At 49.9% G+C, this 54410-nt stretch carries 55 protein-coding genes, 6 tRNA genes, 1 pseudogene and 2 riboswitches; of the genes and pseudogenes, 3 read left to right on the top strand and 59 right to left on the bottom strand.

The window, feature by feature from the left end:
• From metK to dapF, 7 genes are all read right to left on the bottom strand, one after another.
• The coding region (gene metK / locus PHF27_RS00890) for a methionine adenosyltransferase (protein WP_300064937.1) at nucleotides 1-1027 on the bottom strand (1027 nt) is incomplete at its 3' end.
• 70 nt (nucleotides 1028-1097) lie between these two features.
• Nucleotides 1098-1203, bottom strand: a riboswitch (SAM riboswitch).
• A gap of 47 nt (nucleotides 1204-1250) precedes the next feature.
• Nucleotides 1251-2465, bottom strand: coding sequence for a bifunctional phosphopantothenoylcysteine decarboxylase/phosphopantothenate--cysteine ligase CoaBC (gene coaBC, locus PHF27_RS00885; protein ID WP_300064935.1), 1215 nt, complete (start codon nucleotides 2463-2465; stop codon nucleotides 1251-1253).
• Nucleotides 2466-2478: 13 nt separating this feature from the next.
• The gene (gene rpoZ / locus PHF27_RS00880) at nucleotides 2479-2685 is read right to left on the bottom strand and encodes a DNA-directed RNA polymerase subunit omega (RefSeq protein WP_300064933.1); all 207 of its coding nucleotides are present in this window, start codon (nucleotides 2683-2685) and stop codon (nucleotides 2479-2481) included.
• Nucleotides 2682-3323, bottom strand: coding sequence for a guanylate kinase (gmk, locus tag PHF27_RS00875; RefSeq protein WP_300064931.1), 642 nt, complete (start codon nucleotides 3321-3323; stop codon nucleotides 2682-2684). The genes rpoZ and gmk overlap by 4 nt, the downstream gene beginning before the upstream one ends.
• Nucleotides 3324-3345: 22 nt before the next feature.
• On the bottom strand, nucleotides 3346-3612 hold the full coding sequence (gene remA / locus PHF27_RS00870; RefSeq protein WP_018703243.1) for an extracellular matrix/biofilm regulator RemA: 267 nt from the start codon (nucleotides 3610-3612) through the stop codon (nucleotides 3346-3348).
• A 43-nt stretch (nucleotides 3613-3655) separates the two neighbouring features.
• Complete coding sequence (locus tag PHF27_RS00865; protein ID WP_300064929.1) at nucleotides 3656-4555, bottom strand: YicC/YloC family endoribonuclease; 900 nt, start codon at nucleotides 4553-4555, stop codon at nucleotides 3656-3658.
• Nucleotides 4552-5403: a diaminopimelate epimerase gene (dapF, locus tag PHF27_RS00860; RefSeq protein ID WP_300064927.1), complete on the bottom strand. Its 852-nt coding sequence runs from the start codon at nucleotides 5401-5403 to the stop codon at nucleotides 4552-4554. The genes PHF27_RS00865 and dapF overlap by 4 nt, the downstream gene beginning before the upstream one ends.
• Before the next feature lie 227 nt (nucleotides 5404-5630).
• Here dapF and PHF27_RS00855 point away from each other — a divergent pair, with 227 nt between their 5' ends.
• Nucleotides 5631-7379, top strand: coding sequence for an NFACT family protein (locus PHF27_RS00855; protein WP_300064925.1), 1749 nt, complete (start codon nucleotides 5631-5633; stop codon nucleotides 7377-7379).
• A 223-nt stretch (nucleotides 7380-7602) separates the two neighbouring features.
• Here PHF27_RS00855 and pyrR read toward each other — a convergent pair whose 3' ends face one another.
• The 24 genes from pyrR to mraZ all read right to left on the bottom strand — a co-directional run bounded on the left by pyrR (nucleotide 7603) and on the right by mraZ (nucleotide 30094).
• Nucleotides 7603-8154: a bifunctional pyr operon transcriptional regulator/uracil phosphoribosyltransferase PyrR gene (pyrR, locus tag PHF27_RS00850; protein WP_300064994.1), complete on the bottom strand. Its 552-nt coding sequence runs from the start codon at nucleotides 8152-8154 to the stop codon at nucleotides 7603-7605.
• The gene (locus PHF27_RS00845; protein WP_300064923.1) at nucleotides 8154-9107 is read right to left on the bottom strand and encodes an RluA family pseudouridine synthase; all 954 of its coding nucleotides are present in this window, start codon (nucleotides 9105-9107) and stop codon (nucleotides 8154-8156) included. Before PHF27_RS00845 ends, pyrR begins: the two co-directional genes overlap by 1 nt.
• On the bottom strand, nucleotides 9104-9547 hold the full coding sequence (gene lspA / locus PHF27_RS00840; RefSeq protein ID WP_319404439.1) for a signal peptidase II: 444 nt from the start codon (nucleotides 9545-9547) through the stop codon (nucleotides 9104-9106). Before lspA ends, PHF27_RS00845 begins: the two co-directional genes overlap by 4 nt.
• Before the next feature lie 150 nt (nucleotides 9548-9697).
• Nucleotides 9698-12490, bottom strand: a complete 2793-nt coding sequence (ileS, locus tag PHF27_RS00835) for an isoleucine--tRNA ligase (protein WP_300064919.1) — start codon at nucleotides 12488-12490, stop codon at nucleotides 9698-9700.
• Nucleotides 12491-12614: 124 nt separating this feature from the next.
• Entirely contained in the window at nucleotides 12615-12740 is a 126-nt protein-coding gene (locus tag PHF27_RS00830; protein WP_300064917.1) for a hypothetical protein, read from the bottom strand.
• A gap of 74 nt (nucleotides 12741-12814) precedes the next feature.
• Complete coding sequence (locus PHF27_RS00825; RefSeq protein ID WP_300064915.1) at nucleotides 12815-13276, bottom strand: DivIVA domain-containing protein; 462 nt, start codon at nucleotides 13274-13276, stop codon at nucleotides 12815-12817.
• Nucleotides 13277-13302: 26 nt separating this feature from the next.
• On the bottom strand, nucleotides 13303-14091 hold the full coding sequence (locus PHF27_RS00820) for a YlmH/Sll1252 family protein (RefSeq protein ID WP_300064913.1): 789 nt from the start codon (nucleotides 14089-14091) through the stop codon (nucleotides 13303-13305).
• On the bottom strand, nucleotides 14088-14927 hold the full coding sequence (proC, locus tag PHF27_RS00815) for a pyrroline-5-carboxylate reductase (protein ID WP_300064911.1): 840 nt from the start codon (nucleotides 14925-14927) through the stop codon (nucleotides 14088-14090). The genes PHF27_RS00820 and proC overlap by 4 nt, the downstream gene beginning before the upstream one ends.
• Nucleotides 14912-15382 carry a cell division protein SepF gene (locus tag PHF27_RS00810; RefSeq protein WP_300064909.1) on the bottom strand — a complete coding sequence of 157 codons (471 nt, stop codon included), beginning with the start codon at nucleotides 15380-15382 and terminating at the stop codon, nucleotides 14912-14914. Before PHF27_RS00810 ends, proC begins: the two co-directional genes overlap by 16 nt.
• Complete coding sequence (locus tag PHF27_RS00805) at nucleotides 15383-16102, bottom strand: YggS family pyridoxal phosphate-dependent enzyme (protein ID WP_300064907.1); 720 nt, start codon at nucleotides 16100-16102, stop codon at nucleotides 15383-15385.
• Between the two features lie 83 nt (nucleotides 16103-16185).
• A complete protein-coding gene (ftsZ, locus tag PHF27_RS00800) occupies nucleotides 16186-17244 on the bottom strand; it encodes a cell division protein FtsZ (protein WP_018702684.1) in 1059 nt (352 codons plus the stop codon).
• 100 nt (nucleotides 17245-17344) lie between these two features.
• Complete coding sequence (locus PHF27_RS00795; protein ID WP_018702685.1) at nucleotides 17345-17674, bottom strand: small basic family protein; 330 nt, start codon at nucleotides 17672-17674, stop codon at nucleotides 17345-17347.
• Entirely contained in the window at nucleotides 17674-18369 is a 696-nt protein-coding gene (locus PHF27_RS00790) for a DUF881 domain-containing protein (RefSeq protein WP_300064904.1), read from the bottom strand. Before PHF27_RS00790 ends, PHF27_RS00795 begins: the two co-directional genes overlap by 1 nt.
• Before the next feature lie 39 nt (nucleotides 18370-18408).
• On the bottom strand, nucleotides 18409-19152 hold the full coding sequence (locus tag PHF27_RS00785) for an FtsQ-type POTRA domain-containing protein (protein ID WP_300064902.1): 744 nt from the start codon (nucleotides 19150-19152) through the stop codon (nucleotides 18409-18411).
• A 164-nt stretch (nucleotides 19153-19316) separates the two neighbouring features.
• Nucleotides 19317-20255, bottom strand: coding sequence for a D-alanine--D-alanine ligase (locus tag PHF27_RS00780; RefSeq protein WP_300064900.1), 939 nt, complete (start codon nucleotides 20253-20255; stop codon nucleotides 19317-19319).
• Nucleotides 20256-20291: 36 nt separating this feature from the next.
• Nucleotides 20292-21674, bottom strand: a complete 1383-nt coding sequence (murC, locus tag PHF27_RS00775) for a UDP-N-acetylmuramate--L-alanine ligase (RefSeq protein ID WP_300064898.1) — start codon at nucleotides 21672-21674, stop codon at nucleotides 20292-20294.
• Nucleotides 21675-21707: 33 nt separating this feature from the next.
• On the bottom strand, nucleotides 21708-22811 hold the full coding sequence (murG, locus tag PHF27_RS00770) for an undecaprenyldiphospho-muramoylpentapeptide beta-N-acetylglucosaminyltransferase (RefSeq protein ID WP_300064896.1): 1104 nt from the start codon (nucleotides 22809-22811) through the stop codon (nucleotides 21708-21710).
• The gene (murD, locus tag PHF27_RS00765; protein ID WP_300064894.1) at nucleotides 22808-24184 is read right to left on the bottom strand and encodes a UDP-N-acetylmuramoyl-L-alanine--D-glutamate ligase; all 1377 of its coding nucleotides are present in this window, start codon (nucleotides 24182-24184) and stop codon (nucleotides 22808-22810) included. The genes murG and murD overlap by 4 nt, the downstream gene beginning before the upstream one ends.
• Before the next feature lie 28 nt (nucleotides 24185-24212).
• Entirely contained in the window at nucleotides 24213-25181 is a 969-nt protein-coding gene (gene mraY, locus PHF27_RS00760) for a phospho-N-acetylmuramoyl-pentapeptide-transferase (protein ID WP_300064892.1), read from the bottom strand.
• A 36-nt stretch (nucleotides 25182-25217) separates the two neighbouring features.
• Nucleotides 25218-26591: a UDP-N-acetylmuramoyl-tripeptide--D-alanyl-D-alanine ligase gene (gene murF / locus PHF27_RS00755; protein WP_300064889.1), complete on the bottom strand. Its 1374-nt coding sequence runs from the start codon at nucleotides 26589-26591 to the stop codon at nucleotides 25218-25220.
• 2 nt (nucleotides 26592-26593) lie between these two features.
• A complete protein-coding gene (locus PHF27_RS00750; RefSeq protein ID WP_300064887.1) occupies nucleotides 26594-28084 on the bottom strand; it encodes a UDP-N-acetylmuramoyl-L-alanyl-D-glutamate--2,6-diaminopimelate ligase in 1491 nt (496 codons plus the stop codon).
• 141 nt (nucleotides 28085-28225) lie between these two features.
• Nucleotides 28226-28681, bottom strand: a complete 456-nt coding sequence (locus PHF27_RS00745; protein ID WP_300064884.1) for a cell division protein FtsL — start codon at nucleotides 28679-28681, stop codon at nucleotides 28226-28228.
• A 22-nt stretch (nucleotides 28682-28703) separates the two neighbouring features.
• Complete coding sequence (gene rsmH, locus PHF27_RS00740; RefSeq protein WP_300064882.1) at nucleotides 28704-29663, bottom strand: 16S rRNA (cytosine(1402)-N(4))-methyltransferase RsmH; 960 nt, start codon at nucleotides 29661-29663, stop codon at nucleotides 28704-28706.
• A complete protein-coding gene (gene mraZ / locus PHF27_RS00735; protein ID WP_300064992.1) occupies nucleotides 29663-30094 on the bottom strand; it encodes a division/cell wall cluster transcriptional repressor MraZ in 432 nt (143 codons plus the stop codon). Before mraZ ends, rsmH begins: the two co-directional genes overlap by 1 nt.
• Before the next feature lie 291 nt (nucleotides 30095-30385).
• Here mraZ and PHF27_RS00730 point away from each other — a divergent pair, with 291 nt between their 5' ends.
• Entirely contained in the window at nucleotides 30386-30586 is a 201-nt protein-coding gene (locus PHF27_RS00730) for a DUF1858 domain-containing protein (protein ID WP_300064880.1), read from the top strand.
• Between the two features lie 63 nt (nucleotides 30587-30649).
• Here PHF27_RS00730 and trxA read toward each other — a convergent pair whose 3' ends face one another.
• The 16 genes and pseudogenes from trxA to PHF27_RS00650 form a co-directional block, all read right to left on the bottom strand.
• Complete coding sequence (trxA, locus tag PHF27_RS00725; RefSeq protein WP_300064878.1) at nucleotides 30650-30973, bottom strand: thioredoxin; 324 nt, start codon at nucleotides 30971-30973, stop codon at nucleotides 30650-30652.
• Entirely contained in the window at nucleotides 30974-31372 is a 399-nt protein-coding gene (locus PHF27_RS00720; protein ID WP_300064876.1) for a CoA-binding protein, read from the bottom strand.
• A gap of 56 nt (nucleotides 31373-31428) precedes the next feature.
• Nucleotides 31429-32022, bottom strand: coding sequence for a glycerol-3-phosphate 1-O-acyltransferase PlsY (gene plsY, locus PHF27_RS00715; RefSeq protein WP_300064990.1), 594 nt, complete (start codon nucleotides 32020-32022; stop codon nucleotides 31429-31431).
• A gap of 15 nt (nucleotides 32023-32037) precedes the next feature.
• A complete protein-coding gene (der, locus tag PHF27_RS00710; RefSeq protein ID WP_300064874.1) occupies nucleotides 32038-33369 on the bottom strand; it encodes a ribosome biogenesis GTPase Der in 1332 nt (443 codons plus the stop codon).
• Between the two features lie 40 nt (nucleotides 33370-33409).
• Nucleotides 33410-33946, bottom strand: a complete 537-nt coding sequence (locus PHF27_RS00705; protein WP_300064872.1) for a cob(I)yrinic acid a,c-diamide adenosyltransferase — start codon at nucleotides 33944-33946, stop codon at nucleotides 33410-33412.
• Nucleotides 33943-35250 carry a DUF512 domain-containing protein gene (locus PHF27_RS00700; RefSeq protein ID WP_300064870.1) on the bottom strand — a complete coding sequence of 436 codons (1308 nt, stop codon included), beginning with the start codon at nucleotides 35248-35250 and terminating at the stop codon, nucleotides 33943-33945. Before PHF27_RS00700 ends, PHF27_RS00705 begins: the two co-directional genes overlap by 4 nt.
• A 237-nt stretch (nucleotides 35251-35487) precedes the next feature.
• Entirely contained in the window at nucleotides 35488-35904 is a 417-nt protein-coding gene (locus PHF27_RS00695; RefSeq protein ID WP_300064988.1) for a VOC family protein, read from the bottom strand.
• Between the two features lie 117 nt (nucleotides 35905-36021).
• Nucleotides 36022-36098: transfer RNA gene (locus PHF27_RS00690), tRNA-Val, on the bottom strand.
• A 39-nt stretch (nucleotides 36099-36137) separates the two neighbouring features.
• Entirely contained in the window at nucleotides 36138-37277 is a 1140-nt protein-coding gene (locus tag PHF27_RS00685; RefSeq protein ID WP_300064868.1) for a YibE/F family protein, read from the bottom strand.
• The gene (locus PHF27_RS00680; protein ID WP_300064866.1) at nucleotides 37277-38755 is read right to left on the bottom strand and encodes an alkaline phosphatase; all 1479 of its coding nucleotides are present in this window, start codon (nucleotides 38753-38755) and stop codon (nucleotides 37277-37279) included. The genes PHF27_RS00685 and PHF27_RS00680 overlap by 1 nt, the downstream gene beginning before the upstream one ends.
• Nucleotides 38756-38893: 138 nt before the next feature.
• A pseudogene (locus tag PHF27_RS00675) lies at nucleotides 38894-40026 on the bottom strand (acyl-CoA dehydrogenase family protein).
• 103 nt (nucleotides 40027-40129) lie between these two features.
• Complete coding sequence (locus PHF27_RS00670; RefSeq protein WP_300064864.1) at nucleotides 40130-40897, bottom strand: hypothetical protein; 768 nt, start codon at nucleotides 40895-40897, stop codon at nucleotides 40130-40132.
• An 83-nt stretch (nucleotides 40898-40980) separates the two neighbouring features.
• The gene (locus PHF27_RS00665; protein ID WP_300064862.1) at nucleotides 40981-41586 is read right to left on the bottom strand and encodes a 3D domain-containing protein; all 606 of its coding nucleotides are present in this window, start codon (nucleotides 41584-41586) and stop codon (nucleotides 40981-40983) included.
• Between the two features lie 9 nt (nucleotides 41587-41595).
• Nucleotides 41596-41736, bottom strand: a riboswitch (cyclic di-AMP (ydaO/yuaA leader).
• Nucleotides 41737-41809: 73 nt separating this feature from the next.
• Nucleotides 41810-43036 (bottom strand): Zn-dependent hydrolase, encoded by a 1227-nt coding sequence (locus tag PHF27_RS00660; protein ID WP_300064860.1) that lies wholly within the window; start codon nucleotides 43034-43036, stop codon nucleotides 41810-41812.
• Between the two features lie 22 nt (nucleotides 43037-43058).
• Nucleotides 43059-43730 carry an NAD(P)/FAD-dependent oxidoreductase gene (locus tag PHF27_RS00655; protein ID WP_300064858.1) on the bottom strand — a complete coding sequence of 224 codons (672 nt, stop codon included), beginning with the start codon at nucleotides 43728-43730 and terminating at the stop codon, nucleotides 43059-43061.
• 83 nt (nucleotides 43731-43813) lie between these two features.
• A complete protein-coding gene (locus PHF27_RS00650; RefSeq protein ID WP_300064856.1) occupies nucleotides 43814-43948 on the bottom strand; it encodes a hypothetical protein in 135 nt (44 codons plus the stop codon).
• A gap of 273 nt (nucleotides 43949-44221) precedes the next feature.
• Between PHF27_RS00650 and tpx the strand changes: the two genes are divergently transcribed.
• Nucleotides 44222-44734 (top strand): thiol peroxidase, encoded by a 513-nt coding sequence (gene tpx / locus PHF27_RS00645; protein ID WP_300064854.1) that lies wholly within the window; start codon nucleotides 44222-44224, stop codon nucleotides 44732-44734.
• A 56-nt stretch (nucleotides 44735-44790) separates the two neighbouring features.
• Here the strand turns inward: tpx and PHF27_RS00640 are convergent, their stop codons facing one another.
• The 12 genes from PHF27_RS00640 to PHF27_RS00585 all read right to left on the bottom strand — a co-directional run bounded on the left by PHF27_RS00640 (nucleotide 44791) and on the right by PHF27_RS00585 (nucleotide 54197).
• On the bottom strand, nucleotides 44791-48477 hold the full coding sequence (locus PHF27_RS00640; RefSeq protein ID WP_300064852.1) for a PolC-type DNA polymerase III: 3687 nt from the start codon (nucleotides 48475-48477) through the stop codon (nucleotides 44791-44793).
• A 29-nt stretch (nucleotides 48478-48506) separates the two neighbouring features.
• Complete coding sequence (gene nrdG / locus PHF27_RS00635; RefSeq protein ID WP_300064850.1) at nucleotides 48507-49004, bottom strand: anaerobic ribonucleoside-triphosphate reductase activating protein; 498 nt, start codon at nucleotides 49002-49004, stop codon at nucleotides 48507-48509.
• A 29-nt stretch (nucleotides 49005-49033) separates the two neighbouring features.
• A complete protein-coding gene (nrdD, locus tag PHF27_RS00630; protein WP_300064848.1) occupies nucleotides 49034-51052 on the bottom strand; it encodes an anaerobic ribonucleoside-triphosphate reductase in 2019 nt (672 codons plus the stop codon).
• Nucleotides 51053-51098: 46 nt separating this feature from the next.
• Nucleotides 51099-51593 (bottom strand): transcriptional regulator NrdR, encoded by a 495-nt coding sequence (gene nrdR / locus PHF27_RS00625; protein WP_300064846.1) that lies wholly within the window; start codon nucleotides 51591-51593, stop codon nucleotides 51099-51101.
• A gap of 144 nt (nucleotides 51594-51737) precedes the next feature.
• Nucleotides 51738-51823 (bottom strand) — tRNA-Leu (locus PHF27_RS00620).
• A gap of 59 nt (nucleotides 51824-51882) precedes the next feature.
• Nucleotides 51883-51956: transfer RNA gene (locus PHF27_RS00615), tRNA-Cys, on the bottom strand.
• Nucleotides 51957-51963: 7 nt separating this feature from the next.
• Nucleotides 51964-52038 (bottom strand) — tRNA-Gly (locus PHF27_RS00610).
• Nucleotides 52039-52045: 7 nt separating this feature from the next.
• Nucleotides 52046-52121: transfer RNA gene (locus PHF27_RS00605), tRNA-Phe, on the bottom strand.
• Nucleotides 52122-52124: 3 nt separating this feature from the next.
• A tRNA-Asp gene (locus tag PHF27_RS00600) sits at nucleotides 52125-52200 on the bottom strand.
• Nucleotides 52201-52322: 122 nt separating this feature from the next.
• The gene (locus PHF27_RS00595; protein ID WP_300064844.1) at nucleotides 52323-52697 is read right to left on the bottom strand and encodes a response regulator; all 375 of its coding nucleotides are present in this window, start codon (nucleotides 52695-52697) and stop codon (nucleotides 52323-52325) included.
• Nucleotides 52672-53523 (bottom strand): bifunctional hydroxymethylpyrimidine kinase/phosphomethylpyrimidine kinase, encoded by an 852-nt coding sequence (gene thiD, locus PHF27_RS00590; protein ID WP_300064842.1) that lies wholly within the window; start codon nucleotides 53521-53523, stop codon nucleotides 52672-52674. Before thiD ends, PHF27_RS00595 begins: the two co-directional genes overlap by 26 nt.
• Complete coding sequence (locus tag PHF27_RS00585; RefSeq protein ID WP_300064840.1) at nucleotides 53520-54197, bottom strand: hypothetical protein; 678 nt, start codon at nucleotides 54195-54197, stop codon at nucleotides 53520-53522. The genes thiD and PHF27_RS00585 overlap by 4 nt, the downstream gene beginning before the upstream one ends.
• Between the last annotated feature and the right edge of the window lie 213 nt (nucleotides 54198-54410).

The following is a 54410-nucleotide window of genomic DNA, read 5'->3' as shown; positions in this document are numbered from 1 at the left end:
GCTTTTTAATCAGTTCCGCAATCAATGTTTCCTCTACCTTGGCGGTGCCAAAGGTTTCCACCATGATCGATACCGGCTGAGCTACGCCAATGGCGTAAGCCAGCTGAATTTCACATTTGTCCGCCAAGCCGGCAGCTACGATGTTTTTAGCAACATACCGTGCTGCATAAGCACCGGAACGGTCAACTTTTGTCGGATCCTTACCGGAGAATGCGCCGCCGCCATGGCGAGCCATGCCGCCATAGGTATCAACGATAATCTTCCGTCCCGTCAAGCCGGCGTCGCCTTGAGGGCCGCCCACCACAAAACGTCCGGTGGGGTTGATATAATACTTGGTCTTGTCATCCAAGAACTTAGCGGGCACAACCGGTGCAATGACATGCTTGCGCAGGTCTGCTTCAATTTGCTCGCGTGTTACATCAGGACCGTGCTGTGTGGAAATAACGATAGCGTCAATGCGTACAGGTACGCCGTCTTCGTATTCCACGGTGACTTGGGTTTTGCCGTCCGGACGCAAATAGTCCACTACGTCGGTTTTGCGGATTTCTGCAAGGCGGCGGGACAGCCGATGCGCCAAAGCAATCGGCAGAGGCATAAATTCTGGAGTTTCGTTCGTGGCATAGCCGAACATCATGCCCTGGTCGCCAGCGCCAATGGCTTCCATTAAATCGGTATTGCCTTGTTTAGCTTCTAAGGCTTCATTAACGCCCATGGCAATATCCGGCGACTGCTCGTCAATGGATACCATTACGCCGCAGGTTTCGCCGTCAAAGCCGAACTTAGCACGGGTATAGCCGATTTCCTTAACCGTCTCCCGAACAATATGCGGAATATCCACATAGCAAGAAGTGGTGATTTCACCAACCACATGAACCAGGCCGGTCGTTACTAAGGTCTCGCAAGCCACGCGAGCCTGAGGATCCTTGGCCAGAATGGCGTCCAAAATGGCGTCAGATACTTGGTCCGCCAGCTTATCCGGATGTCCTTCTGTTACTGATTCCGATGTAAATAATACTCGTTTCTTCAAGAATGCTTCGCCTCCTATTTTTCGACTAAAAAAGAAACCCTCCCTAAAAAGGGAGGGAACTTGGTCCTTACTCCCATCTCGCATCAATAGATGCAGGAATTGGCACCGTTTTGCTTCAATAGCAATGGTTGCCGCAGCTTCATCGGGCCAGTCCCTCAGCCAACTCTGGATGGTTTGCTTATACAATTGTAGAGAAAACACAAATTAAATTATATAGACTGCATCAAGAAAAAGCAACTGTATCAGCCAACATTTTTTCAAGCAGATCCCATAAGCGGGCGGCTACTTCCTCTTTGGACAGCTGCGGCCACTCCTCCATGGCGCCATCGCGACGCAAAATCTTGACAATATTTGTATCGCTTTGAAAACCAGCGCCAGGCATGGTCACATCATTAGCCACAATCAAATCCAAATTCTTCTTTTCCAGTTTTTCTCTGGCATGAGCCAGAAGCTCCCTGGTTTCCGCCGCAAAACCTACTAAAAGCTGGCCCTGCTTTTTCTCACCCAATTCTTTGAGTATATCCGGGTTTTTCTTCAGAACCAAGGTGAGCGGCTCGTCATTTTTTTTAATCTTATGCTCCGCCGGATGCTCAACAGCATAGTCGGCAACGGCAGCCGCCTTTACTACTACCTGCACCTGCGGAAATTCGCGCAGCACCGCTTCTCGCATCTGCGCCGCTGATTCCACATTGATGCGCGTTACCCCCGCGGGCGTCTCAAGCGCTACCGGACCGGAAACAAGCACGACCTCCGCGCCGCGCCGCGCTGCTTGGGCGGCAATGGCATAACCCATTTTACCGCTGGAGCGATTGCCTAAATAACGCACCGGATCAATCGGCTCTCTTGTGCCGCCAGCAGTTACCAGCACCCTCACGCCTTGAAGGCTTTGCCGTTCCTGCAGCACAGCCTCTGCGGCTTCAACAATTTCCACCGGCTCCGGCAAACGCCCAGGACCTTCGGTGCCGCAGGCCAGCAGGCCGCAGGCCGGCGGCAAAATGCGGTACCCTAGTTCCGCCAGCGACCGCAGGTTTTTCTGCACAACCGGGTTGAGATACATATTGGTATTCATCGCCGGCGCCAACAAAACAGGAGCTTTGGTCGCCATAAGCGTCGTTGAAAGCATATCGTCGGCAATGCCTGCAGCCAGTTTGCCCAACATGTTGGCAGTAGCCGGCGCCACAATAAATAAATCTGCCGCCGTTGCCAGAGCAATATGCTCTACATGCCAGTTTTTAGGCTCATCCCACATGCTGACAACCACCGGCTGGCCGCTCAATTCCCGAAACGTCAACGGCGTCACAAATTCAGCGGCATGCTGCGTCATAACCACATGCACCGTCGCCTTTTGCTTGCGCAGCCGGCTGACAAGTTCCACAGCCTTATAGGCGGCTATCCCGCCGCACACGCCTACCACAACAGTCTTTCCCGTAAACGGCATGGTAGAGCCCCCTTTACTTGATTCCGTGTTTCGTCCGTTCATAGGTAATGCGATCACTAGCAATTTCCTCTAGCGCCACGGTCACTTGCTTCTTAGCGCGTCCTTCTAAGGTTCCTGGTTCTTCATCCAGCAAGGTCCGGGCCCGCTTGGCCGCCAAGACTACCAACGTATATTTGCTGTCCACTTTTGTCATCAATACATCTAGAGACGGTTTTATCATATCAATTCCCCCGTATGTGAAATATCCCCAAATTTTTGCATACTTGCAATCAAGCCAGCGTTGCGCCGCACCCGGCATTTTTCAGCCATAACAATGCCCTTAACTTTGGCAACGGCATCGGCTATTATGTCATTAACCAGTACGTAGTCGTATTTAGAAGCCAAGGTTACTTCATGTTCCGCCGCTTGCAAGCGACGTTCAATTACATCCGCTGTTTCCGTACCACGCCCGGCGATGCGCCGTCTTAATTCGGTCAGCGACGGCGGCATTAAAAAGACAAAAACGCCATCCGGATAGCTTTCCTTTACCTGCAGGGCGCCTTGCGTGTCAATTTCCAGCAAAACATCGCTGCCTGCCTCTAAACGCTCCAGTACATAGTTTCGCGGCGTGCCATAATAATTCCCGTATACTTCCGCCCATTCCAACATGGCTTTTTCTTGAATCATCTCCTGAAAACGGTCTTTCGGCGTAAACCAGTAATTCACGCCATGCACCTCCCCTTCCCTGGGGAGCCTGGTCGTAGCGGAAATAGAAAATTCAAGATAAGGCAGTTGTTGCAGCAGTTCTTTGCAGACTGTGCCTTTACCGGTTCCGGAAGGCCCGGAGATTACAATTAAAATCCCTTTGGCTTGCGCCATAGCTGCTTACCTCGTTTCTGTTTTAGTCTTGAGGATCGCTGCCGCTATCCTTGTTCACCAAGCGATGCGCCACCGTTTCCGGCTGTACCGCGGACAAAATAACATGATCGCTGTCGGCAATGATGACCGCTCTGGTGCGACGTCCGTACGTGGCGTCAATCAGCATACCCCTGTCGCGGGCTTCTTGAATAATACGTTTGATAGGCGCTGATTCAGGGCTGACAATCGAAATAATCCGATTGGCAGAGACAATATTACCAAATCCAATATTGATCAACTTGATATCCATAAATACATCCTCCTATACGCTAATCCTACCGTACTGTCCTAGCTCACTCTACGTTTTGCACTTGCTCGCGCATTTTTTCCAACTCGCTTTTCATTTCCACGACGATTTTTCCCAATTCAAAATCATTGGCCTTCGAAGCCATGGTATTGGCTTCTCGATTGAGCTCTTGCAGTAAAAAATCAAGTTTCCGTCCCACCGGTTCCGGTACAGACAAGGTAGTGGAAAACTGATCTAAATGGCTGCGAAAACGAACGATTTCTTCTACGATGCCGATACGGTCGGCAAAGAGCGCGGCTTCCTGGAGCACTCTGCTTTCATCGGGAGCCGTTCCTGCCGCCGCCAAAAGTTCCCTCAGCTTAAGGAGCAATTTCTCTTGATACTCACAGGCTACTTGGGGCGCCCGCGCTTCCACCGTCTGCAACCGCTCCCGAAGCAAGGCAATGCGCCGCGCAAAATCCTCTTGTAAATTACAGCCTTCCTGGCGTCGCATCGCCAGAAGCTGGGCCAAAGCCGCCTCTAACGCTTCCTGCAGCACAGGCCAGCGGTTTTCGGCATCTTCCTGCGCTTCCGTTACTCTGATAATATCCGGATAGCGCAGCAGCTGCTCCACCGTCAGCGTTTGGGGCAATCCCAATTGCGTCGCCAACTCCTGGCCCGCTTGAAAATAGGCTTTAGCCAATTCATAATCCACTTGCACATTAGCGGCCTTCGAGCCAACTTCCTCAAAGGAAATAAATACATCTACCCGGCCGCGTTGCAGCTTTGCCGAAACAAGGCGTCGTACGCGCTCTTCCAGCACCAACAGCGCTTTAGGCATACGTACGACTACTTCGCCATAGCGATGATTTACCGACTTAATCTCTACTTGCATGCGAAAGCTAGCGCCTTCTTGCACGGAAGAGGCCGCTTCACCGCGCCCAAAACCGGTCATGCTTTGTATCACTGTATCGCCTCCTGTCCGCGCAGGCGGCAGGTCCCGCGAAACACTTCTGTCGCCGGCCCCGTCAGATACACATGATTATCTTCTTCCGACCATTCTACTTCCAATACGCCGCCGTCGAGAGCCACTTTACAGCGTCTCTCCGTCAATCCATTCAACACAGCTGCCGTTACGGTTGCGCAGGAACCAGTGCCGCAAGCCAGCGTAACCCCAGCGCCGCGTTCCCATACACGCATGCGCAATGCTTGGCGGTTGATAACCTGGACAAATTCCACATTGGTCTTGCGAGGGAAAAAAGCATGTGTTTCCAGTTTCGGCCCCCAAAGCTCCAGCGGGACCGCTTCCGCATCGTCTACAAAGATCACCGCATGCGGATTGCCCATGGATACGCAAGTAACAGCAAAGTCTCCATGCTCTGTTTGCAAAGACCGGCTGACAACGCGTTCCTCTCCGCCATCTTTAACAGGGATGTCCTTTGCTGCCAGCTTAGGTTCCCCCATATCCACCCGAACCTGTCCGTCTTCCAGCAGCTTCGGACGAATCAAGCCTGCTTTTGTTTTAAAAGTCATTTCTTTTTGGTCTGTCAAGCCGTTTTCATAGGCAAAACGAGCCATGCAGCGCGTCACATTGCCGCACATTTCCGCTTCACTGCCGTCGGAATTAAAAATCCTCATTTCAAAGTCAGCTTCCTGTGACGGTAAAAGCAGCACCAGGCCATCGGCGCCAATGCCGAAATGCCTGTCGCATACAGCAATAGCCGCTTGTGCATTATCAGGGAAGGCGTACTTGCTTCCATCCACTAAGACAAAATCATTTCCGCAACCATGCCATTTGCTAAAAGAAAACTGCATTCTTATCCCTTCTTTCCTTAAGCCGCGTCCATTCCCTTCAGTAACGGCGCTACAGCTGCCAAAAACAGCGTCATCCATTGCTACTTATTGTACTGGCAGAAGCTGTTCTTGGCAAGTAAAAAGCCCGATAAATCTCCGTTTTACTCCCGAAATCGCTCTAAAATTGACCCGTACGCCCTTGAATGCTATACTGAGTTCAACCTTTTATTATGCAAGGAGGAACGCACATGGCTAGTATCGACGGCCTTACCTGGTGCGCCGTTGCCGCGGAGCTTGCCGCTAAGTTAATTGGCAGCCGCGTAGACAAGGTGTTCCAACCCCATTCCCATACCATCGTTTTGTCCCTGCGCCAGCCGGGACATTCTTATTTTCTTTCTCTTTGCGGCCTGCCTAATTCGGCAGCCGTCCTGCTTCTTGAAGAACGCCCGGAAACCCCCTCCCAAGCGCCTGCGTTCTGCATGTTGCTGCGTAAGCATTTAGAGGGCGCTCGTTTGCTAAACATCAGCCAGCCAGGCTTCGATAGATTGCTGATTTTTAATTTCGCCGCCCGGGAAGAAGGCGGGCAACTTAGTGAAAAAGAGCTTGTCCTAGAAGTTGCAGGGCGTCACAGCAATTTAATCTTTCTTCGCAATGGCCTTATTGCGGATGCCGTACGGCGCGTCGGCCCCGAAGACAGCCGTTTACGGCAAATTCTACCCAATATTCCTTATGAAACGCCCCCTTTAGAGGGAAAATTGAATCTTGCAACTCTCAAGCAGGAATTGTTTGAGCAACGTTTCAACTTGCAAGCAGATCAAGGCGCCACAACAACCGCCTCGCTAATGGCCACTTTGGCTGGCGTTGGTCCTTATACAGCTGGAGCTTGCCTAGCAGCCGCAGCAGAGCTCAGCACTGAAAAACCTCTGACGCAACGTCTTTGGCAGGTTCTAGCAAACTGGCAAGAGCAGCTGCAAAACCCACAGTTTTGGCACGCCCATGCAGTGTTGCGTCCTAATGGCAAAGTCCAAGCTCTGCTTCCTTTTATACCGTCAGCGCTTCCTGACGGTTTCACTGCCCTAGCTTGCTCCTCCCTGCTTGACGCTTTAGCCTTGCTGCATCGGCGTGAAGCACAGCAGCAAGAGCTCCAACGGTTTGTGCAAACCGAGCTGACAAAATTATCTCGCAAAAAGCATATTTTAGAGGAAGAATGCCAAGAAGCCTCCTTAGCCGATCATTGGCGCCTTTATGGCGACCTACTGATGGCGCAGCTGCATCTAGTAGCCAAAGGAGCTTCTGAGGCCACGCTCCCCAATCTATTTGAACCGGATGCGCCAACCATTCAAATTCCGTTGGATCCTTCGCGCACGCCTGCTGAAAACGCCCAGCATTGCTATCGACAATATAATAAGAGCAAGCGGCGTCAGATCGTTTTAGTCGAACAAATCCAGCAAACAACTAATACGCTTTCTTATTTGGACAGCGTAGAAACTATGCTGCAAACGGCAGCGACAACCGCTGAAATCCAAGAAATACGGCAGGAATTGACAAGCACAGGTTTTTTGGCGGCTCCCAAGAAAAAGCAAGCCGCCCTTCCGCTGAGCCAGCCGCTGCAGGTGCAAGGACCAGAGCAAAGTCTGATCTGGGTGGGACGCAATAACCGACAAAACGACGAACTGACCTTCCGCCGCGGCAAACCCGGCGATTTATGGTTTCATGCTAAAGACATGCCTGGGTCGCATGTGCTGCTGCAAATGCCTCCAGGCCTAACAGCCAGCAAAGAAGCTATCGAACTTGCGGCGTCTTTGGCTGCTCATTTCAGCAAGGGAGCTGCTTCCAGCCGCGTGGCCGTCGACTATACGGACCGCAAACAGGTCAAAAAACCTTCCGGCTCCAAACCCGGTTTTGTTATTTATTTCCAACAAACCACATTATATGTCTCACCCAACCCAGAACATCTTAAGCCTTATCTGGAAAACAAGAGAGCGAAAACAAAGTAACAGTAAGGATTGAACAAGAGTCGCGGGAGTCACGGGAGGGTACCACAGAGGGTTACGGTGTATTATATTTCTTAAAACTTGATGCATCTGCTTTTTCAGCTGCAAAAACCATTCAAAAAAGCTGCCCGGCACAAAAACCGGACAGCTTTTTCCATTTAACGCTCTATTGTTCCCTCTGGCCACTCCGGTTCTCTTGTTCGTCCTTCGTGCCCAACAAGTTCTCCTAATCCACAAACTCCCGAATGATAACCTGCTCAACACCGTCGCAGGCTTCCAGTTGCACGCTAACCACTTCCCGCGAGGAAGTAGGCACATTTTTACCGACATAGTCGGCGCGAATCGGCAATTCCCGATGGCCGCGATCCACTAATACAGCCAAACGAATGGATTGAGGACGCCCCATATCGATCACCGCGTCCAAGGCGGCCCGGATGGTACGCCCCGTATACAGCACATCATCCACCAGCACGACAATTTTGCCATTCAAGTCAAAGGGGATTTCCGTACCATGCACTACAGGCTGATAAGCCAAGGTCGACAAATCATCTCGATACAAAGTAATGTCCAAAAGGCCGATAGGCGGACGATAGCCTTCGATTTTTTCAATAGCCCCTGCCAAATATTCCGCCAGCGGCACGCCTCGCGTACGAATACCGAGCAAGACAACGTCTTTCACGCCTTTGTTTTTTTCAATAATTTCATGGGCAATACGAGTTAGGGCTCGCTGCACCCCTTGGCCATCCATAATGACCGCTTTGTCTTGAATCTTTCTCATCATTCGACTCCTCCTATCGCAAATTGCTCTCGCAGCTCTTTTAGTATGCTTTGCATATCTTGCGGCAAAGGCGCTTCAAAAGAAAGAACCTCTTTCGTCTGAGGATGGGTAAAGGACAATTGCGCTGAATGCAGCGCCTGTCCCTGGATTAAATGGCTAAAATACGGCTTCAAGCGGCCATATTTCGGATCTCCTACCACTGGATGGCCAATATACTGCATATGCACCCGAATCTGATGCGTCCGCCCCGTTTCCAGACGGCATTCCAAAAGCGTATATTCTGTAAAACGCTCTACCACTTTAAAATGAGTAACTGCTTCTTTGCTGTTCTCAAAGGTCACCGCCATTTTTTTACGGTCCTTCGGGTGCCGGCCAATAGGCGCCTTGACAATCCCTTGTTCTACCGTGACAGCGCCGTGAACAATCGCCAAATACTTGCGTGTAGCTGTCTTTTCTTTGATCTGCTTCGCTAATGAAAGATGAGCCGCATCTTCCTTGGCTATGACCAGCAAGCCGGTCGTATCCTTATCGAGACGGTGCACAATACCGGGTCGAACCTCTCCGTTGATGCCGGATAAATCTTTGCAATGCTCTAAAAGAGCATGTACCAGCGTCCCGTGATGATTTCCTGCAGCCGGATGGACGACCATGCCGCGCGCTTTATTAATCACTGCTACATGCGCATCCTCATAGACAATATCCAAAGGCAAATCTTCCGGCTGCAAAGAGGATGCTTCCGGCTGCGGTTCGCGCCAGCAAACTTCCTGTCCCGCTTTGAGCTTAAAATTCGCCTTGGAGCTTTGGCCATCTACCGTTGCAGCGCCGGCAACCAACGCTTTTTGCACATGACTGCGCGAAGCCTGCTCCAAACGCTCCGTTAAAAAAACATCAAGACGGAAACCGGCCTGTTCCGGCTCCACCCTCCATAACTGGGTTGTATTATATTCGGTCATTCTGACGTTTCCCGTCCTTCCTCCCGTAGCAAGCCCCAAACAATTAGAGTCGCCCCCAGGCAAATACCAATATCCGCTAAATTAAAAATGGGCCAGATACGAAAATCCAAATAGTCAATAACAGCCCCCAAACGAACTCGATCCAGCAGGTTTCCTACCGCACCGCCAGCCAGCAAACTCATGCCGTACCGAACCCATATTCCCTGCGCCGCCAGCTCTTTATAGGCAAAGGCCAGAAAAGCCAGCAAAAAAGCGGCGATAGCAATAAAGAACAAAGTCTGATTTTCAAAAAGACCAAAAGCAGCCCCTGGATTTTGAATATACGTTAAATGAAAAATACCAGGCAGCACGGGAATGGATTCCCCTAACTGCATAGTCCCGGAAAATAACTTTTTCAGCAATTGATCGGCAATAGCCAGCGCTACGCCCCAAACAAACACCTTCAATACATTCTCTCCTGCCACTCAAAACCACTTGGTTCCTTAATTATTTTATTGTACAGGGAAATCAAGCAAAAGGCAAAGAAAAAGAGGTCCGGCTGAGCCAGACTCTCTTTTTCAAGGCTTTCGCTTTTTCTAGTTAACCCTAGTTTATTTGCTTAATACCGTAGCGCAACGCGCGCACAAAGTCGGATGTTCTTCATTTTGTCCGACTGACTGGCTGTAAATCCAGCAACGCTCACATTTTTCACCTTTAGCTGCCTGCACAAGCACCGCCATATCACCAGTTTCGTTCCGCACGGCGTTATCCGGAGCTTCTGCCAAAGGCAGTACTTCCGCGCCGGAGGTGATGGTCAAGGAAGCCAGTTCCCCTGCAGTCAGACCGGAAAGAAGCGCCAGATTTTCTTCTGCCGTATACACAACCAGGTTGGCATCCAACGAATGACCGATATCCTTATTGCGGCGAGCCTGTTCCAGAGCCTTCATAATATCGCCACGCACCGCCAAAAGCTTAGTCCATTTAGCGTCCAAAGCCTCATCCAAATACTGCGGGCAGGCTTCCGGCCACTCGCTCAATTGAATGCTCTCCAAATGTTCCTGGCCGCTTTGCTGGGGCAGGTACCGCCAAATTTCTTCACTGGTAAAGGTAAGAACTGGCGCCAGTAGCGACAGCAAGGTCATGGTTATTTTATGCATCACCGTTTGCGCCGCCCGACGCCGCTGATCATCCGGAAGTTCCGCATAGAGGCGATCTTTAATGATATCCAGGTATACGGCGCTGAGATCAATGGTGCAGAAATTATGAATGGTGTGATACAGCGTATGGAATTCATACCGATCATACGCCGCTGTCACTTTTTCCCGCACTTGCTCCAAACGCAAAAGCGCCCAACGATCCAACTCGCTCAGCTGCTCATAAGCAACTGCATGCCGATTTGCATCAAAATCATTAAGATTGCTCAGCATATAGCGGAAAGTATTGCGGATTTTGCGATAAATTTCCGCCAATTGCTTGAGAATGTCATTGGAAATGCGTACATCTCCCTGGTAGTCGGCGGAAACTACCCACAGACGCAGAATATCCGCGCCGTATTGTTTGATGACCTGTTCCGGGAAAATAACATTGCCCACAGACTTACTCATTTTGCGGCCTTCGCCGTCCACAACAAAGCCATGCGTCAATACGGCCTTATAGGGGGCTCGTCCCCGCGTAGCTACAGAAGTGAGCAAGGAAGACTGGAACCAACCGCGATGCTGATCGCTTCCTTCCAAGTACATGTCCGCCGGCCAAGCAAGCTCTTCACGCTGCTCCAATACCGCTGCATGGCTAGAGCCGCTGTCAAACCAAACATCCATAATGTCCGATTCCTTACGGAAATGGTCATGTCCGCACTTGGGGCAAGTCGTTCCTGATGGCAAAATATCTTCAGCGTCATATTTCCACCAAGCATCAGAGCCTTCCCGTCCGAAAAGCGCAGCCACAGCCTGAATGGTATCATCATTAATCAACGGTTCATTACACTCGCGGCAATAGAAAATCGGGATTGGCACCCCCCAGACCCGCTGCCGGGAAATGCACCAGTCTTGACGATCCGCTACCATGTTGTGAATGCGTTCTTCGCCCCAGCCTGGGTACCATTTGACATCGCGAATAGCAGCCAGCGCTTCTTCTCGATAACCGGCTACCGAAGAAAACCACTGCTCTGTAGCCCGGTAGATCACCGGATTTTTACAGCGCCAGCAGTGAGCGTACTGGTGACGAATCGAACCTTTGGCCAAAAGCAAGCCGCGGCTTGCCAATTCCTTGATAATGGGCACATTAGCGTCTTCAATCTGCATGCCCGCAAAAGGACCGGCTTCTTCCGTGAATACGCCGCTGGGATTCACCGGGTTGATAACCGGCAAACCGTATTTCTTGCCGACTTCAAAGTCTTCCGGACCATGTCCCGGCGCCGTGTGCACGCAGCCGGTGCCTTGCTCTAACGTGACATGCTCGCCCAGTACGATCGGAGCTTGCCGTTCCAAGAAGGGATGATGAAAGACCAAGCCTTCCACATCGCTGCCTTTAAAGCGCTCCAAGATGGTAAAGTTCTCTTTCTTAGCTGCTTGAACTACCTGTTCCGCCAATTCCGCAGCCAACAGATATACTTCTTCATCCACTTTCACCCAGGCATACTCGATTTCCGGATGAAGGGCAATCCCGGCATTAGCCGGCAGCGTCCAGGTCGTCGTCGTCCAAATGACCGCATACGTTTTAGAGGCATCCACACCAGCAGGCAGCTTCCCTTTAGCATCGACCAAGGGAAATTTCACGAAAATAGAGTGCGATTTTTTTTCGGCATACTCAATTTCCGCTTCCGCCAGCGCCGTTTCGCAGGATACGCACCAATATACGGTTTTAAGGCCTTTATAAATATGACCTTTTTTCGCCATTTCTCCAAACACTTCGATCTGTTTGGCTTCATAAGAGGGTTTCAGGGTCACATAAGGATTATCCCAGTCGCCGCAAACTCCCAAGCGTTTGAAGTCGCTGCGCTGGGCGTCAATCCATTTGTGAGCGTATGCATTACATTCCTGACGCAGCTGCAGCGGGTCCAGCTCATGACGGTTTAAGCCCAAATTTTTAATAGCTGCATGCTCAATCGGCAGGCCATGGGTATCCCAGCCAGGCACATAGGGCGCCTGAAAGCCGCGCAGCGTCTTATATTTGATAATGATATCCTTCAAGACTTTATTAATGGTATGGCCAATGTGAATATTACCGTTAGCATAGGGAGGTCCATCATGCAAAATGAACTTTTCCTTGCCGGCGCGCCGCGCCACGCGCTTTTTATCAATATCGTTCTTTTGCCAGAAATCAATGATTTCCGGCTCGCGCTGAGGCAGATTGCCTCGCATAGGAAATTGAGTTTCCGGTAAATTAAGAGTTTTGCTATAATCCACTGTTTCCTGCACCTCCAAAAATACATAAAAGCCCCCCGTCCCGGAAAAGGGACGAGAGGCTATTTTCCCGTGGTACCACCCTTGTGACCGCCATGGCGGCCGCTTGTGGACACAGTAACGCGTGTCATACGGAAAGCGACTCATTATAGCCGTTTTCAGCTCCAGAGTGATCTTCCGCACACTGCTTCAGCCGGGCTTCCACCCTTCCCGGTTCGCTGTTTTCCACCTGCGCGCGTACTGTTTCCTTCATTGCCTATGTCCATATTTGAAACAAATTATACACAAGTTTTATCAAAAAAGCAATGTGCCTGTTGGAAAGGAGCCTTATTCAACGATTTCTCTTCTCAGTTCCTTTTCCTCCAAAAGCTCCAATTGGGATTGAGCCAGCATGCGCATACGCGAACGGAAGAGCTGCCCTTGCGCACGCAGTTCATCGCATTCGGCCTGGATACGTTGCAATTGGGCATTAGCCTCATCAACAATCCGCCGGCTTTCTACTTCCGCTTCCTTACGAAGCAAATCCGCTTCTTTTCTAGCGTTAACCTTGACTTCTTCCGCCGCTTCCTGCGCTACAACCAACGTATTATGCAATGTATTTTCCAGGTTTTGAAAATACTGTATCTGCGACTTCAAGCGCTCTGTTGTTTCACGCAGATCTATATTGGTTCGATACAGTTCTTCATAGTCATGAAGAACTTGCTCGAGAAACTCATCGACTTCAGCTTCGTTATAACCTCTAAAAGCTTTGCGAAACTCCTGATTCTGAATATCCAACGGCGTAAGCATGATTCCTGTCCCCCTAATTGCTGCATTCATAAATATCGTCGCAACAGCAGACTCAAACGACCCTTTTTCGTCTCCCCTAGGATTTCAACAATTTCTACACGGCCCCGACCGCGCAAGGAGAGGATATCCCCCTGTTGCACGCTCTGCGAACCGCCTTTGGCCGGCTGCCAGTTAACTCGCAGCTTATCGGCTTTAATCTCTTCCGCCATCCGGCTCCTGGATACGCCATACCCGGAAGCTGCCACCACATCCAGACGCAAAGAAGGAACCGTCGTCTTAATTTCTTTGACGGTTTCCTCTTTAGGTTCAAGCTCTGCTAAAGAAATTTCCTTGGTGCTCACCTGAGCGCCGCCTAAATAAGACAACTGCTGTAACAGATAATCTCCTAACGGCGCATCGGTTAATACCTGACAACCTTCGCTGGTCATCAAGATATCCCCCAGAACCTCGCGCTCAATGCCTACTCCCAGTAAGCCTCCTAAAACATCCCTATGTGAAAGGCGCTCATAACGCTTGTCCCAAGAAACTGCAATCGCCCGCAGGCCAAAGTCGACTGCACCGTAATACTCGGCAGATACAAAGGCAGCTTTAACTCGTTCCGCTCGTTCATAACCGCCTTGCAGCTCAAGGCGTACTTTACCGTCCCACTGGGCAGCCACCGTTTCCGCCACGGAAATTCCAGCTGGATCCAAAAAATCACTGACTCGAAACCGGCGCGAACGCAGGGCTTGTTCGGCTAAATCGAGCAGCCTGGCGGCCAAAATGTCCTGGCCGCTGCTTTTATAATACCGTAAAATTTTTTCCCGATTATTCACGAATTGCCTTTCCCCATTTCCTTGGAACGCTCCGTTGCCGCCACTACAGCATCGATTAAAGCGGCGCGTACATTGTGACTTTCCAGCGCATGCAAGCCGGCAATGGAAGTTCCCCCAGGCGAAGCAACCATGTCACGCAAAATAGCCGGATGCTGTCCGGTTTGCACTACCATCTTCGCTGCACCCAATAAAGTCTGCGCCGCCATGAGAATGGCGTTTTTCCGAGAAAGGCCAACGCGTACGCCAGCATCCGCTAAGGCGTCAATCATAAGAAATGCATACGAAGGGCCGCTGCCAGACAAGCCCGTAATGGCATCCAACAAGTTTTCATCCACTTTTTCCACGCGCCCTACGGCGGAAAATACGGCTCTAGCCGCCTGGTCCGCCTCTTGGTCTGCACGGCTGCCTAAGGCAAAAGCAGTCATGCCTTCCCCTACCGCTACAGGAGTGTTAGGCATGACACGAACAACGCGATGCTTGCGAAAATGGCTTTCTAAGAAATCTAACGGAATCCCGGCCGCCACGGATAAGATCAACGTTGTCGGTTTAGTCGCCAAAGCCAAGGTAGAGATGATTTGTTTCAAGACCTGCGGTTTAACGGTTAAAAACAAAATATCTGCTGCGCCGGTCAAAGCCGAGGCGCTTTCACTGCCCCGCACGCCATAGGTTTGTTCCAAAACCTGCAAGCGCTCTTCCGAGGTGTCAAATACCAACAGATTCTCTTGCGTCGTCATTTCCTTGTCCAACAGGCCGCGCAGCAGAGCCTCAGCGATAGCTCCGCCCCCCAAAAAGCCTATGATCTTACCCTGTAACACTTGTTTCAATTGTTCATCCATGGTACAACCGTCCTGTCCTGATCATCGTAGGTGTAAGCAACATCCACATTCGCAGGAGCACAAAGAAAAATATGATGCCCCACTTTTTGAATACTGCCTCCCAAGGCATAGGTGGTGCCGCTCATAAAATCAATCATGCGTTTAGCCACTTCTTTGTCCGTGCCTTCAAAATTCACGACTACAGGCTTGCGGTTTTTTAAATAATCCGCCACATGCTGCACATCGTCAAAGTTAGCCGGCTCTACCACCATGACCTTCATCTGCTTAGAAGCAGCCGTTGCGCCCCCCGTGGCGGCATTCGGCAAATTGACCACATTATTCTGTACCGCAGAAGGTCTGGCGCTGCGCGGCGCACGTTCTTCAGCCGCAGGCTGCTGCGATTGTTGTTCTTGTTCCTTAGCATCTCCCGGCTCGATCAATCCCAATGTGCCGCACACTTTTTCTATAAATTTCATCTAACCTTCCTCCTTTGGAGCATATTGTCTAGCTCCGAATAACGCCGTACCGACACGCACCATATTGGCGCCTTCTTGAATAGCAACCTCAAAATCATTGCTCATCCCCATAGAAAGCCACTGCCACTCGCATTGCGGCAAAGCCGCCTTTCGTAAAGCCGCAAATAAGCTGTAAGCTTCCTGAAACACAGGCCTCACCGACTCAGCGTCCTCCATTAAGGGAGCAATTGTCATTAAGCCTTTTATTCTCACATGCGGCCATTGAGCTGCCTGTCGTGACAATGTCCAGACTGCATCCGGATCCATACCGAATTTGCTTTCTTCGCCTGAAACGTTCACCTGCAACAGTACTTCCTGAGAAATTCCTTGTTTGGCTGCTTCCTGCTCAATTTGCTGCAAAAGTCGTTCACTATCCACTGAGTGAATCAAAGCAACCTTGCCTACGATTTGCTTCGCCTTGTTAGTCTGTAAATGACCAATCAAATGCCATTTCGCTTTAACGCCGATATGCTCTATTTTAGGCAAAGCTTCTTGAACCCGATTTTCGCCAAACACAGTAAGTCCCGCTTCCAAGGCTTCTTCGACTACCTCTGCAGCATGATTTTTACTCACCGCAATCAAACAAATGGGCCCTGGCTGTTCAATTTCGGATTTGCGAGAGGCCAAAGCCTTCGCGATTCTCCCTTCCACCGCCTGCAGGCGTTCTGAAATCGAAGACATATTTTGTTCCCCCTAGCATATACCTGCCTTTGCAGTGGCTCTTTTAAGAAAAAAGAGCATGGGCGTCCCATGCTCTTTGCGAATTACCTCTTGTGCATGAAGACCGGCACATCCAGGCTAAAGTCAGGAACCTGTCCTACACGTTCCTTTTTGCCTTCATTGCCGCCAACTTGTACAGACCGCGCCGAGCGTTGATCGAAACCGGTCGCAATAACCGTAACCCTGACCTCATCCTGCAAGGTTTCGTCAATGACAGCACCAAAAATCAAGTTCACTTCCGGGTCTGCAGCCTGTTCAATAATGGCCGCCGCCTCGTTCACCTCAAATAAACTCAAGTTAGTACCGCCGGTGATATTTAGCAGCACCCCTTTAGCTCCATCAATGGAGGTTTCCAACAGCGGACTCTTGATAGCCGCTTCCGCCGCCGCAATGGCCCGTCCCTCGCCTGCAGCAACGCCTACTCCCATCAGAGCCGAACCGGTATCGCTCATAATCGTTTTTACATCGGCAAAATCCAAATTAATCAGACCAGGAACGGCAATCAAATCGGAAATGCCTTGAACGCCTTGACGCAGTACATCATCAGCTATCCGAAACGCTTCCATGATGGGCGTTCTCTTGTCCACGACCTGCATCAAACGATCATTAGGAATGGTAATCAGCGTATCCACGCGTTCTTTCAAATTGGCAATCCCTTTTTCCGCTTGCTTAAAACGGCGCTTTCCTTCAAAAGAAAACGGCTTAGTGACTACGCCAACTGTAAGGGCCCCTACTTCGCGAGCGCATTCGGCAACAACCGGCGCCGCACCAGTCCCTGTGCCTCCGCCCATGCCCGCGGTTACAAACACCATATCGGCGCCCCGCAAAGCCTTAATCAGTTCTTCACGACTTTCCTGAGCGGCTAAATCTCCAACCTCCGGGTTAGCGCCGGCCCCTAGACCTTTTGTTAGCTTTTCTCCGATTTGGATGCGATAAGGAGCCTGTGCCTGCAGCAACGCTTGAGCATCGGTATTTACGGAAATAAACTCCACGCCCTTCAATCCTGCTGCAATCATGCGATTGACGGCATTGTTGCCGCCACCGCCTACCCCTACTACTTTAATGGTTGCTAGATGCTCCAACTCCATGTCAAATTCCAACATGAACGAAAATCCTCCTTACGTCAAGGCTAAACGCCCTGCTGCATGCGAAAAAACTTATAATTACTTCCACACGCTATTTCCATTTTCCTCTTTACGGAAGCTACTTTTTCAGAAAATAGCGGCGTAATATCGCCAAATTTTGAAATATCCGCAAACCAAAGGCCAATAATGCGACATAATACAAGTCAATGCCTAAGCGTTCGCCAATATAAACCAAACCAGCCGCCATTAACGCATTAGTAAAAAAACCAGTTACGAATACGCTATTGTCGAATTTTTCATCCGCTCCGGCGCGCAAGCCTCCAAAAACGGTATCTAAACACGCCAACAAGGCAATCGACATATACTTGGCATATTCAACCGGAACCGTCCCTGGTATCAGAGAACCCACAAATAAGCCCAAACATAAGCCTGCAATCGGGAGGTACATTACTGTGCGCCCCCTTCCTTAGCCGGTTTGGCATATTCAAACCGAAACGCGCCTTTATACGCGGGAACCGCGACACGATCCGTTTGCTTGATAGTTACCTGAATCCCCCAGAACTGCAGCGTTTCAACAACGCCGCCGCGCATGCGCAAAGCATTTTCCAATGTTTTAGGTTCGCCTATAGCAACAATTTCATAAGGCGCTGATGAACGGGTATTATTCACCGACAGTGTCGGTCCGGCGCAGCGTATTTCCGAAGAAGCAATCAGCCGCTGCTCATTGATCGACATGGCTTCCGCTCCGGCCGCCCAAAGTTCATTAATCACTTTAAGGATATCATCATCATGAATAACATATAAGTTCGGATTTTCTCCCGGTTTAGATGGCCGCTTACTGTCATTGATCGTTACCACAACGCCAGGTCCTGTCAAATCAACAACGCCTGCGCCCATCTGGATCAACTGCATTTCTTTCGAAGTCCGCCCTCCGAGAGCTTGTTCGCGTAACTCCTTTACCTGGTTGTTCAGTGCATCTCGTTCCTTCTCTGTTTGCAGCAACCTTTGCGATAAATCTTCTACTCGCTGCACCGACAATACGGACCGCATATCTTCCGTTGTTTTAAACTGCACTGCCAACATAATGCCCAAGATAAAACAAACCAAAGCAATGGCCCATTGCCCTTGTTTAATCGACAACACCGTTCTTGACTCCCTTCTTGTGTTTCCTCTTTTCAAGCTTTAAGGCTTGAATTTGATTACCGGTGTCGCAAAACTGACATCGAAATAATCCACTCGTTCTAACTTATCTCCCAATTGTTCCACAAGTTCTTGTACTTTCTGAGCTTTTTCCGTCATTTTCGTTCCATCACCCAAGCGAACCTTCGCTCCAGAAAGCAAATATAACTGCATTTTCTCGGAAGTTACAAAGTGCACTTCCGATACTTTTTCTAACGTTTTCGCGTCCAAACGGTCTAAAAACTGCAGCGCCATGATCACCTGCGGCTGGCTCAGCTTATCGCCAATATACTCTTGCCCCGCGGAAATGCCAGTAATAAAGGGCCATCGCATATCTTTAAGATAACGCTGCACATTGAGTACCGTACCGTCACGATCTATTGCTAAAATACCATACGCTGCCGTTACATACGCTAACGGACGCCTTTCTTCCACAGCAATGCGCAAATTCCAGGGAAATTTCCTCTCCACTTCAGCCCGGCGAATGCGCAAATCCTGCTCTAAACGATGTTGCAGAAGTTCCGGTCTCACTCGCAGCAAATTGACCGGTTCTCCAATCCCTGCAATCACCAAAAGCTCCTCCTTGGAAAGTTCCTGCAACCCTTCGACTTCTACATGTCCCAGGGCCAACCAAGAAGAGCCGCTGAGCCACAAGCCGCCAAAGCCGAGAAAGCAAAAAAGCAAGCCCAAAAGCAGCAGCGGCCAAAAGCGAAACCTTCTTTTAGGAGAAATAGCCCCTGCGCCCATAGCATCGACTCCTACTCTAATTTATCATTTTATAAAGATTATACCATTAGCAAAGTCATTCGTCACACCAGACCTTATGCCCAAAGATGAGCGCTAAACATCACGTATTGGTGCAGCAAGAGGACAAGCGCGCCTCTGTTTGGAAGCGCAGCTTGTCCTCTTGCTTATTTCCGCGTCAACGCTTGCAATAAAATGCGCTCGCACAGCGCTTCAAAAGAATGGCCTTCAGCCGCTGCCGCTTTAGGCACCAAGCTAGTTTCCGTCATGCCGGGAACGGTATTAACTTCCAATACATAGGGGCGCAGTTTTTCGTCCAGCATAATGTCCGCTCTGGCAACGCCAAAACATCCTAAAACCTGGCAAGCCTGCACTGCTGCCTGTTGGACCATCAGCGTCACATGCGGCGGCAATTTGGCGGGGACAATATATTCCGAGGCCCCCTTAGTATATTTGGATTGATAATCATATACGCCGGATTTCGGAGCAATCTCAATAACCGGCATAGCCTCGGCGCCTGCAGTATCACACCACACAGGGACCGTAATTTCTCGACCGATAATGCACTCTTCCAATAATGCAGTTTTTCCGTACCGGAACACTTCTTCCAAGGCGGCCTGCACATCTTCCGCTTTGTGTACCATGCACACGCCAATGCTGGATCCTTGGGCAGCCGATTTAATAACCACAGGCAAGCCAAATTGTTTGATAACTGCTTGGGCCAAAGCCGACTTGTCCTCTTGCTCTTGCAGCACCGCAAACCGCGGTGTTGGCACATCAGCGCCTTGAAACATCATTTTAGAAGCCACCTTGTCCATAGCCAGCGCACTAGCCAATACGCCAGAGCCAGTATAAGGCAGCTGCTTTAATTCCAGAAGCCCTTGCAGCGTCCCGTCTTCGCCATACTTGCCGTGAACGGCGACAAAAACTACTTCCGCGCCGCAATCGGCCAATTGTTTTTCGATCCGCGCCGGTTCCAGATCAATTCCCACTGCTTGATACCCCAAGCGCTGTAACGCCGTCAAAATAGCATTGCCAGTCCGCAGCGAAACCTCACGCTCCGTGGATGGACCTCCCATGACTACGGCAATCTTCTTTTCCTTCATTTTCCTTTGCCTTCTTTCCTTGGGATCCTTCATTCATTAGCACTTATGGTTTTTCAACAAAGCCGCCAATTCTTCTCCTGCGCGCCAAATATCGCCGGCTCCCATGGTCATAATCAAATCACCCTGCTGCATATGTTTCATGGCAAACTCAGCCAACACAGCTTTATCCTGCACATAATAAACTTCTTGACCTTCTTTAGGCACAACCGCTTGGAACAGCATTTCTCCGTTTACCCCTTGAAGCGGCGCTTCACCTGCCGAATACACGTCGGTCAGCACCAATACGTCCGCTGCGCCAAAGGCCGCGCCAAATTCGCGATATAACAGCTGCGTCCGGGAATACCGATGCGGCTGGAATAAACAAACCAGCCGTTTCGGCTGGGTTTGTCGCGCCGCAACGAGAGTCGTCGCCACCTCGGTAGGATGATGTGCATAATCGTCCACAATCCAGACGTTTTCATCGCGGTATTTTGTCTGAAAACGCCGTTTCGCACCTCGAAACTCCAGCAAAGCAGCTGCAACGCCCGCAAAAGGCAAGCCAGCTTCTAACGCAACGATAATAGACGCCAAGGCATTAGAAACATTGTGTCGTCCCGGTACCGTCAACGTCACCTCGCCTAAGCAGTTTTCCTTATGCCATACTTCAAAAGTAGTGCAGCCAGTTTCCATGCGAATATGTAAGGCTCGGTATTCTGCATCAGAACGTTCCAGACCATACGTAACTACTTGTCGGTTCAAGCGGGGCAAAATCATTTGTATATTTTCATTATCCAGGCAAACCACGGCTTTGCCAGTTTCAGGCAAGCGTGCTACAAAATCAACAAACGCCTGCAATACATTTTCCATTGTGCCGTAGTGATCCATATGATCATTTTCTATATTGGTAATGACAGCCATCTGCGGCGAGAGTTTGAGGAACGAACCGTCGCTTTCATCCGCTTCCGCCAACAAATAACGTCCGCGGCCCCATTTGGCATTACTCGCCAGATAATCCACATCGCCGCCAATAATCACCGTGGGATCTGCGCCGCAACGCTCAAAGATCAACCCCAACATGGAAGTTGTTGTCGTTTTGCCGTGAGCTCCGGCTACACCGACTCCATCTTGTTCCAGCATAAATGCCGCCAATACATCGGCTCGATGCAACACAGAAAGCCCCTGTCTAAGGGCAGCCGCAAGCTCCGGATTATCGGCGTGAATGGCCGTAGATACGACCACTGCGCCTGCACCGGCTATATGTTCTTCCTTATGACCAATATGCACAACAGCTCCAGCCGCGCGCAAGCGAGCCAAGGTAGCTGAATCCTGCGCATCCGAACCGGATACTTGCATTCCTTTTTCCAAGGCAATAGTGGCCAAAGCGCTCATGCCTGCGCCGCCAATGCCGATAAAATGATACTTAGTTGTTGATGAAAGCAACGTTATTCTTCCTCCTTGCCGCTCTAGGCAGCGCTACTTAACCAATTTAACAGCCCATTCGGCAATATCCCTGGCCGCTTGCGGGCGTCCCAACGCCCTGCTGGCTTCCGCCATGGCGGTCAATTGCTGCGAATCGTCCAACAAGGTCAGCACGGTTTCTTGCAAAAGGCCTTCTTCCAATTGTGCGTCGCCCAACACTTTAGCCGCTCCGGCATTAGCCAGTACACGAGCATTCCACTCTTGATGATTTTCCGACGCATACGGGTACGGCACTAAAATTGCCGGTACGCCGCGCACGGTCAGCTCCGCAATCCCCAGCGCCCCAGCGCGAAACACGGCTAAATCCGCTGCCGCCAAGGCCGCCGGCATTTCATGCAAATACGGACGAACAAAAAGGCGCGGAGCTTCTTCCAGCCCACGTCGCCGCAGTTCGTCAACTACGTTATTATACTCGTTTTTCCCTGTGATGTGCAACACTTGCACATCCTCCCGCATCGCCAAGGCAGCGTGTACTTCAATCATCGCCTGGTTAATGCTGCGGGCGCCCCGGCTGCCGCCGGCAACTAGGAGGGTCTTGCAAGAACTGCTCAGTCCCAATTGTTTCAAGCTTTCCTCCCGCTGCGCTGTCAGAACCTCGCGACGCACCGGATTGCCTGTCACCGCCTGGCGGCAACGGCCGGAAAAACGGCTGGAAGCCTCGGCATAACCCAAAGCCACGCCATCAACAACATGCGAAAGAAGTCGATTGGTAATGCCTGCAATGGCGTTCTGTTCCTGAATCAACGTCGGAATTCCCAACAAAAATGCAGCCAACAACACCGGTCCGCAGACATAGCCCCCAGTCCCCACGACCACTTGCGGCCGAAATTGACGCAATAAGCCTATCGACTGCCATACGCCGCCCAAAGCGGTTGCTGCCGCCTGCATACTTGCAAACAAATTTTTCCGGTTCAACCCGCGGGAAGCTACAGTAGCAAAGGGAATCCCAGCCTTAGGAACCAGCTCCGCTTCCAAACCGCTTGCTGTACCAATGTATAAAAGCTCGGTTCCCGGATGCAAATGGCAAATTTCTTCGCCAATCGTCAGCGCCGGATAAATATGTCCGCCGGTTCCACCGCCGGACAATACTACCTTCATGCTTGTCCTCCTGTTGCCGCCTCCAGCGCCGCAACACATTCTTTAAAAAAGCGTCCGCGCTCTTCAAAACTAGAAAATTGATCGAAACTGGCACAAGCCGGCGACAACAACACCACTTCCGCAGGCTGCGCCAGAGCTTTGGCTACTTGTATCGCCTCTTCAACGCCAGAAACAAGACGAATCTGCTGCACTCCCGCTCGCCGGGCCGCCGCTTCAAAACGTTCCGCCGCCGCGCCAAACAAAAGCAAGCAACGAGCCTTATCCTTAACAAGCTTCATCATGGTCTGTAAATCTGTATTCTTATCCTTGCCTCCCGCCAGAAGAATAATGCCGGTATCAAAGGCTTCCAGAGCCTTAATGGTCGATTCTGGATTGGTAGCCTTAGAGTCATTATAATATTTTACATTATCAATTTCAGCCACTAATTCAATGCGATGCTCCACACCTTCAAAGGAGCGCAGCACGTCACAAATCACCTGCGGAGTCACGCCTGCCACATACGCCATAGCCGCCGCAGCCAGCACATTTTCAACATTATGAGCTCCAGGAAGGCCCAACTCCGCTGCATCCAGCAACGATATTTCCGCCCCCTGCCAACGAATCACCATTTTCCCAGCGCGAACAAAGGCGCCTTCAGGCAATACTTCCAAACGACTGAAAAAAAGCACCCGTCCCGGGGCTCGTTTAGCCATATCGCGCGTGATCGGGTCATCATAATTAAGAACAACAACGTCTTCGGCGCCTTGTTTATTAAAGACCCGCTCTTTGACACTGCTATACTGCTCCACTGTACCGTGGCGTTCCAAATGGTCCGGCGTCACATTCAATACAGCTGCCACATACGGGCGAAACTCCTGTACGCTTTCCAATTGATAACTGGAAATTTCAGCTACTGCCATGTCATTAGCGCCCAAGTCCAGCACCTGTTCCGAAAGGCCTGCGCCAATATTTCCGCCTACAGCCGTTTTAAAGCCGCTGGCCTTGATCATTTCTCCTAAAAGAGTGGTCGTCGTAGTCTTGCCGTTTGTTCCTGTGATAGCCAGCATAGGCGCCTTGCAAAGCTGATACGCAATCTCCACTTCGCTAACTACCGGAATCCCTCTTTGCTGCGCCTTACCCACGTACGCCGCCTTCAATGGAATTCCGGGAGACACTACTAGAAAATCAGCGTCTTCCAGGCACTCTTCCGCTTCCGCACCTAGTTGCAGATGAATTCCTTCATTCGCCAGATTCAACACCTGCAACGGCAGTTGCTCCGCTTCCTTGCCGTCCACCAATGTCACATCCGCCTGTACACGCCGCAACGCTTTGGCCACGGTTACGCCACTCACGCCTGCACCTAATACAACAGCCTTCTTTGCTGCTATTTCCATACGTCTTCCTCCTACCTGCTCCTGTTTATCAACGCAAGCCGCTCATCCACAAAACGCCCAACGCCGCCAAAGCAGCGCCTACCCCGCTTAACCAAAACACCAGAACCACCTTGCGCTCCGACCAGCCTCCCAATTCGAAGTGATGATGCAAGGGACTCATCCGAAAAATGCGCTTCCCTGTCGTTTTAAAGGAAAACACTTGCAAAATAACAGATAAAGCCTCCGCTACAAAAACAAGGCCCACAATACCCAACAGCAGTTCTGTCTTAGTCAATACCGCCAGAGCCGCCAAGGCGCCTCCCAAAGCCAATGAGCCAGTGTCGCCCATGAAAATCTTCGCCGGATACGCATTGAACCACAAAAATCCTAAGCAGGATCCTGCCAGAGCCACCGCAAATGCGCCAAGCCCTTCGTGCCCAAAGTAAGCGGCAATAACCGCATAGCAAACACTGGCAACCGTCATGGTTCCCGCCGCTAAACCATCCAAGCCATCCGTCAAATTCACAGCATTGCTGGCGCCAACAAGAATAAAAAATAAAAAAGCATAATAACCCCAGCCTAAATCAAGCATTTGCGAAGTTCCCGGAAGCCATACTTCCGTGCCTCGCTGCAAATAGACCTGTGCTACATACGCCAGCACTAGCGCCAGCGCCGCCTGTCCCAAAAGCTTCTGTTTGGCAGTCAGCCCTAGATTTCGCTTCAAGACCACTTTAATATAATCATCACTAAAACCAATCAAACCATGCCCTACAAAAACCAAGTACACTACCAGCACTTCCGGACGCCAACCGCCAAAAAGCAAGGTAGCTACCGTCATGGACAAAAGCATCAGCAAACCGCCCATCGTGGGCGTTCCCGCTTTGGCCAAATGACGCTGGGGTCCTTCTTCGCGAATACTCTGTCCGAATTTCAGCTTATGTAAAATCGGTATTAAAATCGGCCCTGCCGCCAAAACAACTGCCATGCCGGCAAGGCCCGGCAAAATCCACTCCATCATCTTTCAAAGACTCCCTGTTTTTGTTATTTATAGTTTTCAACGCAAGCGCTCCAGAATAGCCTCCATATGCATTCCGCGCGAGCCTTTCACAAGCACCGTATCACCCTTGCGTAAAATGCTTCGCAAGGCGTATTGCGCTTCTCCATGATCATTGCAGGCCAAAGCAATTTCCGCTCCTGCCAGTCTGGCTGCTTCCGCAATATAGCCAGCCAAAGGGCCTACGGTCACAACATGACGTATGCCGGAAGTAACCAAATGAATACCGATAGCTCGATGCGCTTCAATAGCAGCATCCCCCAATTCCAGCATATCCCCTAAAACAGCCACAACCCGTCCCTGGGCGATGGCAGCCACGGTGTCAATAGCCGCTCGCATCGAGAGCGGACTGGCATTATAGGCGTCATTCACCAAAAGATACCGCGGCGTCTGTTCAAATTCGAAGCGCATGCCGCTCGGCTCATATTTCTGCAGCGCGGCAGCAATATCCGCCAGCGACAATCCCGCCGCTTCTCTCGCTATCGCAACAGCAGCCAAGCTGTTATACACATTGTGTACACCTACCGCAGGAATCTCCATTACTTGCCGCTCATCTTTATAGCAGCATACATAACGAATACCTTGGGCTGAATAATGGACATTCTCCGCCCACACGTCCGCCTTTTCATTCAAGCCATAAGAAACTACACGGCAGGGAGCTTGCGCCGCCATAGACCTCACCAGAGCATCATCCTGGTTCAATACGGCTATGCCGTCATTGGGAAGCGCCTGCACCAGCTCCGCCTTTGCTTTAGCAATATTGGCCACAGACCCGAGAAGTTCCAAATGCGTTTCTCCTACATTGGTTACAATGCCCTGTGTCGGCCGGGCAATATCCGCTAGTTCCGCGATCTGCCCCAAGCCTCTCATGCCCATTTCTACTACAGCCGCTTCATGAGAAGGTTCCAACGATAACAATGTTAGGGGCAGGCCAATTTCGTTATTGAAATTTCCCTTTGTTTTCAATACATTAAAACGAGCCCCTAAGGCTGCAGCCACCATATCCTTCGTACTGGTCTTCCCATTAGAGCCAGTTACGGCAATAACAGGAATGGCAAAACGCAGCCGATGAAAGCGCGCTAAATCCTGCAACGCTTTACGCGTATCGGCAACCAGTACAACCGGGAGAGATACGTCTTCTAACACTGCATCTTCACGCTGCACCACCAAAGCCGCCGCGCCAGCCTGTATCGCGTCAGCCAAAAAATGATGGGCGTCAAAGGACTCCCCGGCCAAGGCTACAAAAAGCTCGCCCGGCTGCAACGCGCGCGTATCGGTTGCAACCCCTTCGCAAGACTGTTGCTCACCTTTTCCCCGTACTACCTTGCCGCCTGTGGCCTCCACTATCTCCGCTAATGTAAACCGTGCACTCATCTTTATGCCTCCTTTTGCCGCAGCCATTCCTGAATTATTTCCTTATCATCAAAATGAATTGTCTTGTCTTTTAAAATTTGATAGTTTTCATGTCCTTTGCCAGCTACTAAAATAATATCGCCTGGCTGAGCCAATTCCAAGGCCCGTCCAATGCCTTGCCGGCGATCCACTATCTTTTCATATTGCACCTCCGGGCGCAACTCTTGTAAAATGCCCACTTCGATTTCACTCAAAATGGTTTCCGGCTCTTCCGAACGAGGATTGTCCGAGGTGGCGATGACCACATCGCTATACTTTGCAGCCAGCGCCCCCATCAAAGGACGTTTCGTGCGATCCCGGTCGCCGCCGCAGCCAAATACGGTCACCACTCTGGCAGGCTTCATCTCCCTGGCTGTACGCAAAATATTTTCTAACCCGTCCGGAGTATGCGCATAATCAACAATAACAGCAAATTCCTTACCGCCGTCTACCCGTTCAAAGCGCCCAGGCACGCCGGGAAAGGAAGCCAAGGCGTCTTGGATTACCGGCCAAGACACGCCTTCGCTTAAAGCCGCTCCTATGGCTCCTAATGCATTGTAAACATTAAATCGTCCCGTGAGAAGCAGTTTAACCGGCCATGCTTCGCCTTTTCGTTGCAACAGGAAGCGCGCACCTTCCGGCGTCACCTGAACATTTTTAGCCAGCAAGTCCGCTTGGGCATCCTCAATCCCATACGTAAGTATGTCACACGCAGCCGCGTCCCGCATGACATCCGCCGCTGGATCATCCGCGTTGATTACCGCATGCTTGCCTGTTTTAGAACCAGCCTGCGAGGCAAGAGAAAACAAGCGAGCCTTAGCTTCTGCATACTCGCCAAGAGTTTTATGAAAATCCAAATGATCTTGAGTCATATTGGTAAACATAGCCATATCAAATTCACAGCCGGCAATACGGTCCAGGGCTAAAGCATGTGAAGATACTTCCATGACGACATAATCCATGCCGGCTTCCGCCATACGCCACAGCAACGCCTGAAGTTCCACTACATCAGGCGTCGTATTCTTCGCAGGAACCTTTTCATCGCCTATGAGCGACTGAATCGTTCCAATCAAGCCTACTCGATAGCCAGCCGCCTCCAAAATAGCTTTTAATAAATAGGTTGTCGTAGTTTTGCCGTTTGTACCGGTAACTCCCAACAAACGCAGTTTTTGTGTCGGCCTATCATAAAAAAAAGGAACAATGCGTCCCATCGCTTCACGTACATCCGGAACCACGAGCACAGCAGCTCCTGAAACCGTTAGCGGCCTTTCCGCCAAAAGAGCCACAGCCCCTTCAGCTACTGCCTTTTCGGCAAAATCATGCCCATCTACTTTACTGCCCGGCAAACAAATAAAAAGGCTTCCCTGTGTTACTTGTCTGGAGTCCTGCGTAATGCCAGTGATTGCAGCCTCACAAATCCCTTGGCATTGGACTTCCGGCAATAGCGCTATAATTTCTGACAGCATCTTTTGCATCAGTACATCTCCTCTGCATTTACTTGCTATTAATTGTAACGATTACTATAAAAAAAGTCCAATCACGAAAGTATGACAAAATACGAAAAAGCAACCGTACTGGCTGCTTTTCATAACTCTATTAATAAAAAATATAATAGCTTAGCGATTAGTACCTGCTTGCGCTGTCGCTCCCTTTAAGTTAGCTTTTACACGATCCCAAAGATTGTCCTGTGCTTCCACTGAAGCGGCACTCGGAGCCGTCTGAGGATTAATACAGTACAAGTTTTGCGGCGTTACCATGCCTAACTCACGCGTAGCTACGGCTTGAATACGCTGTGGCGCTTTGAGTTGGGCAATTTCCAACTGCAATTGTTCGTTCTCTTTTTCCAATGACATAATTTGGGATTTTGTCTTTACAACCGAATAGCCGGTCGTAACGACGAATTCACTGCAAACTGCACCAACAATGGCCAACACTGCTATGCCGCAAACAAGCAAGCCTACTCTCGCTCGCAAACGAACATCGCATTGCGGTTGCTTACGAAAGGTTTTTGCAGGTGTATGTTGCTGTTCTTCTACAGGATGTTTCCACTCCTGTCTTTGTTGAGCCAACATGCAAGTCCCTCCTTGGATCTGATTACCTGCCCAGTTTTTCAGCTATACGTAATTTGGCGCTTCTCGCCCTGGGATTGTTCTCCAGTTCCTGCTCTGAAGGCGTAACTGCCTTGCCTAGCAACCGCACTTGCGGCTGGTGGCCGCACATGCATATAGGAAGCTTAGGCGGACAAATACATCCTTTCGCCGCCGCAGCCAACGCCTGTTTCGCTGCACGGTCTTCTAGCGAATGAAAGGTAATAATGGCCAATCTCCCGCCAGGGAGTAAATGTTCAATAGCAGTACGAAACGCCCCCTGCAAAATTTCCAGTTCTTGATTTACTTCAATCCGAATAGCCTGGAAAGTGCGTTTAGCCGGGTGCGGCCCGTCTCGCCGGGCGGCGGCTGGAATCGCTCGTTTGATAATGTCCACTAATTGGCCGGTTGTCTCTATAGGGGCCGTCTGCCGAGCGGTTGCAACAAAGGAAGCAATTCGCTTAGCCCAACGTTCTTCCCCAAACTCTTTAATAATGCGCGCCAATTCCTCTTCCTCATACGTATTGACCACATCATAAGCGCTGCGCGCTTGCTGCGGATTCATCCGCATATCGAGAGGCGCATCCTGTTGATATGAAAAACCACGCTCTGCAACGTCTAACTGATGCGAAGAAACACCGAGGTCAAAAACAATGCCATTGACCTTTTCTACTCCTAATTCCGCTAAAACATCGCCGAGACGAGAAAAATTACTGTGTATTAAATCCACTTGACATGGCACACCGCTCAGTTTTTCTCTGCCGGCCGCCAACGCCGCAGGATCTTGATCAATACCTATGAAGCGACCTTGTGCGCTCAATTGATCCGCCAAGTATTTGGCGTGGCCAGCTCCGCCCAAGGTGCAATCTACATAAATTCCTGCAGGATCCTGCATTACCGCCTGCACGGTCTTTTCTAACAATACACTGACATGGTGAAACTCTTGCAAAACGAACCTCCTCGTCATCAAATCCCCAGATCAATCAACTCCTGGGTCAAATCCGATACGCTCGGAGCCAAGGCCTCATTATAGGCCTGCCACGCATCTTGACTCCAAATTTCGATACGATTTGATACACCGATGACGACAACTTCTTTTTCTAAGCGTGCGTGTTCACGCAACACGGGCGGAAGTAAAATTCTTCCTTGTTTATCATACCCTATTTCGGCGGCGCCTGCAAAGAAAAATCGCGTAAAAGCTCGGGCTTCCGGCTTAGCTAAGGGTAATTTTTTCAATTTTTCTTCTAAAACACTCCATTCAGACAAGGAATAACCAAACAAGCAGGCATCAAGTCCCTTGGTAAAAACAACTGTCTCTCCCAGTTCTTCGCGGAATTTAGCAGGTAAAAACAGGCGACCTTTGGTATCTACAGTATGTTGATACTCTCCCAAAAGCACCTTTATCACCCACTTTCCACCACTTTAACCCACATTTATGGATATTCGGATTTATTCGAAAAAATCCTGCTGATTTTTCCAAGTTTTTTACATTTTAACAAAAAGAGAGCAAACGCCCCAGACAGCGAGACTTTTGGCCTATTTTTATTCTTTTTGCGAAATTAGCTTATTTTTCCGTCTTGACTTGCGCTCTAACAGAAAAAATTTCTTTCAGCGTGTGCTCCATGCAGATCAATGTTATAATAAACCATAGAATCAGTTCTACAACAACAGAGCACTAGGAGGAAAATCATGAAAAACATCACTAAAGAAATGAGCATTATCGAAGTAGTCCAACAGCACCCGGAAACGGTAGACGTATTCCGCAATTTCGGCATGGGCTGCCTAGGCTGCGCCGCCGCCCGCTTTGAAAACATCGAGCAAGGCGCCAGCGCACACGGTATTGACATCGACGCGCTGATTACCTCGTTAAATCAAGCGATTGCACAGTAAAAGAAGGCATAAGGAAAGCCGCCCGCGGGCGGCTTTCCTTATGCCTTCTTTTAGCGACAACGTTTAAAGCAAAGGCTCTATCTTTCCTAAAATAGACGTTTTCGGCAAAAAGCCGACGATTTTTTCCGCTACTTCGCCATCTTTTACCAACATCATCGTCGGCAGACCTTTAATATCATAGCGTTGAGCTAAAGAGCGATTTTCATCTACATTGATTTTTACGATTTTCAATTTACCTGCCAGTTCTGCGGACACTTCTTCCAAAACAGGAGTCAGTTTGTTGCAATAGCTGCACCAGGGCGCCCAAAAATCAACCAACACCGGTTGCTTCTCGTCCAATACTTCCTCCTGGTACATTGCATCGTTCACTTCTTTCAAAGCAGCCATTCATACTCCTCCTTTATGTCTCAACTCGATCATTATACACGCGTCATACACTACCTGCAAGCCTAATTCTTTAGCTTTTTCCACCACTTCCGCCGTATCAGCTCCCGGTTGCAGCCAGACCTTGGAGATATTTAAACGTTGGCATTCCTCTAAAATTCCCAAAGCAACTTTAGGAGGTACTACGACATTTACCGCTTCAACCGGTTCCGGCAAGTCCGCTAAGGAAGCGTAGCACGTTTGGTCGTCAATTTCTTGCAATCCCGGATTGACGGGCAATACATGCAACCCATTATTTCGCATCACTTGAAAAATTTTATAGCCAAATTTCCCCTTGTTGGATGTCGCCCCCACTAACGCCCAATTTTTACATTGCAGCAACGCTGCCATTGTTTCTTTCATGCGATTCCCTCCTTTAAGAAATATATTCTTTTCAGAACGCCAAAGTCCTTCCTCAATCAACGCTTACCCGAACGAATCTTTGACTCTTCGCCTTTCAGCAGTCGCTGAATATTAGGGCGATGGCGCACAATGACAAAGACTGCCGCCAAAACGCCAAACGCCAAAACAGCCGGCTCTTCTCCTAAAAACCACATGCACACAGGCACCAATGCCGCTGCTACGATGGAAGCCAGCGACACATAGCGGGTCAGCCAAACAATCAGCGCCCAAACCGCAAAAACAATCAAGGTCACCTTAGGCACCAAAAAAGCAATAACTCCCAAGCCGGTCGCCACACCGCGCCCGCCTTTGAAACCCAGGAAAACAGACCAATTATGTCCGGCAATAGCAGCAATGCCCGCTGCCACCAACCAAAGAGACGGCGCCGCCATTTGGCTGGCCAGCCAGACGCCAAAAACACCTTTGGCGGCATCCGTCAAGAACACCCAAAAAGCAGGCCAAGGTCCCAGCACCCGAAAGGCATTGGTCGCCCCAATATTACAGCTGCCCAGTTGCCGCAAATCCGTATGCCAAAACGTTTTTCCCAACAGCAAGCCATTGGGAACAGATCCCACCAAATAGCTCACAGCGACAATCCAAAGAAACTCCACCATGCAGCCTCCTTTTTACGCATCTTCCTTTTCCTTGCGGTTACGCACTACCAGCTTCAGCGGCGTACCTTCAAAGCCGAAGCTTTCACGCAAGCGATTTTCCAGAAAGCGCAGATACGAAAAATGCATCAATTCCGCTTCGTTAACAAAAAAGACAAACGTCGGCGGCTGCACATCCGCCTGAGTAGCAAAATAAATACGAAGCCGCTTGCCATGTCCTGTGGGCGGCGGGTTTATCGCTACCGCATCCTCTAGGACTTGGTTCAAAACGCTGGTTTTCACACGCATGTTGTGCTGCTCCGCCACATATTTAACAAGCTCCGTTACTCGCGGCACCCGCTGTTTAGTCAAAGCTGACAAATACACAACCGGCGCGTACTGCAAAAAGGCCAGTTCGCTGCGAATGGCTTCGGTATAGCGCAAGGAGGTCTTGCTGTCTTTTTCCACCAAGTCCCATTTATTGACGACAATCACGCAAGCCCTGCCTGCTTCATGAGCATAACCGGCAATCTTCTTATCCTGCTCGGTTACGCCTTCTTCGGCGTCAATCACCATTAACACCACATCCGCCCGGTCCACCGCTCGCAGAGCGCGAACAACACTATAACGCTCGACCGGCAGTTCAATCTTCGCTTTACGGCGCATTCCCGCCGTATCGATCAACATAAATTTTTGCCCGTCTTTAGTAAAATGCGTATCAATAGCGTCCCGTGTCGTACCGGGAATATCACTGACAATAACCCTGTCTTCACCGATCATGGCGTTGACCAAGGACGATTTGCCAACATTAGGCCGACCAATTACGGCCACCTTGATTACGTCTTCTTCAACCGCTTCCGTCTCTGCGTCCGCCGGGAACGAGGCAACCACCGCATCCAGCAGATCCCCCAGCCCCATGGCGTTGGCGGCAGAAATACCGACGGGATCTCCCAAGCCCAAGTTATAGAACTCATAAATAGCCAGTTCTTGATTGATATGGTCTACCTTATTCACGGCCAGCACTACTGGTTTTCTTGTGCCGCGCAGCATATGAGCTACTTCTTCATCCGCATTGGTCGCTCCAGTTTTGCCGTCGACCACAAATACAATAACATCCGCCTCTTCCATAGCCAAGCGAGCCTGGTGACGCATTTGGCTCAAGATTTTATCTTCTGTCTCAATCTCAATCCCGCCGGTGTCGATCATGGTGAATTCTTTTCCCAGCCACTCGCCGTCCATATAAATACGGTCCCTGGTTACTCCCGGCATGTCCTCCACAATGGATACTCTCTTCTTGCCTATCTTGTTAAACAAAGTTGATTTGCCAACATTCGGCCGGCCAACAATGGCCACAATCGGTTTGCTCAATGTCTCGCACCTTCTTTCCGCCGCAACCCTGCAGTCCGGCTCAATGGTCAATTCCTTCGCGCATTTCAATTCCTTGCGCAAAAGGATGACGCAGTTCCTTCATCTCCGTAATCAAGTCCGCCTCCGCCAATACGCCTGGCGTAGCGTAGCGTCCGGTCATCACAATTTCCGCGCGCGGCTGCGGCCGCTTCTTGTGCTGCCGCAAAGCGGCGATAACTTCCGCTTCCGCCAGCAAGCCGCAAGCAATGGCGATATTGATTTCATCCAAGATAACCATATCATAGACGCCTTCTGCTAAAAAGGACTGAACCAATTCCCAGCCTTGCCGCGCCAGACGGCAATCGATTTCCTCGGGTTGGTCCAAATTGACAAAATCGTTTCTCCCTGCAGGAAACAAGTCAATCCCGTCTAACTCTTGGAGCGCCTTTACCTCGCCATACCCCGGGTCATCCTTCATGAATTGCACAATCGCAATCTTCCAGCCTTTTCCCCAGGCCCTTAGGGCCAAACCCAAAGCCGCTGTCGTCTTCCCTTTGCCATCGCCGGTATACACCTGAATCAAGCCCAAGCGCTTCAAAGGTTCCGCCCCCTCAACAAGTCAAACAGATCTTCCGCTCCATGAGCAATACGCACATCGCAGCCGGCTTGTTCACTCACCTGGTCCAGCGTCATATCGTCGAGGAATATCTCCTCGCCCTTGCGCAGAGCCACTCCCGGCAGAATCAAGCGCTGCGGTCGCGCGTCTTCGCGTTGCAGCGCTTTTAAAATATCGCCGCCAGTCAAAAGGCCTGTCACCGTAATGGCTGGGCCGAAAAACTCATTTGCTACCTCTATTATGCGCACATGCTGCCATAAAGGTCCTGCCAGCAACGGCGCCAGCACCTTAGCCGCCGATGTTCCCGCTACAATCCAGGCAGTCTCTGCCGCAGGCTGCGTAGTTTGCACATCCTGCAGCTGCCGCGCCCAGTCCGTTAAGAAATCGCGCACCATGCCGACGCCGTTTTCCAATTGCGGAAACCCTTCATAGGCCTCTTCTGTCGGCCAAGACCGACCTGCCGCCAAATAGAACTCATCTCCCAGAAAGACAAACCGTGTTTGCGCCTCCTGGAGGAAACGCTCTTGACAACGAGCGATCTCATCAATAATCCTTCCTGCCTCTTCCGGCGTAAAGCCGCGCAGCTCCGCACAGCCCTGACGATGCTGCGTCAACCCTACCGGTACAATAGCCAGAGACTGCACGGCTGGATGCAAAGCATATAAATCAGCAATCGTTTTTTGCAGAACCTCTCCATCGTTGTATCCGGGACACAAAACCACCTGTGTATGCATTTCAATACCGGCCTCCGCCAGCCGCTGCAGCTGCGGTAAAATTTCAGCCGCTTTAGGCTGATTCAACATAGCGGCGCGCACGGCGCCGTCAGTAGCATGCACGGAAATATAAAGAGGAGACAAATGCAGGCGGAAAATACGCTCCCAGTCAGCCTGACGCACATTGGTCAGGGTGATAAAATTACCATACAAAAAAGACATCCGGTAATCATCGTCTTTTACATACAGGCTTTGACGCATTCCCGACGGCATTTGGTCAACAAAGCAAAAAATGCAGCGATTGCCGCAACGCCGAATGCCGTCAAAAACAGCTTCATCAAACTCAATTCCCAGTTCTTCATTGTATTCTTTTTCAATCTCTACGACTTCATCGCCGTCTTCTGTCCGCACCGTCAGCACAACTTCTTCGTCGGCCACGGCAAAACTCCAATCGATAACATCCTCCATCGCCTGGCCGTTCACCAAAAGAATTTCATGACCTGGCTGCAGGCCAATTTCTTCGGCAATGCTGCCGGGCTGAATCGAGGAAATGATGGCCCTGCGCTGTCCCAAAGCCTTTCACCTCTCCTTATTGCTGCGCTTTATCGTGCAACACATATTTATTAATAATACCGTGTTCCAAGCATCCTTTCAAGTGCCGAAAAGCCATTGAAAAGACCATGAACGCAACGCTTCATGGTCTTTATCTCAAGCCTTTTCCAACAACACCCAGGCGTTGCGCGCCAAGATAGCCGCTCCGCTTGGCGCCGCTGCCTCCTCAAAATCAAACCACGGATAATGCTTTGCGCCTCACCGAGCCTGTCGAAAGGAATCATAGATTTTTTGATACTCCGGCGTAGCTGGAATAGTTTCATAAATATAAAGATGAATTCCATTTGGATCATCCACGACAAAACTGCGCTCTCCCCAAGGCTTATCTTGCAGCGATTGCACAAGGGACAAGCCAGCCTCTTTTAAGCGCTGATACTCCGCCTGCACATCCGGCACTTCAAACGAAAGAATTGTACCTGTGCCGCAAAAGAATTCTCCTTCATCTCGGCGCGGCAAGGTAAAACTCAAGCCGCTGGTCGGCATGCCTGGAACCATCATTTCCAAATACCAATCGCTTTCATACACTAATTCAAAATCAAAATAGTTCATATAAAATTCTTTAGATTCTTGCAGTTTATCAGTACAAAACGTTGCGTCCACCCTCGTAATTTTCATCATATCCGTTCGCCCCCTGGAATATTGTTTCTTATCTTTTATGAATTCCCTATGCACTGTCGTTTTCCCTGCCACGACAAAAAAAAGCTCCCGTACACGGGAGCTTACTTTGTTAATTGGTGGGGTTAAACGGGCTCGAACCGCTGACCTCATGCATGTCAAGCATGCGCTCTAACCAACTGAGCTATAACCCCTAGGACAGTGGTAATTATAATACGTGCAGCCCTTAAAAGTCAAGGCTTTTTTGTTGATAATTCGCACGCCATCACAGACGAAGGTTCTACAAGGAGAACTCCCGCCAACAAGGCCGTACATGGAGCGACCAGCACCACACCGATACTGCCTGTTAACGTGTGCAGTATTTCCGCCGCCACGTAGGTCAAGTTTAAAATATTAACCACTGGCGTCCCTTGGGCGATAAAAACCATCATCAACGCCATAAAGGAACCGCTGTAAGCCAAAAGCAGCGTTGTGGTCATCGTGCCAACTACAGCCCGCCCGATATGCATGCCCGAGGCAATAGCCTCCCCGCGCTTCAAGTCCGGCCGCTTACATTTCAATTCACCAACAGCTACGGCAATATCGACGGCCACGTCCATCATTGCCCCGGAAGAAGCCAGCATAATTCCCGCCAGAAACATTCTGGTCAGATCTAGCTGGGCATATCCCAGATGCAGTAAGGTCTCGGCATAAGGCAAAACCGCGCCGTGAACGCGAAAAAGCTGTCCGAATAAAAAAGCCAGCACTACAGCCCCCAACGCTCCCCCTAAGGTGCCGCAAAAAGCCGCTAAGGCAATGCGGTTAAAGCCGATAACCAATAGCGTAACCGTACCGACAATAGCCGCTACAACCAAGATGGATACAAATACCGGATCCCAACCAAGCAAGAACAGCGGCCACAGCACTTTCCACAAAGCTAAAACGGTAAATACAAAGGAAAGAAGAGCTTTCAGTCCTGTCCAGCGGGCATACCAGCATAAAAGCGCGGCAAAGAGGAAAAAGAGCAACCCTTCTGCATACAGGCGGTAATGATCCACCACGTTGGCGACCTGAATTTCGCCTGCCGTCCCCTTCACAGCCACCAGAGCCGTATCGCCTGGAGCAAATATCTTATCCATTTCCAGCTTTCCCAACAGCGTATTGCTGCAAGTAATGGTCTTGCCTTCATACGGACCGTCAGCTATTTGCAGCACAACCTCCTGCACGCCTGTGCGAACTACGCCTCGGGCGTATACGTGTTCATTATCAACGGAGAGCACGGCGCCCTTGGCCCGTATATAGCCGTCATCCTCCGGCGTAAACTGACTTGGCAGCCAGTATAAACCGAGGGACAGTAATAAAATAACGAAAACAACCATGCGATCCCGTTTCATTATTTAGAAACACCCATAATATTCATCATTTTTTTCGCCACATCTGTATTATCATAATACCCGTCAAAAACGCCGCTGCCGGTTCCTTGGGCATACACAGGCACAGCCACGCCAGTATGAGCATAGGTGGTCCAGCCAATCCCCGCGCGCTGATTCAACAGATGAGTCACCGTTACAGAGAAGGGCTCGTAGGGTCCGTATGCCAAGGTAGTTTCTTCGTCAGCAGGACGTTTTTTGGGATCGATCATGCTGAAAGCCAACGCTTGAGCCAAACGATTTTTCTCGTAGGCAGTCAATTCGTTCATGCCAAATTGGTTGGCCAACGCAGGCAGCCAGTCATCCAAATTGGCATTAGAAGCGCCTACTTGATCGCGGTAGGTTTTGATCTGTTTGTCAAATTCTTCATAAGACAAGGTCTGTCCGCCCAATTTACTGAAGAACGTCTTGTAACCAGTACCGGCAAAGCCAATGGTCATGCCGCCGGTCTCATGGTCGCCAGTAACGACAATCAATGTTTCATCCGGATGTTTGGCATAGAACTTCAGCGCTTCTGCAATGGCTTCTTCAAATGCCATGACATCCTTTACAGTTGTCGCCGCATCATTAGCATGGCAAGCCCAATCGACCTTGCCGCCTTCCACCATCATGAAAAAGCCGTTCTGATTATCCAGCACCTCAATGCCTTTGCGGGTAAACTCAGCTAAAGACACTTTTTCGCCACGGTCAATTTCATAGGACATGGCTTCTTCCGCCGCCAGGTTTGGAGCAATGGCAATCGTTTTGCCGCTGCCGCGGCCAATCTTCTGGATTTCTTCGATCGAAAGAGCTACTTGATAGCCTTTTTGTTTGGCAATATCCAGCAAATTAGGCTGGTCTTTTTTCTTGCCTGTAGGCGCCAACAGACCGCCGCCGGCAAAATAATCAAAATTGCTGTTAATCATTTCCTGACCAATTTCATAATAGTTTTTGCGAGTCGGTTGATGCGCATAAAAAGCGCCTGGAGTTGCATGGTCCAAGGACACACTAGAGACAATGCCTACTTTCATGCCTTTTTCCTTGGCCATTTCCGCCATGGTTTTAAACTTCACACTCTTTGTAGGATCCATGCCCAAAATGTCATTATTGGTTTTGTTGCCAGTCGCCAGTGCCGTTCCTGCGGCAGCTGATTCCGTAATGAATGTATCCGCCGACTGCGTCCGCTGCACGCCCTGATGAGAAAAGGCGGTAAAATTCATAGGCTGCCTGCCCATAGGTCCGTTGCCATTCTGAGTCCCTTTGAAGATTTCCGTAGAGTTAATCTGGCTCAATGCCATACCGTCGCCAATAAAGTAAAATACGTATTTCGCTTTTTTCCCATAGTAAGCCTGGTCATTGGCCGCGTCAGCCACTGCGTTAGTCTGCGGCATAGCCAATGCCACCAAAATCGCCACCATCACCGCCAGCGCAGCACAGGGCATCAGCCATTTTTTCTTATTCACATAATCTCCTCCTACTATGTATTTTTTCTACCTCCTCTAGTATAAAAATTCTATGTAAAGTTCACGCTATGAAATTGTTAATTTTTAGTAAATAAAAAAGCCTCCGTCAAAACGGAAGCTTTTCTGCTGCCTATTGGGTCAATACAAAACCGCATTGGCAATAACTAAGCGCTGAATCTGGTTGGTCCCCTCATAGATCTGCATAATCTTCGCATCACGCATATATTTTTCCGCCGGGTACTCTTTCGAGTAGCCATAGCCGCCCATAACCTGCACGGCATCCACGGTCACTTTCATAGCTACATCAGAAGCAAAGCATTTGGCCATTGCCGCTTCCTTGGAGTAAGGCATCCCTTGATCTTTGAGCCAGCAAGCCTTGTGCACTAACAGCCGCGCCGCCTCGATTTGCATAGCCATATCGGCCACCATCGCCTGCACCAGTTGAAAAGAAGCCACTGGCTTATTGAACTGCTGGCGCTCTTTGGCGTATTTCACTGCGCAGTCCAAAGCCGCCTGTGAGATTCCTACAGATACGGCTCCCACCAAAGGGCGGGCCGCATCTAGCGTTTTCATAGCGAGTTTAAAGCCTTCGCCTTCCCGACCGATGCGTTGTTCTTCCGGTACTCGCACGCCGTCGAGAATCAACTCGCAAGTATCTGACGCGCATATCCCATTTTTTCTTCTTTTTTCCCTACGGAAAAGCCCGGAGTTCCTTTTTCTAAAACGAAAGCTGTCAAACCGCGAATGCCAGCCGCTTTGCGTGTATTAGCAAAAACAACAAATATCTCAGCGTTGGAAGCATTGGTAATAAAGCATTTATTGCCATTTAAGACATATTCATTGCCGTCCTTTACAGCCGACGTAACAACGCCCCCCGCATCAGAACCTGCATTGGGCTCTGTCAGCGCAAATGCCGCCAGTTTTCCTTCGTTCAATTTGTCAAAAAAGAACTTCTTTTGCGCATCCGTCCCTAACAGCAAGACCGGATACGCCGCCAATGCATTGGCAGCAATACTGGTAGCCACGCCAGCGCAGCCTTTGCCGATTTCCTCGTACAGCACCGCTACTGTCATCGCGTCAAGTCCAGGACCGCCGTATTCTTCAGGAACAATCAAGTTCAACAGGCCCATTTCATGAAATTTTTCCTGCAAGCCCGGACGCATACCGCCTGCGGCGTCCATCTCTCCAGCGTATGGCGCAACTTCTTTTGCAATGAATTCTTGGGTCATGTTTTTCAAGTCCACTTGATCCTGGGTCCATTGAAAATCCATAAATACCCTCCTTGCCTGCCCGGCACGACGCTCGCCTCAGCAAGAGATTCAACTGTCTCTTCCGGCAATTGCCGCAATAGTATCTTTTTTCTTACAGTATACATTAATTGGATATTTTTGTATACCATGACCCCAGCCAGGCCACTACCGCCGCTGCGCTTTCCTTAAAATGCTCGCTAAAACGATGATCCGCTCCTTCTAAAACCACTAGTTTACAGGGACCCTTGGCAACATCCGCATAAGCGCAAGCCTGCTCTGCCGGCGCCAATTCGTCCTCTGTTCCATGCAAAACGAGCAAGGGCAATGAGCCCAACGCCGCCAACTTTGCCGGCAAGTTCAACGTTGTAAAGCCGCCAATAAAATCCGGTTCCAAATGAAGGCTGCCCCATTCGTCCTGCAAATTCACGCTGCTTCCTTGCTGCAACTGCCTATACACTGCCAGGCCCAAAGCGTTTTGAAAGGTCGCCTGCAAATCACTAGGAGTCGCCCATAAGCAAAGCCCCTTCACTCGCTTGCCCAGCTGGCTGGCTGCCAGAAGAGAGGCACAACCGCCCATACTGCGGCCTAAAAGAACCAATGACATCCAGCCTTGGCGCTGCATCCACCCGGTTACGCAAAGAAGTTCTTCTACCTGCCTGTCCAAAGACTCACACGGCGTAAAATCAAACCGAATTACGCCCATACCTCTGGCGCTCACCTGCTCAGCCAATTCCACAGCCCGGCCATGTCCGTCCTTAGAACCGCGAAAGCCATGGCTCATTACCAGCCAAGAAGCCTCTTGCGCGGCTACGCCTTGCGGATAATGTACAACCGCCTGCAGCTCACGCCGCTGTCCGACAATACATACTTCTTCCAATAACCTATTTTCCATAGCACACCTCTCAAGCGCTTTCCTTACGGCAAAACGTATAAATTCTAAAAGGCAGGCCTAAGCCTGCCTTTAGTAGGTACTTCTTATAAAATGTACACCGTAATATGTCTGACGCCAAAATTGATAGCTTCTTGATGGCTGTCAAAAGCCAAATCAATAACATGGCCTTTAATGGCGCCGCCGGTATCATCGGCTATGGCAAAGCCGTATCCGGGAATATACAGTCTAGTCCCCAAGGGAATTACATGCGGATCTACCGCCACTAAGCCCTTGCGCAGCAGATTACCGCGAGCCGTATAGCTGCCGCAGCCAGGGTCGAACCGTGAATACGCTGTAGCCTTCATATGCATAGACCGACCAAAACGACCCGGCTGGTCTTGAGCCCTTTCAAGGGCGCTCAGCGTACCTGCATCAACCACTCCGGTCACTCCCAGGCCGCTCATGCTTTGAAAATCAGCAACCGCCTGCCAAGTTTGCGGACCGAATACGCCATCCACAGCCGCAGCATAAAATCCCTGATTGGCTAAAAGATGCTGTATTCGCATGACATTTTCCCCGCGCATACCCTGCTGTACAACCTGGTGTTCTTGGCGCGCCACAGGCGGCGCCGCCGTTGCCGCAAATACCGACGACAACATGCAGAAGAAGCCGCAGAACGCAAAAAACACAATTTGCTTTAAAAACCTCAAGCTGAATCACCTCTCTTTAAACTCCTGCCTCCGAGGTTAGCTGTCGGGTTCGGGTTGAAAAAGAGAGAGAAAATACCCTTCCGCCTAGGCGGATTCACCCCATAAGTTGGTTCCCCCGTACCATTACGATGGATTCGGCAGTACATTGTTATCTTACTCCATTTCTTACCGCTCCGTCAAGGCTTGCTACTAGACACCCGCGTTGCGAAGCCGCCTTCGCCTTTTAGGCAAGCAGCCGGCGCAGCATAACCGTAAGCACCTGCACACCAGCCTCAATATCTTCAGGAGCTGCGTATTCATCAGGATGATGGCTGACGCCATCGCGGGAACGCACGAAAAGCATGCCGGCCGGTGTAATCTTAGCCATATTCATAGCGTCGTGTCCGGCGCCGCTGACTGAACGCATCCACTCAACGCCCACTTCTTCCGCCGCTTTTTCCGCTACCGCAACCAATTCCTCATCCATCGCTACCGGTTTGTCCGCCGAAAGCATTTCAATGGTCACTGGCGTTTCGTAATCTTCCGCGATAGAAAGAGCCGCGTCTTTTATTTCCTGAAGGCTTTCCACAATGTACTCGTAATCAGTTCCGCGCAAATCCACCCACAATTCCGCCTTGCCCGGCACTACATTCATCGCGCCAGGATAGACTTTGAGATTTCCAACAGTAGCCACTATATCATCTTCCGCATGATCATTAGCAATATTACGGATAGCCAGCACCAACTCCGACGCACTAACCAACGCATCATATCGATCATGCATAGGCGTAGTGCCCGAATGACCGGCCATGCCGGTCACCGTCATTTTAAAGCGCGTCGGCGCGGCAATGGCCTCCACAACGCCCACAGCAGCGCCGCGTTCCTCAAGCTGCTTGCTTTGATCAATATGCAGTTCCAAATAAGCTTGATAGGTTTTCTCCGCTATAACACATTGCTTTAAATTTTCAAAAGAGAGCCCTTCCGCTGCTAACGCCGCAGGAAAGGTAACCCCTTGACTATCTACAGCTCGCTCCCAAGCGTTCAAATTAGCACTGCCTGTCATCGCCTTGCTGCCCATTGTCGAGTGAGAAAACCGGCTGGACTCTTCCGCAACAAAGACAATCACTTCCACCGTGCGGCGCAGCGGGCCTGCCGCCTTCAACCGTCCTACCGCGGCAAGCGCGCCCACAACGCCCACAACCCCGTCATAGTGTCCGCCATGCGGCACTGTATCCACGTGCGAACCCAGCGCCACTGGCGGCAGCTGCGGCTCTGTTCCCTCCAAACTGCCAATCACATTGCCGATGGCGTCGATGCGCACTTTCATGCCTAAAGACTCCATTATAGAAGCGACATAACACCGCGCTTCCTTATCGGCAACCGTAAAAGCCAACCGATTGGCCGCACCCGACTCATCCGCCCCCATGGAGGCGATAGTATCGATGGTTTCCACAATCCACTGTTGGTCCATTAGAGAGCCTCCTTCTCTTAAACTATAAGATCGCCCCTTGCACCGTCTCCAACCCCAAACGATCAATCATACGTCCTAAACGTTCGTTTTTATTGGCATTTGCTTTATAATACGTCACAATCCGATCGACTAAAGCAAGGACTTCCTCTTGATTCAAGCCTTGGGCCACTTCATTGCCCAAACGAGGCTTTACGCCTCCGTTGCCCCCCATCAGCACCGTAAACCCTTTCGGCAAGCCAATAATGCCGATATCTTTCAGCACTGGCTCTGTACAAGCGTTTACACACCCGGAAACTGCAATTTTAAATTTAGAAGGCAGTTCCATGCCGTGATAGCGTTCGTCCAAGGCCAACCCCAACGTTACTCCGTCTTGCTGCGCCCGCTTGCAAAAATGCGTAGCCGGACAAATTTTTACGCTGCGCACGCAAAGGCCAATGGCATGCCCTTTGTCCATGCCCAGTTCCTCCCAGACCTTGTCAATATCCTCTTCTTTGATCCCAACAATGGCAATACGCTGCGCCATTGTTAGTTTCAGCGCCTGGGCCTGGTACTTTTTCGCAACATCTGCAATCTTATGCAATACATCAGGATCTAAAATAATGCCTCCGGGAATATGCGGCGCAACAGCATAGGTATTGCGATCCCGTTGTACAATAGCGCCTTTTTCCAGCATGTCCATTTTTTGTGTCGTCATAACAACCTCCGCGAATCAATATTATTTAAGAAAAAACTTCTTTTAAATTATACCTTGCTTGTCACAATTTGACCAGCACCTTCTTAAAATAAAGCTGATCCGACCATAAGCAGCAAGAGAATCACTGCCACCCCGCCACCGATATACATGGCCACACGCCCCATTTTGCGGCTTTCTTCCCGATGCATCACTTTACGACTGATTCCTTTTGTGCGCATGTTTGCCCCTCCTGCCTTGCCTTGCTTTATCTAGTAATTATTTTCGCTATCGTTTTTTAAAACCCCTGCTCTTTCACCATTTTCTTCCTTGTTTAACAACAAAATGATTCCTTTAGCTCGAAAAATACTTTAAACAATAGCTCACTATATAATCAATAATAATTCTTGTTGACATTTCCACTCAGTTTGATAGAATATAAGTGTAGTTGAAAAATATTATTATTTAGCTTCGATTATTGTTTATAAAACCTAAAAATAAAAGGAGGCTTTTACATGGAAAAGCGAACTGGTTACTTAAAAATGAAAGGAAACCCCTTGACCCTTTTGGGGCGGGAATTAAAAGTTGGTGAAAAGGCGCCGGAATTTCAAGCGCTCACGCAAGATTTACAGCCCTTCTCGCTGTCTGACACAGCCGGCAAGCTCCGTGTCGTTAGCGTAGTACCATCGATTGATACGCCTGTATGCGATGCACAGACACGGTTTTTCAATCAAGATGCATCCAAATTCCCGGATGTCGCCATTCTCTCCATCAGTGTGGATTTACCCTTCGCCATCAAGCGATACTGCGCCGCTCAAGGCATCGAAAATCTTACCACCCTTTCGGACCACAAAGCCCTCGATTTTGGCTCTAAATACGGTTTTGTCATCGAAGAGCTGCGCCTGCTCTCCCGCGGCGTCATCGTCATCGACAAAGACGATGTCATTCGCTACATCCAGTATGTTCCCAATGTAGAAGACGCACCTGATTTCGACAGCGCCTTAGCGGCTGTAAAAGCGCTTTCTTAAGAAAAAGCAAAAAAGATCCCGGAGCCATATGGTTCCGGGATCTTTTTTGCTTAAACTCAGCCAAACAACATCAACTGATTACTTTCCGGCAATCCTTCCAAGCAGCCATGATTACGCAGCGCTTCGATAACGGCGCTGGAAACACGAGAACGCGACTTTAAATCCTCTTGCGAAGTAAAAGGTCTGTCCGCACAGCGGCTGGCAACCAAGTTCAACGCCGCCGAGCCGCCCACGCCTTGCAGCGCTCCTAAAGGCGGCAGCAGCGCCCCGTCAACAATGCGGAACTTATCCGCATCGGACTCATATAAATCAATTCGTTTAAAGGCAAATCCACGCAAGTACATTTCCATCGCCATTTCCATGATTGTAAACAACGCTTTATCCTTGGCCGAGGCCTCTTTTCCCTGCGCTTCAATGACGTCCATCTCTTTTTTCAGGCTTCCCTTATCCCCAACAATACGGGCAGCGTCAAATTCCGTGGCGCGCACCGTAAAGTAAGCGGCATAGAAGGCCAAGGGGTGGTGTACTTTGAACCAGGCGATGCGAAAGGCCATCATCACATACGCTACCGCATGGGCCTTCGGAAACATGTATTTGATCTTCTGACAAGACTCTACATACCAATCTGGAACATTTTTTTCTTTCATTTTTGCGACATTCTCCGGAGTAATTCCTTTCCCTTTACGCACGCCCTCCATGATCTTAAAAGCTACCGAAGGCTCTACACCCTTGTGGATCAAGTAGATCATGATGTCATCCCGCGCGGAAATCGCTTCGGATAATTTGGCCGTACCGTCCTTAATCAAGTCTTGTGCATTATTCAGCCAAACATCGGTACCATGGGAAAAGCCGGAGATGCGCACCAATTCACTAAACGTTGTCGGCAGCGTGTCTTCCAGCATCTGCCGTACAAACTTCGTGCCAAATTCCGGTATGCCAAAGGTCGCTACCGGGCTGCCCATCAGTTCTTTCGGAGTCAAACCGACTGCATCGGTACTGGAAAAAAGGCTCATCGTTACCGGATCGTCAAAGGGAATGGTTTTTGCATCAATACCGGTTAAATCCTCCAGCATGCGAATGACCGTCGGATCGTCGTGTCCCAGAATATCCAGCTTAACCAAGCAAGCGTCAATGGAGTGATAATCAAAATGAGTTGTTATGGTTCCGGAATTTTTATCGTCCGCCGGCCGCTGGATGGGCGTAAACTGATGTACGTCCATATCCCGGGGCACAACGGTAATACCGCCCGGATGCTGCCCTGTCGTGCGCCGCACGCCGGTACAGCCGCTGACAAGACAATTGATATGCGCATTACGAGGATTTTGACCCCGATCATTAAAATAGTTCTTCACAAAGCCGTAGGCAGTCTTGTCCGCCACCGTGGCAATGGTGCCGGCGCGAAACACATTGTCTTTACCAAAAAGCTCCTCGGTATACTTATGAGCTACTGGTTGATAATCTCCGGAAAAATTCAAGTCAATATCAGGAACCTTGTCGCCGTTAAAGCCCATGAAAACAGCAAACGGAATATCTTGTCCGTCTTTGCGCAGGCGCTTGCCGCACTGCGGGCAATCTTTATCCGGCAAGTCAAAGCCGCCCCCGTAGCTGCCGTCGGTAAGAAATTCGCTGTACAAGCAGTGTTCACAACGCCAATGCGGCGGCAAGGGGTTTACCTCCGTAATGCCGCTCATGGTCGCTACAAAGGAAGAACCTACTGAACCCCTGGAACCTACCAAATAGCCATCGTCCAGCGATTTTTTCACCAGCTTATGCGCAATCAGATACAACACGGCAAAACCGTTGCCAATAATGGATTTCAGCTCAAACTCCAGACGCTCTTCTACCAGTTTTGGCAGTTCCTCGCCGTACCATTCCCGCGCCTTGGCATAGGACATAGAGCGAATACTCTCTTCCGCGCCCGGAATTTCAGGCGCAAACAGACGGTTGGGAATGGGTTTGAAATCGTCGATCCACGAAGACACCTGCAGCGGCGCTTCAATAACCACTTCCTTGGCTTTGGCTTTTCCTAAATAAGAAAATTCCGTCAGCATTTCCTCGGTAGTGTGCATATAAAGAGGCGGCTGATGATCCGCATCAGAAAAGCCTTTACCCGCCATCAAAATGCGCCGGTATACTTCATCCTCCGGGTTTAGAAAATGCACATCGCCCGTAGCCACCACAGGCTTGCCAACTTTTTTAGCCAATTCGCACACTTTGCGATTAATATTGCGCAGTCCTTCCTCGTCCGGCACAATACCTTCCCGCACTAAGAACGCATTATTCCCGATAGGCTGTATCTCTAGGTAGTCGTAAAACTCGGCAATTCTAAGCAGCTCGCTTTCCGATGCCTGATGCACGATTGCCTGAATCAACTCACCCGCCTCGCAGGCCGAACCCAAAATAAGCCCTTCCCTATGCTCCACCAATACGGAACGCGGAATACGCGGCGTGCGATGCAAGTACTTCAAATGAGAAATGGAAACCAAGCGATATAAATTGCGCAGCCCCACTTGATTTTTCGCCAAAATCACAATATGCCGCGCCTGGTTGATATCATGCTCGAATAAATACCCTTCCATCCCGTAAATCACTTTGATGCCGCATTCTCCCGCCACCTTCTGCGCTTCTGGAAAAGACTGCACAACGCCATGGTCGGTAATTGCAATGGCCGGATGTCCCCAGCGCGCTGCCGTTTTAATCAGCTCTTTCGCCGATACCATGCCGTCCATATTGCTCATCCGCGTATGCGCATGCAGTTCAATTCGTTTTTCCACGTTTTCATCTTGACGCAAGGCTTTATCCGCGCGATTCATGCTGTCAGCAAACAAAACAAGATCATTGCTGAATTTATCATACTGTACCTTGCCCCGCAAGCGAACTCGCAAACCGTCCTTCACATCCCCCACTGCTTTACGGCAGCTTTCTCCATCGTCAAAAAACACCTTGCCGGCAATGCCGCCTAAGGGATCCCCTACATCAAAGGTCATCAGAAATCGTCCGGTCCGCAATTCGCGAATATCGACCTGACTCAATTCGCCTTCGACAATAACGGATTTCTCCTCATCTTGAATCAGCGACAAAGGCTGTACCTTTTCTTTAGATAAAGATCGTCCAAAATAGATACTGCTCTTTTTCCCAGTTCCTTCGCCGCCGCTTTTTTGCTGCTCCTGTACCATCTCTAAGGCGGCTAGGTATTCTGGAGTCAATGCTTCCTCCGGTTGCGCCGCAACCAGTTCCGCCTGTGTAATGTTGCAAAAAACGCGACATTGACGTTGAAAGCTTTCTTCAATCCAACGCTGCAGCTTCGCGGCCACATTTTGGCTTTCTGCCAATTCCGCTGCCAAAGACCCTTGCAAATTCAGAGTGAGACAATCGTCTTTCCATTCCCAGCCGGAAGACGTTAGCAGTCTTTTCAGGGCCGGCTGAGTTCCAGAAACCAACTCGCAAACATCCGGCCAATGCAATTGCAGATAGTCCTCAAGCCGTCCAGGCAACTGCACAAAACGCACTGTTTTTAAGCCGCAGCATTGACATAGGCTTTGGGATAGCTGCTGCAGCGTCTGCGCCGCCAACAGGCGCTCTACCTCCAAATGCACAACCCAAGACAAGTCTTGCGTATTCACATCCACCTTGGCGATCCTAGCCGAGCACAGCCTGGTTTTTTCTTCTTGCGGCAAAACCAAGGGCTGCAAAAACTGCAAAAACGACTCTTGGCTTTCCGGTATAATACAATACTGATGCATGAAAATCCCTTCCTTAGGAAAGTGATTGCTTAGCGCGCCGCCAATACATACGCCACGGCGCAGCCAGCCTCACGGCTTTTACGCACATCCAAAATCCGTTGATTGCGCGAACCGCGATATGGCAAGGTCAAATCCCTTTCACTTTGCACAAAAGGGCCGTCAACTAGCACATCCACCCAGCGCAAAGCCGGCAAATGGCTGATTTCCTCATATACATAGCCCGTATAAAGCCAGATATCCATCTCCGAACGCCGCATGCGCAGTTCAGCCAGCACAATTTCAAGCGCTTCCGCCTGCAGCAGGGGATCGCCGCCACTAAAGGTAATCCCCTTATGCAAGGGGGTCAGCCGCTTCAAAATCTCTTGTACCAGGCAGCCTTCTTCCCACTCCGTACCGCCGTCAACCGGAAGGAGCGCCGGATTGTGGCAACCCTCACAGCGTCTTGGACAACCCTGCAAAAATACCGCAAGCCGGATTCCTTCACCATCTACAATGGATTCATCTAGAATATCCGCACACCGAATCATAACCCATTACACTTCCCTTGTTTTGGCAATCATTTCCGAAAATGACTGACACGTTCATTGAGTTCCTGTTGCTTGGAATCATTAAACCGTTCAGTAGTACTCAAATAGCCGGTAATCCGACGCACGCGCCGCACCGAAGTAGCGCTGCAGGATGGGCAGGACTCAGTCTCAATAACCCCTAAATAACCGCACTTTTGGCAAAAATCCACAGGAAAATTAATACCCGCATAGCCAAAGTCATTATCCTTCATATGCCGCAACACTGCTTCCACCGCTGCTAAATTATTAACCGGCGGCGAACTAAATTCCACATAACTGATGTGGCCGGCATTGGTCATTTTGTGATAAGGGCCTTCAATGCGCACCTTTTCAAAGGCATTAATCGGATAATATACAGGTACATGGAACGAGTTCGTATAATAATCGCGATCCGTCACGCCAGGAATGATGCCATACTCTTTACGGTCCATGCGCAAAAAACGACCGGACAGGCCTTCTGCAGGCGTAGCCAGCAAAGAATAATTCAAGCCGTACTTATCAATCGCCTTGTCGACTTTATCACGCATAAAAGAGACAATCTCTTCTCCTAAAGCCCTTGATTCTTCGTCCTCGCCATGGTGAGCGCCGGTAAGAGCAATCAAGGTTTCCGCCAACCCGATAAAACCTACCGACAAGGTACCGTGTTTAATCACCGATTCAATTGTATCGTTCGGTTTGAGTGTTTCCGATTCCAAGTATAAATGCTGCCCCATCAAAAATGGCATGTCTTTGACTTTTAAATTCGCCTGCACTTGATAGCGATGATACAGCTGCTCGCAGGTCAAATCGATCAAATCGGACAAACTTTGATAGAACTTCATCAAATCCCGTTCCGCCTTGATGCCCAAGCGCGGCAGATTAATGGTAGTAAAGCTGAGATTGCCTCTGCCGTCGGTAACCTCCGGTCCGCAACAGTTCGCCATCGTCCGGGTGCGACACCCCATATAGCCAACCTGATCCCCGTAAGGTGCGTTAAAAGAAGAATCCATAAAACTAAACGTAGGATTCAATCTCTGGGAAGCTACGCGCATAGCTAATTGAAACAAATCATAGTTGGGATCACCAGGATTAAAGTTAACGCCCTCTTGAATTCGGAAAATGATGTTCGGGAAAATCGGATTTTCACCTCGTCCCAAACCTTTTTCATAAGCTAAGAGAACATTTTTGATTACACTGCGACCAGCCGGCGACGTATCAGTGCCGATATTCAAACTGGAAAAAGGAACCTGCGCTCCAGCTCGGCTGTGCATGGAATTGAGGTTGTAAATCAATGCCTCCATGGCTTGATAGACTTCTTCTTCACTAGCCTGCTCCATAAACGGCGCCATATCGCGATCAAAAAAAGCAAAACTCTGTCCGCCATGCATATCATTCTGACTGCTTTGCAAGATAATCGCGGCCAACGCGGTCGCACTAGCCGGACGTTTCGGAGAACGAATAAAGCCATGACCGTTATTAAAACCGGAATGCAGTAATTTTCCCAACGGGATTTGCACGCAAGTCAGGGTTTTGCCGTAAAAATCCAGATCGTGAATATGGATATCTCCGCGTCGGTGCGCTTGAGCCATTTCTTCAGGAATTAAACGATTCAAATAGTAGGCCTTACTCGCCGCAGAAGCAATCTGCAGCATTTTCGCCGACGGCGAATTAGAAACATTAGCGTTTTCCCGACTGGTCTCCACTAGAATATCAGCCACAGCATCCATCAGCTCCGACTGGGACTCGCGCATCCGCGTCCGCTGATATCGATACAAAATATAAGCTTTGGCCGTTTTGGCATGCCCTTTTTCAATCAGAATTTTTTCAACCGTATCCTGAACATCTTCTACGGTAAAACTGCCGCCATTATATTTTTGCTTTAAAAAGCGCAACACGTCCAACGTCAGTTCCATTGCCATTTGCCGGTCCGCACCGCCTACGGCTTTCGCCGCCCTAAAAATAGCATCGGTAATTTTCGTCTCATCAAAAGAAACTTCCCGGCCATCTCTTTTCCGAATCATTGTGAACATATAGTAACCGCCTCGCTTACTTTATAAAATAGGAGCAAGAGTATGCTTATCCTTTTGGGCGTTCATTGCTCTTGCTAGGCTCTTGCTGACGCCGCAAAAGCAAAGATTCCAGTTCATCTTTAAAATTATGCAAATCCGTGAACTGCCGATATACGGAGGCAAAACGTACATAAGCCACCGGATCTACATCCTGCAGCAAATTCATGACTCTTTCGCCAATTTCCCGCGAAGAAATCTCTCGCTCCATCGTATTATAGATATCTCGTTCCACCTGGTTTGCTAATTCTTCAATTTCCTGCAGAGATACCGGCCTTTTTTCACAAGCCCGCATAAGTCCCGCCTGCAGCTTAGCCTTATCAAACGTCTCCCGCCGGCCATCTTTTTTCACGACCATTACCGGCACCTTTTCTACCACTTCGTATGTAGTAAAACGTCGTTGACATTGCAGGCATTCGCGGCGCCTGCGAATGGACACCCCTTCTTCAGCCGCCCTGGAATCAATAACCTTGCTTTCCGGAAATGCACAAAACGGACAGCGCACTAGCGTCTCCTCCTACTATATATGGTATTTCCTTTTCTATTATAAGCCATATCTTGTAAAACTGCCAAGCGACGAAAGGCCTACGAAAAAAATTATACTTTCTTAAACCATAAAAAAAACTCCGCTGCGCGGAGTTTTGATTTTTGGTGCGGGTGGTCGGACTCGAACCGACACGGAGTTGCCCCCGAGGGATTTTAAGTCCCTTGTGTCTGCCATTCCACCACACCCGCCTAGATTTGGAAAAAGCCCGCATCCATTGAGATACAGGGCTCTCTATACGTAATAAAATTGGAGGCGGCACCCAGATTTGAACTGGGGATAAAGGTTTTGCAGACCTCTGCCTTACCACTTGGCTATGCCGCCTAAAAAATGGAGCGGAAGACGAGATTCGAACTCGCGACCCTCGCCTTGGCAAGGCGATGCTCTACCACTGAGCCACTTCCGCATAATAATGGTGCCATAGGACGGAATCGAACCGCCGACACGAGGATTTTCAGTCCTCTGCTCTACCGACTGAGCTACCATGGCAAATGGCGACCCCGATCGGATTCGAACCGACGATCTCCGCCGTGACAGGGCGGCATGTTCACCGCTACACCACGGGGCCATTACCTACTGCAGTAACGATTGTACCGAATGCCGAAAGCTTTGTCAACCCAAGAGTTAGACAAGCATCCAATCAGCGCTTCGTCAGCCACGTGTTGTATTATAACATAACACCACAGATTGTCAAGCAGGCTTTTTAGGATTTAAAACTCTATCCAGCACCGCCGCTATCTGTTCCGGCACAAAGGGTTTAACAATAAAGTCTTTGGCCCCTGCTTCAAGAGCCTCATTTATAATCGCTTGCTGCCCCAGGGCAGAAACCATAACGATACAAGCATCTTGGTCTTTAGCGCGAATGCGCGCCACCGCTTCAATGCCGCTCACGTTAGGCATGGTGATATCCATAGTCACCAGATCCGGCAGCAACTCTTCATATTTCTCCACTGCCTGCTCGCCATCGCCCGCCTCGCCGACAATACGATGTCCAAGTCCCACCAACGTGGTTTTCAACATCATGCGCATAAACGCAGAATCATCGCACAATAGCACTCTTGCCATATTTTCCTCCCCATTCAGCGCCAAAGGCCGCTTGGTACAATTCATAAAAATGATGTGTAGGACCTACTCCTTGTCCTAATGAAAAACCATGCTCAATCGCCATAGTAATATAGCGTTTAGCCTCCCCGACCGCTTCGGGAATGGCCCAGCCGCGAGCCAAAAAAGCGGCAATAGCCGAAGAAAAGGTACACCCTGTACCATGTGTGTGTATGCGAGGCAACCGAGGATTATGAAAGACTCTATAATCCTTTCCATCGTATAAAATATCGCAAGGATTCCCCTCTAAGTGCCCGCCTTTTACGACTACATACCTAGGGCCCATAGCCTGAATCCGCTTCGCCGCCTCACGCATAGCTGTTTCATTTTCAACGTCCATGGAAGCCAGCACCGATGCTTCGTGCAAATTGGGAGTCACAATGGTCGCCAGAGGCAGTAATTTGCTTTTCAGCGCGCCCACGGCTTCTGCTTGCAACAATGCCGCGCCATGTTTGGAAATCATGACCGTATCCAAAACAACCGGTTGCACTTGATAGCGTTTCAACTGTTCTTCCACCACTTCGATAATGGCTGCAGAGGAAAGCATGCCAATTTTCACTGCGCCTACTGGTATATCGTCAAATACCGCCTGCATTTGCGCTGCAATAATTTCCGCATCCAAATCACGCACCGCCGTTACGCCGCAAGTATTTTGCGCCGTAATCGCTGTCAGCACGCTCATGCCGTATACGCCGCAAGCGGCAAAGGCTTTCAAATCCGCCTGAATGCCAGCCCCGCCGCCAGAATCTGAGCCTGCGACCGTCAAGGCTGTAGGAATTACCGTGTTCATGGATTCTGCTCCTTTTCCAGGCGCTGACGCAGCGCTTCCAACACTGGCGTCAACCGTTTCTCCAATTTTTGCTCCAGCTCTGTCAAAGTCTTCGCATCAAAATCGCTTACCAATTCCGGCAAACCTTGCACGCGAAGCTCGCCAAAGAATTCATCTCTATATACATTATAATACAAAACAAGGGACGTTTGTGCGACTAAATCGCTATAATCGAGAATAAGATAGGACCCATTTATCACTTTCACAGGCTCTCTAGGCGACAAGAGCCGTTTAAAGCCAGACGCTTCCTCAGGCAGCTGCTCCGCATAGGTCCATTGCAAAAGCCTTTTTTCCTGTATGGCTACCCCTACCTGCTCCGGCACAAATGTCATGAACTCTTCCAAAGTCTTGTCTAAACGGCTGCGCAACAAGGCTTCAAACTCACCTAACGATTGTGAAAAGTAGGAGATATCGTTAAATTCCAGCAAGCCAAGACCAATGCGCATAAAATAACTTTTTTTCGCAACATCATAATATGCCTTTGCCCAGCGGGCGCCATCTCGGCGATAATAAGAAAAGAAAAAATACTTTTCATTTTCCAATTTCTCATCTCGCACACATTGACACCCTTGCGTTTCTTCCGGCAATTCACGCAAAAAAGCCCATGCTTTAAATTGTTCCAGCAACTCTTCCATAACAAACCTCCACTCTACAGAGTAACGCCTCCCTGCCGCAAAAGTAGGACATGAGCCTTGGCAAGGTTCCTCCAAACAACATGTTGTGTCCTTAAAAGTACTCAAAAAACAAAAAATGACCCGGTCAAAAACCGCGTCATTACTAGATTGAGTGGCAGGGGCAGAAGGACTTGAACCCTCAACCAACGGTTTTGGAGACCGCTACTCTACCAA

Origin of the sequence: Anaeromusa sp. (assembly GCF_028691475.1) — a bacterium.
Taxonomy (GTDB): Bacteria; Bacillota; Negativicutes; order Anaeromusales; family Anaeromusaceae; genus Anaeromusa.
Note: the sequence above shows the minus strand (reverse complement) of the source record. Positions and strands in the feature narration are given on the sequence as shown.

What these genes read in the sequence shown, in the direction of transcription:
- PHF27_RS00830 (WP_300064917.1), bottom strand. Translation starts at nt 12,740, where the DNA reads ATGAAGGAAACAGTACGCGCGCAGGTGGAAAACAGCGAACCGGGAAGG.
- coaBC (WP_300064935.1), bottom strand. Translation starts at nt 2,465, where the DNA reads ATGCCGTTTACGGGAAAGACTGTTGTGGTAGGCGTGTGCGGCGGGATA.
- PHF27_RS00825 (WP_300064915.1), bottom strand. Translation starts at nt 13,276, where the DNA reads ATGCTTACGCCGTTGGATATTCAGAATCAGGAGTTTCGCAAAGCTTTT.
- PHF27_RS00795 (WP_018702685.1), bottom strand. Translation starts at nt 17,674, where the DNA reads ATGTACCTCCCGATTGCAGGCTTATGTTTGGGCTTATTTGTGGGTTCT.
- remA (WP_018703243.1), bottom strand. Translation starts at nt 3,612, where the DNA reads ATGGATATCAAGTTGATCAATATTGGATTTGGTAATATTGTCTCTGCC.
- PHF27_RS00660 (WP_300064860.1), bottom strand. Translation starts at nt 43,036, where the DNA reads ATGGACCAACAGTGGATTGTGGAAACCATCGATACTATCGCCTCCATG.
- PHF27_RS00595 (WP_300064844.1), bottom strand. Translation starts at nt 52,697, where the DNA reads ATGGCAAGAGTGCTATTGTGCGATGATTCTGCGTTTATGCGCATGATG.
- PHF27_RS00585 (WP_300064840.1), bottom strand. Translation starts at nt 54,197, where the DNA reads ATGGAAGAGTTGCTGGAACAATTTAAAGCATGGGCTTTTTTGCGTGAA.
- tpx (WP_300064854.1), top strand. Translation starts at nt 44,222, where the DNA reads ATGGAAAAGCGAACTGGTTACTTAAAAATGAAAGGAAACCCCTTGACC.
- rpoZ (WP_300064933.1), bottom strand. Translation starts at nt 2,685, where the DNA reads ATGATAAAACCGTCTCTAGATGTATTGATGACAAAAGTGGACAGCAAA.
- pyrR (WP_300064994.1), bottom strand. Translation starts at nt 8,154, where the DNA reads ATGAGAAAGATTCAAGACAAAGCGGTCATTATGGATGGCCAAGGGGTG.
- trxA (WP_300064878.1), bottom strand. Translation starts at nt 30,973, where the DNA reads ATGGCTGCTTTGAAAGAAGTGAACGATGCAATGTACCAGGAGGAAGTA.
- murF (WP_300064889.1), bottom strand. Translation starts at nt 26,591, where the DNA reads ATGAGTGCACGGTTTACATTAGCGGAGATAGTGGAGGCCACAGGCGGC.
- ftsZ (WP_018702684.1), bottom strand. Translation starts at nt 17,244, where the DNA reads ATGTTGGAATTTGACATGGAGTTGGAGCATCTAGCAACCATTAAAGTA.
- PHF27_RS00805 (WP_300064907.1), bottom strand. Translation starts at nt 16,102, where the DNA reads ATGTCTTCGATTTCAGAACGCCTGCAGGCGGTGGAAGGGAGAATCGCG.
- PHF27_RS00780 (WP_300064900.1), bottom strand. Translation starts at nt 20,255, where the DNA reads ATGAAGGAAAAGAAGATTGCCGTAGTCATGGGAGGTCCATCCACGGAG.
- proC (WP_300064911.1), bottom strand. Translation starts at nt 14,927, where the DNA reads ATGGATGAACAATTGAAACAAGTGTTACAGGGTAAGATCATAGGCTTT.
- PHF27_RS00750 (WP_300064887.1), bottom strand. Translation starts at nt 28,084, where the DNA reads ATGCAAAAGATGCTGTCAGAAATTATAGCGCTATTGCCGGAAGTCCAA.
- gmk (WP_300064931.1), bottom strand. Translation starts at nt 3,323, where the DNA reads ATGGCGCAAGCCAAAGGGATTTTAATTGTAATCTCCGGGCCTTCCGGA.
- murD (WP_300064894.1), bottom strand. Translation starts at nt 24,184, where the DNA reads ATGGAAATAGCAGCAAAGAAGGCTGTTGTATTAGGTGCAGGCGTGAGT.
- PHF27_RS00640 (WP_300064852.1), bottom strand. Translation starts at nt 48,477, where the DNA reads ATGCATCAGTATTGTATTATACCGGAAAGCCAAGAGTCGTTTTTGCAG.
- PHF27_RS00650 (WP_300064856.1), bottom strand. Translation starts at nt 43,948, where the DNA reads ATGCGCACAAAAGGAATCAGTCGTAAAGTGATGCATCGGGAAGAAAGC.
- PHF27_RS00785 (WP_300064902.1), bottom strand. Translation starts at nt 19,152, where the DNA reads ATGGGCGCAGGGGCTATTTCTCCTAAAAGAAGGTTTCGCTTTTGGCCG.
- PHF27_RS00670 (WP_300064864.1), bottom strand. Translation starts at nt 40,897, where the DNA reads ATGGAAAATAGGTTATTGGAAGAAGTATGTATTGTCGGACAGCGGCGT.
- PHF27_RS00855 (WP_300064925.1), top strand. Translation starts at nt 5,631, where the DNA reads ATGGCTAGTATCGACGGCCTTACCTGGTGCGCCGTTGCCGCGGAGCTT.
- PHF27_RS00730 (WP_300064880.1), top strand. Translation starts at nt 30,386, where the DNA reads ATGAAAAACATCACTAAAGAAATGAGCATTATCGAAGTAGTCCAACAG.
- thiD (WP_300064842.1), bottom strand. Translation starts at nt 53,523, where the DNA reads ATGAACACGGTAATTCCTACAGCCTTGACGGTCGCAGGCTCAGATTCT.
- PHF27_RS00810 (WP_300064909.1), bottom strand. Translation starts at nt 15,382, where the DNA reads ATGAAATTTATAGAAAAAGTGTGCGGCACATTGGGATTGATCGAGCCG.
- PHF27_RS00720 (WP_300064876.1), bottom strand. Translation starts at nt 31,372, where the DNA reads ATGAAAGAAACAATGGCAGCGTTGCTGCAATGTAAAAATTGGGCGTTA.
- PHF27_RS00845 (WP_300064923.1), bottom strand. Translation starts at nt 9,107, where the DNA reads ATGACCGAATATAATACAACCCAGTTATGGAGGGTGGAGCCGGAACAG.
- mraY (WP_300064892.1), bottom strand. Translation starts at nt 25,181, where the DNA reads ATGATGGAGTGGATTTTGCCGGGCCTTGCCGGCATGGCAGTTGTTTTG.
- PHF27_RS00745 (WP_300064884.1), bottom strand. Translation starts at nt 28,681, where the DNA reads ATGTTGGCTCAACAAAGACAGGAGTGGAAACATCCTGTAGAAGAACAG.
- murG (WP_300064896.1), bottom strand. Translation starts at nt 22,811, where the DNA reads ATGAAGGTAGTATTGTCCGGCGGTGGAACCGGCGGACATATTTATCCG.
- dapF (WP_300064927.1), bottom strand. Translation starts at nt 5,403, where the DNA reads ATGCAGTTTTCTTTTAGCAAATGGCATGGTTGCGGAAATGATTTTGTC.
- PHF27_RS00695 (WP_300064988.1), bottom strand. Translation starts at nt 35,904, where the DNA reads ATGAAAATTACGAGGGTGGACGCAACGTTTTGTACTGATAAACTGCAA.
- nrdG (WP_300064850.1), bottom strand. Translation starts at nt 49,004, where the DNA reads ATGATTCGGTGTGCGGATATTCTAGATGAATCCATTGTAGATGGTGAA.
- rsmH (WP_300064882.1), bottom strand. Translation starts at nt 29,663, where the DNA reads ATGACGAGGAGGTTCGTTTTGCAAGAGTTTCACCATGTCAGTGTATTG.
- PHF27_RS00685 (WP_300064868.1), bottom strand. Translation starts at nt 37,277, where the DNA reads ATGAAACGGGATCGCATGGTTGTTTTCGTTATTTTATTACTGTCCCTC.
- PHF27_RS00655 (WP_300064858.1), bottom strand. Translation starts at nt 43,730, where the DNA reads ATGACGACACAAAAAATGGACATGCTGGAAAAAGGCGCTATTGTACAA.
- nrdD (WP_300064848.1), bottom strand. Translation starts at nt 51,052, where the DNA reads ATGTTCACAATGATTCGGAAAAGAGATGGCCGGGAAGTTTCTTTTGAT.